This window comes from Photobacterium sp. AWH4_225 (assembly GCF_056158405.1).
Window position 1 is genome coordinate 1 of sequence record NZ_JBSWTF010000003.1, and the last position, 57,671, is coordinate 57,671.

Here is a 57,671-nt window from a genome sequence, read left to right on the forward strand (position 1 = left end):
GAGAGTTCGATCACGTTGGCAAGGGGCTTTTTTAAAAAAAATGGCCAAACCTGACAGTTCGAACAAAAAACACCCAAAACCATCAAAAAGCCAGCTTAAAAGGCTTTAAAGTGGTCTGCAAACGCCTCTACTTTTTGCCAATCGGTATATTCGACTTCTTTACTGGTATCTGTTTCACCACCAGTAATGCGCATAATGAACTGGATCATAACCCGGTCAAACCAGCTATAGCGTGGATAACGTAGTGCGCCAGCAAAAACCGCCTGCAAGCCAGGCTGCCACGGCGACTTCGTTAGGAACTTTTTCATATACACGCTCGTTTCCGGCGTATTTTTACCTTCTTTACGAGCAGTCAGGTTCACACAGAAAAAGCCCACTTTATGTTGTTCTAGCGCAGCCAGGTTCTGATCGATGAATTGATACAGCTTTTTATTAAGGTGGCCATAACGAATTGAGGCTCCAACCAAGATGCGGTCATACTGGTCAAAAGCGATGGCTGGTAGCTGGTTGAGGTCTGCCAGTTCGCACTGATACCCCTCACCCAGCGTCTTTTCTATATGGCGCATAATTTTGATGGTTTGCCCATCACTGCTCGAATGAAGAAAAAGGACTTTTTCCACGACATTTCCTTATTAATTGTTAACTACGCCAAAACGTAGGGGTAAATAGCACCAACAAGGTAAAGACTTCTAAGCGGCCAAACAGCATCGCGATAACCAACACCCACTTGGCAGGATCGTTGATTTCGCCAAAGTGTACCGCCACTTCCCCCAAACCTGGACCTAAATTATTCAAAGTCGCTGCTACGGCAGAGAAAGCGGTGAGCTCATCCAGCCCTGTCGCTATCAAGGCCAACATACAAATCACAAACACCAAGGCATACGCTGAGAAGAACCCCCATACCGCATCGACAACACGCTGCGGAAGAGCCTTATTGCCAACTTTAATGGTATATACCGCTCTCGGGTGAACCAATCGTTTGAGTTCCCTAACCCCTTGCAGCAACAGCAAGAACATCCGGATCACCTTGATACCACCACCAGTAGAACCGGCACAGCCGCCAACAAACGATGAGAACAATAGCAAGACTGGCAAAAACAGTGGCCATTCAGAGAACCCTGTGGTGGTAAAGCCTGCCGTGGTTGAAATCGACACGGTTTGGAACAGAGCCTGATCAAATGCATCATGATACGAGTTATAGGAATGGTGCTTGAGCAACATGCCAAAACAAATCAGGAACAAAATTAGCTGGGAAGCAAAGAAAGCCCGGAATTCAGGGTCACGCCAATACGTCCGCAAGTGAATGCCGCCATTGGCAAAAGCTGCAAAGTGCAATGAGAAGTTACAGGCTGAGATCAGCAGGAACACCACGGTGATCATATTAATCGTCGGGCTGTTGAAATACCCCATACTGGCATCATGGGTGGAGAACCCCCCGATCGCCACCGTCGAAAAGCTGTGGGCAATGGCGTCAAAGGCTGTCATTCCCGCCAGCCAAAAAGCCAGGGCACAGCTGATGGTCAAAGCCAAATAGATGTACCACAGCGCCTTGGCGGTTTCGGCAATACGCGGGGTCATCTTGCTGTCCTTGACCGGCCCCGGGATCTCGGCACGATACAACTGCATGCCACCGATACCTAACACTGGCAAGATGGCCACGGCCAATACAATGATCCCCATACCGCCGAACCACTGCAGCAGCTGGCGGTAGAACAAAATCGCCTTAGGTAGGTAGTCCAGCCCGACAATCACCGTCGCCCCAGTTGTCGTCAGGGCAGAAAAAGATTCGAAAAAGGAGTCGGTCACCGAGAGATCAGGGGTTTTTGCCAGTATAAAAGGGACAGCACCGGCACTGCCGATTACGGTCCAGAACAAGACAACAATAAGAAAGCCGTCCCTCGCTTTAAGCTCCTTGCGATAATGCCGATTGGGCACCCATAGCAATGCACCACCGGCGAAAAGGAGGAAGAAGGTCACAACAAACGGCAGACCGGCACCGTCACGGTAAATAAATGCCACGAGGGCGGGTGCCAGCATGGTGACACTGAACAAGGCGAGCAAAAGCCCGACAATCCTGATAATGGAACGAAATTGCATTGCCTATTCGGCTCTCATCTATATTTTGAAAAAGTTAACGGGACTATTCAGAACGGTCGACCGCACTCACCTGCCCGCCGCTGCGACTAAACAGCGTCGCACTGAATGCCTCGACCTGACGGCGGTCCAACTCAACCACCACAGTGACACGTTGCCCATAGTCAGCCTCAACCTGCTGACAAGAAAACTCAGCAACCAATGACTCCACCAGCGATACCTGATTATACTCGCAGCTGATCAGCAGTTCTGAAGTTATTAACTTTTCTTTGGTTTGCAGCACAGTTAGGGCCTGTTGGACCCCTCCGCCATATGCTTTGACTAAACCACCGGTACCGAGTTTTATACCGCCAGAGTAACGGGTCACTACTGCGGTGATCTCCCCGACCCCAGAGCCTGTCAGCTGAGCAAGGATTGGCTTGCCCGCCGTACCCGATGGCTCACCATCATCGCTAAAGCCCCATTTCATTGAGTCCTCGGGCCGTCCGGCAACAAACGCCCAGCAATTGTGCCGCGCATCATGATGCTTGTCTTTGATGTGCTGGACAAACGCCTTGGCAGCCTCGACATTCGGAGTGTGTGCCAGATAGGTAATAAAGCGACTTTTCTTTATTTCTTCTTCGAAAGTCGCACTGTCTGCCGGGATCAAATATGGCTCACTGACGCTCATATGCTGCCGTATTTCTCTGTAATCAATGGAATCTCTCAGGATACCATATCACCGGTTGTGGATGTATCTACTGGACAGTACAAGAGCAAAAAGGGGTTGTGGTAATAAATAATTCTTCGGTGGATCAGCAACCATCGCCAAGCTTATGAATAAGCGGCTGACTATCTACAACTTGCTCATTACAACAAAAAAACAACATAACGCAACTTCTATCTATCTAACTTACCACCCAAACCAAGAACCTGAAAATAAAGAAAATAACCTCCCACGCAGATAATTTTTCATATCAAATTAATATCTACCCTAAAGCAAAAGTTAAACAAATGTTTAAAATAGGTATTGTAATCGTTGCACAACAGGTTCAGACTATTATTTAACCTACTGACAGGTCAAACCAGTTAAATCAAATCCGGCACAGACTGGAACTCATGGAGATAGAAGATGATTTACCAAGGTGAAACCCTATCCGTTCGCTATCTGGAAGATGGCATCGCCGAGCTTAACCTCAACGCACCCGGCGCAATCAACAAGTTCGACCTCAAAACCCTGGAAAGCTTCAATGAAGCCCTGAATGCGCTCTACCACCAGAGTGATTTGAAGGGGCTACTAATAACCTCAAGCAAAGATGCCTTTGTGGTGGGAGCTGATATCACCGAATTTCTCGGCCTGTTTGCCAAACCTGCTGAGGAATTGTCACAGTGGGTCACCCATGCCAACGACATCTTCAATAAATTAGAAGACTTACCGGTTCCGACCCTGTCAGCGGTTAACGGCCACGCCCTGGGCGGTGGCTGCGAATGTATTTTGGCAACCGATCTGCGTCTGGCTGATAGTAAAGCGCGTATCGGCCTACCTGAAACCAAGCTCGGTATCATGCCAGGGTTTGGTGGCACCGTCCGTCTACCGCGCCTGATCGGCGCTGACTCGGCGATGGAAATCATTACTGCCGGTAAAGATAAAAAAGCCCTCGATGCCCTCAAACTCGGGATCGTCGATGGGGTTGTTGAGCCAGAGCAACTACCTACCGCGGCTCTGGCTATGCTCAAGGACGCTATTGCCGGCAAACTGGACTGGCAATCCCGCCGGGCACAGAAAAAAGCGCCTTTGGCTTTGAATAAAATCGAAGCGACCATGAGCTTTACGATGGCTAAAGGTATGGTGGCTCAAGTGGCTGGTCCACACTATCCGGCGCCGATGGCGGCCGTCAAAACCATCGAAGAAGCCTCACGCTGTGAGCGCGACGAAGCACTGAAGATTGAAAACAAGCACTTCGTCACCCTAGCCAAAACCGATGTTGCCCAGTCCCTGGTCGGGATCTTCCTCAACGACCAGTATATCAAAAGCCAGGCCAAGCAAGCCGCGAAGGCCGGACAGCCCACCAGCAAGGCAATGGTGCTGGGTGCCGGGATCATGGGAGGTGGCATCGCCTACCAGTCAGCCCTCAAAGGGGTACCGGTACTGATGAAGGACATCAGCGACGCCTCACTTGATTTAGGCATGGGTGAAGCTGCCAAACTGCTTAACAAGCAGCTAGAGCGTGGCCGTATTGATGGCCTTGGTATGGCCAAAGTGCTCGGCGGGATCACACCGAGCCTGCATTATGCCGGCGCCGAAGAGGCCGATGTGATTGTCGAAGCTGTAGTAGAGAACCCGAAAGTTAAAGCCGCTGTGCTCAGTGAGGTCGAAGGCTTGGTGGGTGACGATACGGTTATCACCTCAAATACTTCCACCATTCCTATCAACTTACTGGCCAAGTCGCTCAAGCGTCCAGACAAGTTCTGCGGCATGCACTTCTTCAATCCGGTTCACCGTATGCCGCTGGTTGAAATCATCCGTGGCGAACATACGTCGGATGAAACCATCAACCGCGTTGTGGCCTATGCCGCCAAGATGGGCAAATCCCCAATCGTGGTCAATGACTGCCCGGGATTCTTCGTCAACCGTGTGCTGTTCCCTTATTTTGCCGGATTTAGCTTGCTATTGCGTGACGGGGCTGACTTCCAGCAAATCGACAAAGTGATGGAAAAACAATTCGGTTGGCCAATGGGTCCGGCCTACCTACTGGATGTAGTCGGTATTGATACTGCGCACCACGCTCAGGCCGTGATGGCCGAAGGCTTCCCTGAGCGTATGGGCAAAGACTACAAAGATGGTGTGGATGTGATGTTCGAAAACGGTCGCTATGGCCAGAAGAACGGCAAAGGATTCTACGCCTATACCATTGACCGTAAGGGCAAGCCGAAGAAAACCGCCGATGCTGACGTTAGCGAGTTAATTGCCCCAGTTACCGGCAATGCAACCCCATATGATGCCGAAGCGATCATTGCCAGAATGATGATCCCGATGATCAACGAAGTGGTGCGTTGTCTGGAAGAAGGGATCATCGCCAGTCCAGCAGAAGCTGATATGGCATTGGTCTACGGCCTCGGCTTCCCTCCATTCCGTGGCGGTGTATTCCGTTACCTCGATACCCTCGGCCTTGCCAACTATGTTCAGCTGGCAGATAGCTATGCCCACCTTGGTGCCGTTTACGAAGTACCGGCAGGCCTGCGTGAGAAAGCAGAACAAGATGGTCGTTACTACCCTGTACCGAGCAACGCGTAACCATGGCTTAAGGATGAGGAATTGAAAATGAATAACGTTGTAATCGTTGATTGTATCCGTACCCCGATGGGACGCTCTAAAGGCGGCGCTTTCCGCCATGTACGCGCTGAAGACTTATCAGCCCACCTAATGAAAGGCCTGCTGGCACGTAATCCGCAGGTCGATCCTAGCAGCATAGAAGATATCTACTGGGGCTGTGTCCAGCAAACCTTGGAACAAGGCTTCAATGTTGGCCGGAATGCCGCGCTATTGGCCGGTATCCCCCACACTGTGGGCGCAACAACCGTAAACCGCTTGTGCGGCTCCTCAATGCAGGCGCTACACGATGCTGCCCGCGCCATCATGGTCGGTGATGCCGAGACCTGCCTGATCGGCGGTGTCGAACACATGGGCCACGTGCCGATGAACCATGGTGTCGACTTCCACCCGGGGTTGTCGAAATCTGTTGCCAAGGCGGCGGGGATGATGGGGCTCACCGCCGAAATGCTCGGCCGGATGCATGGTATTAACCGTGAGATGCAGGACGCCTTTGCCGCCCGCTCCCACCAGCGTGCTCATGCCGCTACCATCGAAGGTCGATTTGCCAATGAGATCTATCCAACCGAAGGCCATGATGCCGATGGCCGTTTAACCCTGTTGAGCCATGACGAGGTTATTCGCCCAGAAACAACCGCGGAGTCGCTATCAGCACTACGCCCGGTGTTCGATCCGGCCAACGGTACCGTCACTGCCGGGTCGTCTTCCGCCCTGTCTGATGGCGCATCAGCCATGCTGGTAATGAGCGAAGACAAAGCCAAAGCGCTCGGCCTGACTATCCGTGCTCGAGTCAAAGCAATGGCGGTTGCCGGCTGCGATCCTTCTATCATGGGTTACGGGCCGGTACCGGCCAGTCAGAAAGCGTTGAAACGTGCCGGACTATCCATCGAAGATATCGGTATGGTAGAGCTCAACGAAGCTTTTGCTGCCCAGTCACTCCCTTGTGCCAAAGATCTCGGTTTGCTGGATGTCGTTGAGGAAAAGGTCAACCTCAATGGCGGCGCCATCGCGCTCGGTCACCCACTAGGTTGCTCAGGTTCGCGTATCTCCACCACCCTGATCAACCTGATGGAGCACCATGATGTCCAATTTGGCCTAGCTACAATGTGTATTGGTTTAGGCCAAGGTATTGCGACTGTTTTTGAACGGGTTGAGTAATCTATTCGTAAAAGAGAAGTCGTATAAGAAATCTCGCATGAGAAAAGCCCGCTCCGGCGGGCTTTTTTGATCAGCACCAAACATGTATGAATTACATAGATAAAATGATTAACTTTCATTTTATTCATAGTTATTTCAGGTCTACACTCATAACCACTTAAGACGCTTGTATTAATTCGGAGCATCCCTATGTTTAAGGCACTGGTTCTAAACCAAGAAGAGAAAAAAACAATTGCGACAATCGAACAGTTAGACAATAGCCATCTTCCTGAAGGCGATGTTCTGATTGATGTTGACTACTCTTCCCTGAACTACAAAGACGGCTTGGCCATCACAGGTAAAGGTAAGATCATCCGTAACTTCCCTATGGTGCCGGGTATCGACCTCGCCGGTACTGTCGTCAGCTCCGAAGATGCCCGCTACCAAGAGGGTGACAAAGTCGTACTCACTGGCTGGGGTGTCGGTGAAAACCACTGGGGCGGCATGTCACAGCGTGCCCGCCTAAAAGCAGATTGGCTAGTGCCACTTCCTAAAGGCCTAGATAGCAAAAAAGCCATGATGGTCGGTACAGCAGGTTTCACCGCCATGCTATGTGTACAGGCGCTATTGGATGCCGATGTCAAACCAGACGCGGGTGAAATCCTAGTAACCGGTGCCAGCGGTGGTGTGGGCTCAGTTGCAGTTACCCTGCTGGCCCAGCTTGGCTACAAGGTTGCGGCTGTTACTGGCCGCGTAGAGCAAAACGGTCCACTGCTAGAGAAACTTGGCGCCAGCCGTATTATCGACCGTAGTGAATTTGAAGAGCCAGCTCGTCCGCTAGAGAAGCAAGTGTGGGCAGGTGCTGTCGATACCGTGGGTAGCAAAGTGCTGTCAAAAGTACTGGCGCAGATGGACTACAACAGCGCTGTTGCCGCTTGTGGTTTGGCTGGCGGTTTTGATTTGCCGACAACGGTGATGCCGTTCATCCTGCGTAACGTACGTCTGCAGGGTGTCGACTCGGTAATGTGCCCAACAGAGAAGCGTATCGCGGCTTGGGAAAAACTGGTCGAGCTACTACCTGAGAGCTTCTACGAGCAAGCGTGTACCGAGGTTGAGCTAGATGCCGCGCCTAAGTATGCGGAAGATATTACCAACGGCCAAGTAACCGGCCGAGTCGTGATCAAGCTATAACCGCGATTGCGAACGTAACACCAATGACTAAAGCCGGGTTTATCCCGGCTTTTTTATTCCAATCCCATATCATCGATGCGCTTGGCGATCAGGCGGCTACACTCCTCTTTGACAATCGCCCTCAGCCACTCCTGGGCTGGCGAATGCTCGCAGCGCGGATGCCAGATCATCGAATAATCAAATGGCGTAAAGGCAAACGGCAGCGGTTTGACGACCAAGTCATATCGCTCGGCCACCAGATAAGCCAAATCCGCTGGCACAGTAATGATGAGTGGCATGGTATCGACAATCGCCAATGCCGCTTCAAGGTGGTAAGCCCGCAAGACCATTTTCCGTTTCGGCTGACCAACCAACGCTTGCTCAATCAGCGCTTTTACCCCATCACTGATCGCAATCATCGCATGGGGATGGGCAAGGTAGTCTGCCAGGCTCATTTCTTTATCAGCCAGCGGATGATGCTTTGATAGCAGGCATAACACGCCGACGCGCCCCAAAATCTCACTGCGCAGCGGCTCAACAGGGCCGGTCGGGCGGCAGATCGCCAAATCCGCCCCTTCATAAGTCAGCTGGTCGGCTAGCCTGTCATGCTGGAGCGGCAGGAACTCAAACGAGACCTCCGGTGCCTCTTGGTAAATTCGCGGCAGGGCAAACGGCAATATCGTCTGCATCGCATAGTCCGTGGTCGCGATGGCAAAGGTCTGGTCGCAGCGGCGCGGATCAAACTCAACCGGTGACAGCAACTGGCGCAGGGATTCCAATGGCTCACCCAATGCCCGATCAAACTCCAACGCCTTTTCGGTCGGGATCAAATGCTGTCCCTGGCGGGTAAACAGCGGATCGCCAAGCAAGTCGCGCAGCCTACCCAGCACTCGGCTCATCGCCGACTGGCTCAGATTCAGGCGCGTGGCAGCCTTGCTGACACTGCTCTCTTCAATCATTACCCGCAATGCCACCAGCAAATTCAAATCACGGCGATAGATGTCTTCTAGTTCCACTTCGAGCTACCTTGGCAAGATATTGGGAGTAATACCAAACAACATATTACTTAGTTTGGTATTATTTTATCGTCCAGATAAAAAAAATCCCGCTATAAAAGCGGGGAAGCCCAAGAAAACTGGGGGAGTGTAGTAGATGTGCAATGTTAGCTTTCTTCTTCCTCGAGCTCGGGAGAATTGGTGAGCTCGAGCCAAAGTCCTAGCGCGGCGGCAATTAGGCCACCCAGCGCGATAAAACTGGTCTCATTCGGTGAACGTAGCATCAAAGAGCAAAACGTAATGAAGCACAGTACGCTATAAATTGTCAGGCGATCCATCTGAGTCAACATAGTTCCTCCTAATCCTTCAGAAGACAAACGTTAATGACTTGTTAAATACGTTACACGTTTTATTTTGATTTGCCAACCCTTATTGATTAATTCTTGCCCATAAGTATGATCACAGTCTTCAACAGAAGATGTAGATGCTATGACCGCTATTTTTGACAACCCCACCCACAGTTTGGAAGCTGAAGGACTTCGCTGCCCTGAGCCTGTGATGATGGTGCGTAAAACCGTAAGGAAAATGGCCGAAGGCGATACCCTGCTCGTCACTGCCGATGACCCTTCAACTACTAGGGATATTCCAAGCTTTTGCCGTTTCATGGATCACACCTTGGTTGCGGCAGAAACCGATAGCCTGCCTTACCGTTACTTGATAAAAAAAGGCACTAACTAAACAATCAAAAAAAGGCAGCTCATTGAGCTGCCTTTTTACTGTTTTGTTACCAGCTAACGGCTAATCCTCGTTACGGTACGAATCCCGCAATTGGCGGTTGGCTTTATCGAGTTCGTGGCGCAGGTCGCGGATTTCCTTCTTCATCGGCAGGACATAACGCAGGCGAACCAAGGCATCAACCGATAGGTACGTCGTCACAATGGCACCGACCACCATCGGCAGCCACATGTCCGTCAGCACCATACCGAGAATATTCAGCGCCAACGCAAAGTTGAATAACCAGAATTGGCTCTGGGGCGATATTGCAAGAAAACGGTTCATAACCCCCTCCTATACAGCGGTAACCGTCCTAAGGTACTGGTACCAACATATCACGCCAACCTTCCCGGCACTGCTGCCATGCTCACAATTTAAGTGCTTGTTATCACAGTGTCATAATGGCTTGTGAGCAAGGCTCTAATAGCCGTGTTCCACGTGGAACACAGCTAGCGGAGATTACATGCCAAACGCGGCGGCAAGAGCCAGGCCAAAGAACAGCGCCGCAGTGATTTTACGGATCAAACTTAACGGCATACGCTCGGCTGACAACTTACCAATCAAGACCACTGGCACATTGGCCAGCAACATACCAATAGTGGTACCCAATACCACCCACACTAGCGCATCACTGTATTTCGCACCCAGCATAGTGGTCGCCACTTGGGTCTTGTCACCGATTTCGGCAATGAAGAAAGCAATGAAGCTGGCGACAAACGGCCCACGGTTGGAGATCTGTTCGTCATCATCAAGCTTATCGGGGATAAGTATCCAACCCGCCATCGCGACAAAGCTCACCACCAACACCCACTTAAGCACTTCAGGTGTTAGGTAGTCGGCAACAACCACACCTAACCAGGCTGCCAATGCGTGGTTGGCAATCGTAGCGAAGAAGATCGCCAGGATGATAGGAATAGGTTTGCGGTAGCGGCTAGCAAGCAACAGGGACAGCAACTGGGTTTTATCGCCAATTTCTGCCAAGGCAACCGACGTAATAGAGATAGCTAAAACACTCACGACATGCTCTTTGGGGCGAGGAATACTATAAAAAAACCACAGGTAAACGCACATGCCCCACCCCGGTTCATGTTGGTTTACCGATGGTCTCGCCAAACTCACTAGTAGGATAAACGTGAGTCACAAACGCCATGAAGATTTTGCTTCAATTATGTTGACGCTTGTCTTGCCAGGACAAGAGGCTACTCCCCAAAGGTGCGGCAATTCTACACAGCAGCAACACGGATCGCAAGGCACAAAAAAGGGCCTGCTTGAGGCCCTTTTATCCAATCAAGGTTATTTGGCTGAAATTAACCTTGTGGAGAAAGCACGATTTCTACACGGCGGTTCTGGGCACGACCCTGCTCGTTATCGTTCGAAGCAATCGGGTGTGACTCACCCATGCCTTTGGTCACGATACGGTTGCTAGCCACACCACCGCGCATCAGCTCGTTGCTCACTTCGCTGGCACGAACCTGGGATAGGCGCAGGTTATAAGACGCCGCACCAGTGCTATCGGTAAAACCGTAAACATTCAGCATGGTCTCATCGTATTCTTTGGCTACCAAGGCCACACTGCTAAGAGCATTTTTAGCCTGGCCGCTCAACGCCGTGTCGTCCACAGCGAAAGTAATGGTGTTAGGCATGTTGAGGATAATATTGTCACCGTCACGGGTTACGCTGATCCCGGTCGATTGCAATTGCTTGCGCAGCTCAGCTTCCTGCACATCCATGTAGTAGCCGATACCGCCACCCAAAGCAGCACCAGAAGCCGCACCAATCAGTGCACCCTTACCACGGTCACTCTTGCTCGAAGACGCAGCACCGATAGCAGCACCCGCCACCGCACCGATGATAGAGCCACTGGTCGCTTTCGCCGTTTGGTCTTCACCTGTGTAAGGGTTGGTTGTTGAACAACCTGTCGCAACCACAGCCGTTGCCGTAGCAAACACCAGGTTACGAATCCATTTGCTAGATTTAGCGCGATTAGTCAAATCCATATTGTTTACCTTTCTTATTTCTCGGCTCTGGGCCGATGTCATTGTGTGCAGCGTCTTTGGCAAGCCAAAGCTGTTCATTGGCGGCCGTATTGTATCTGCCCGTCATAAGCTGATATCAGAACAATGTCAAAAAACTCCATACCATGACAAGCGAGGCACATTAATTTAAGCAAATTAATCAAAGATGACCAAAAAACATGCACTCCCCCTACTAGCGCAGGTGTTGGCAGGGTATACTGGATAGTTACTAAAAATCTCTCAATCCATTAATCACGCGAAGCTGACAATGCAGAAATACGATATTAAAACCTTTCAGGGCATGATCCTCGCGCTGCAGGATTACTGGGGCCAACAGGGTTGTACTATTGTGCAACCTCTGGACATGGAAGTAGGTGCAGGTACCTCTCACCCGATGACATGTCTTCGTGCTCTGGGTCCAGAACCTATTGCAGCAGCGTATGTGCAACCATCACGCCGTCCTACCGACGGCCGCTACGGCGAGAACCCGAACCGCCTTCAGCACTACTACCAGTTCCAGGTGATCATCAAGCCATCACCGGACAATATCCAGGAGCTATACCTAGGCTCATTGGAAGCTCTTGGCATCGACACCCAAGTCCACGATATCCGCTTTGTAGAAGATAACTGGGAAAACCCTACCTTGGGTGCCTGGGGTCTTGGCTGGGAAGTTTGGCTAAACGGCATGGAAGTAACCCAGTTCACTTACTTCCAGCAGGTAGGTGGCCTTGAGTGTAAGCCGGTAACCGGTGAAATCACATACGGTATCGAGCGCCTGGCAATGTACATCCAGGGTGTTGATTCCGTGTACGACCTAGTATGGACAGACGGTCCACTAGGCAAAGTGACATACGGTGATATCTTCCACCAGAACGAAGTTGAGCAGTCAACTTACAACTTCGAATACGCAGACGTTGATTTCCTATTCACCTTCTTCGACCAGTGCGAAAAAGAATGTCAGGAGCTACTAGCACTAGAGAAACCACTTCCTCTACCTGCTTACGAACGTATTCTAAAAGCAGGCCATGCATTCAACCTTCTTGATGCACGCAAAGCCGTTTCTGTTACAGAGCGTCAGCGCTACATCCTGCGCATCCGTAACCTAACCAAGCAAGTGGCTGAAGCCTACTACGCTTCCCGTGAAGCTCTTGGCTTCCCAATGTGCAAAAAAGACAAGTAAGGATCACCATGGCTGAACACAATTTCCTTATTGAACTTGGTACCGAAGAGCTACCGCCAACGGCACTGCGCACACTGGCAGAAGCCTTTGCTGCGAACTTCGAAGCTGAGTTGAAAGCAGCTGACCTGCCACACCAAGGTGTGAAATGGTTTGCTTCCCCTCGTCGCCTAGCACTTAAAGTTGCTGGCCTTGCTGAAAACCAGCCTGACAAGGTAGTTGAAAAGCGTGGCCCGGCGATTTCTGTCGCATTCGATGCAGACGGCAATCCAACCAAAGCGGCTCAAGGCTGGGCACGTGGTAATGGCATCACCGTTGAACAAGCTGACCGCCTAGTTACTGACAAAGGCGAATGGCTACTGTTCAAGCAAGAAGTCAAAGGCCAAGCGGCTGATGCACTGCTATGCGGCATGGCAGCTAACGCACTTGCTAAACTGCCAATCCCTAAGCCAATGCGCTGGGGCGACACAGATACCCAGTTTATCCGTCCGGTGAAAACCCTGACCATGCTTCTGGGTGACAAGCTGATCCCGGGTACTATCCTGGGTGTGGAATCTGCTCGCACTATCCGTGGCCACCGCTTTATGGGCGAAGCTGAATTTACTATCGACAATGCCGATCAGTACCCAGCTATCCTGGAAGAGCGCGGCAAGGTAATGGCTGATTACGAAGCACGTAAAGCCATCATCTTGGCTGACGCCCAGAAAGCAGCTGAAGCGGTTGGCGGTAAAGCCGACCTTGAAGACGAGCTGGTTGAAGAAGTGACGTCTCTGGTTGAATGGCCTGTCGTACTGACTGCATCTTTCGAAGAAGACTTCCTGAACGTACCGTCTGAAGCGCTGGTTTACACCATGAAAGGTGACCAGAAATACTTCCCGGTTTACGACGCAGATGGCAACCTAGTGCCTAAGTTCATCTTCGTAACCAACATCATTTCGAAAGATCCTCAACAAATCATCGAAGGTAACGAGAAGGTTGTCCGCCCTCGTCTTGCCGATGCAGAGTTCTTCTTCAACACCGACCGTAAGCGTCCACTGATTGATCGCCTGCCTGAACTAGAAACGGCTATTTTCCAGAAGCAGCTAGGTACGATCAAAGACAAGACCGACCGTATCACAGAGCTGGCCGGTTACATTGCCGAGAAGATCGACGCTGATGTGACTAACGCTAAGCGCGCAGGCCTACTGGCTAAGTGTGACCTGATGACCTCTATGGTATTCGAATTTACCGATACCCAAGGTGTGATGGGCATGCACTACGCTCGCCATGACGGTGAAGCAGAAGAAGTAGCTCTAGCGCTAAACGAGCAATACATGCCACGTTTTGCCGGTGACGAATTGCCAAGCACAGGCGTGTCAGCGTCAGTTGCAATGGCAGACAAGCTAGATACGCTAGTGGGTATCTTCGGCATTGGCCAGGCACCGAAAGGTTCTGATCCATTTGCCCTTCGCCGTGCTGCGCTAGGTGTTCTTCGTATCATCGTCGAGAAAGGCTACAACCTAGACTTGGTTGACCTGATTGCCAAAGCGCAATCACTGTTCGGCGACAAGCTGACAAACACCAATGTGGCAGACGAAGTGATCGACTTCATGCTAGGCCGCTTCCGCGCTTGGTATCAAGACGAAGGCCACAGTGTTGACGTTATCCAGGCAGTACTGGCACTTCGCCCTACCCAGCCTGCTGATTTCGACAAGCGTGTTAAAGCGGTATCACACTTCCGCTCTCTAGACGCAGCTGAATCACTGGCAGCCGCGAATAAGCGTGTAGGTAACATTCTGGCGAAATTCGACGGTGAGCTAGCAGCCGGTGTTGATAGCAGCCTATTGGTTGAAGATGCAGAGAAAGCATTGGCGACAGATATCGCATCAACGCTAGAACAGCTTGCCCCTGTCTTTGCCGAAGGTGACTACCAGCAGGCACTTTCTGAGCTGGCAAACCTTCGTGAGCCAGTCGATGCGTTCTTCGACAACGTAATGGTGATGGCTGATGACGAGAAGCTAAAAGTGAACCGTCTAACCATGCTGAACCAGCTGCGTAACGAGTTCCTAAAAGTGGCTGATATTTCGCTACTGCAAAAGTAATCGCGAAAGAGCAACAACGATATTACAGCCCCGGTTTATACCGGGGCTTTTTTATATATGCCCTTAGGTTTTCCCCGAACTGTTAATAAGCTTATGCCTCTCAAACCGTTCTCCTTTAACTGTTTCACGTGAAACACACGGATATAAACGGCCCCCTCAAGTCATCACGGTTTCACGTGAAACAATAGATAACTCACCCGGCGTAAAGGTACCGCTAGACTATATATAGCAGCTGATTACCGCATGAGGATATACGTAAAAGAGTGGGATGGAGATCCGGTGTTACAAAGGGTTTAATAAAGCGCTTCGTTGAGGTATGTTGACGAACAGCACAACATAAACCATAACCATATCGAATAAGATAAACACAACGCCCCGAGGTCAGAAGTAAAGATGGAGTTTTCTACATTTGGTGACAAGTTCGCCCGCTACTCAGGTATCACCCAGTTGATGGATGATTTGAACGATGGATTACGCAACCCCGATGCCATCATGCTCGGCGGCGGTAACCCTGCCCAGATCCCTGAAATGGTAGAGTACTTCAATCAGCTCTGCAGCCAGATGGCTGCCACCGGTGAGCTCACCCAAGCACTGACCAATTACGATGGCCCCCAGGGTAAAAATGTTTTCATCAATGCCCTCGCCCAACTGCTCAACAATCGCTATGGCTGGAATATCAGTGCCAAGAATATCGCCCTGACCAACGGTAGCCAAAGTGCGTTCTTCAACTTATTCAACTTGCTGGCCGGTGATTTCAAGGACGGTACGAAGAAAAAAATCCTGCTGCCTTTGGCACCTGAATATATTGGCTATGGTGACTCAGGCTTGAGTGAAGATATGTTTATCTCCTACAAACCGGAGATCAGCCTGCTCGACAATGGCCTATTCAAATACCATGTCGACTTCAACCACCTTGTCGTAGATGACAGTATCGGCGCTATTTGTGCCTCGCGCCCTACCAACCCAACAGGAAATGTCCTTACTGACGAAGAAATTCACCACCTTGATCAGCTGGCTCGCGAGCACAATATCCCGCTCATTATCGACAATGCCTACGGCATGCCGTTCCCGGATATCATCTTTGAAGATGTCACCCCATTCTGGAACGACAACACTATCTTGTGCATGAGCTTGTCGAAGCTTGGCCTGCCTGGCGTGCGCTGCGGAATTGTGGTTGCCAGCGAAGAAATCGCCACTGCCATCGCCAACATGAACGGCGTACTCAGCCTGGCTCCGGGTAGTGTCGGCCCGGCGATTGGTTACAAGATGATTGAACAAAATGACCTCATGCGCTTGAGCGAAGATGTTATCAAACCTTTTTACCTGCGCAAATCCAAACATGCTGTTGAGATGCTGCAACAGGCTATTACTGATCCGCGTTTTAGGATCCATAAGCCTGAAGGCGCGATGTTTCTATGGCTCTGGTTCAAGGATTTGCCTATCAGCACCATGGAGCTTTACCGCCGATTGAAAGCCCGGGGAGTGCTCATTGTACCTGGTGAGTATTTCTTCATAGGTCTAGATGAAGACTGGCAACATGGCCACGAGTGTTTGCGGATGAACTACGTTCAGGAAGATGAGGTGATGCGCAAAGGCATCGCAATCATTGCCGAGGAAGTGGAAAAAGCCTACCAAGAACGCTAAGCCACACAGGGCATAAGACTAAGCAACATACACAGGCTACCTCGGGTAGCCTGTTCTTTCTCTACCAGATAATGCGAAGCGCTAATTACTCCACAACCACTCATTCCACAATCATATACTTCGCAACCAATCCTTCCGAAAGCAATCTATACCTATACGCAACTCTCTTTATCTTAGTTGTCTTAGTTATCCCACTCATCACTCATATAGGAGCTTAAATGATCGCTGTTTGGCAGGTTTTATATTTCCTAAAAAACAGTATCAACTTAGCTTGGTGATATACGGAGTACTCTTGCTAGGTCATTTCACCTTTACTAGGTGGCGCTATTTCTTTACCAAGGTTTCACGTGAAACAGAGCTGCACCGGACAGAGTTACAAAGGGATCCCACTCCTCCCTCATCCACCCACACGGGCAACTTACCAAACATCAGATTGAAAGATGCATTAATGACTTTGAAGCAAGCCACCGTACAAATTGCTGGGAGCCCTCTCCTTACGAAGTAAAACTTGAAAGTAAGGAACCCAAAAACGATAAGCTGGTTTTGAACAGATCTCGCTGATATACCTGTTGCTTTGGATAACCATGATGGAACAGCAACGAAAGCAAAGACTGAAGGAAAAGGAAGAATAAAAAAGGCCAGCACGCTGGCTGACCTTTCACACCTCTAACGGGAGAAATGCTCCTGTTTGGAATTACTCGCTTTCAAGCAAACGACGACCGTTGATCGCGATCTTGCGCGGTTTCTGCTCTTCAGGGATCTCGCGTTCAAGATCAATATGCAGCAGGCCATTTTCCATCTCGGCACCGACAACTTTAACGTAATCAGCCAGTTGGAATTTACGCTCAAAATCACGCTCGGCAATGCCTTGGTACAAGTACTGGCGTTCAGCCTCACCGTTGGCTTCGCGGGTACCACGGACAATCAGCTTGTTTTGCTGCTGGGTGATATCCAGTTGCTCATCGGCAAAGCCTGCCACTGCCATAGTAATACGGTAATGGTTTTCATCTTGCTGTTCGATGTTGTATGGCGGGTAACCAGCGTTGGCGTTGGTTGCCGATTTTTCCATTTGGTTGAACAGACGATCGAAGCCGATAGCAGAGCGGTATAGAGGAGTGAAATCTAGGTTACGCATAAACTTTATCCTTCTTATGAAGCAATACATTAAACGATTGAATTGTCGAAGTGGCTTTCCTTCTGCGGACAAGCCGGTCGCAGGCCCAATCTTTGGCACCTTGCTCTTCATAAATAGATATAGGGTCAGCGTAATAATTTTCCAACCCCGATAGAAAAAATTTTTCCTACACCTTAATTCCGTACAGCCACCAGCACCGCACTGATCGTTTAGCGAGCTTAAATTATTTAGCGTGCATAAGCAGCACTAGCCATTTCTTAGAAGCTGACTCATTTAACCAGCAGTTCGAAGTTATCTGTTCATGTGGATGTTGGAGTGATGAGCTCTAGGTAAGATCAGTGCTATGTATTTGGGTTCTGATTAAAAGGAAGAGATGCTCTGAATAATGAAAAGCCGAATAATGGCGCGAGCGGTTTTGCCAAGAATAACTCGCCTCCCCTGCTTTTGTGACTCCGGGCCATCATTACCCTAACTAGCAGAGATAAAAAAACGCCGCACTGAGTGCGGCGCTTTACAACTAGAGAGTTTTGAAACTGGAGAGCTGTGCGCGTTTAATTACACGTCCAGGTTCGCATTCAGGGCGTTTGCCTCGATGAAGTTACGACGCGGTTCAACGTGATCGCCCATTAGCGTGGTGAACAGCTCGTCCGCAGCAACTGCATCATTGATGGTTACCTGCATCATGCGGCGTGTTTCAGGATCCATGGTGGTTTCCCAAAGCTGCTCAGGGTTCATCTCACCCAGACCTTTGTATCGCTGTAGCGACAGGCCACGGCGGGATTCTTTGATCAGCCACTCCAATGCTTCCTTGAAGCTGCTGACCGGCTGCTTGCGCTCGCCACGCTGTACATAGGCAGACTCCTCAAGCAGCTCGAACAGCGCTTCAGACAATGATGCCAGCTTGCCGTACTCTTTCGAGTTAAGCAGGTCAGCACTTAGCAGGTACTCATGCTCAACACCGTGGGTACGAACCGTCACTTTCGGCAGGTACAGGCTCTGCTCTTCGTCACGAACCACTGCATAAGTGTACTGGCTCTCGCCAGATTGCTTGGCGTTCAACGCAGCAACCAATGCCTTAGTCCAAGCTTCAACATCACCTTCGTTATTAAGCATCTCTGCCGACAAGCGAGGCTGGTAAGTAAACTCGTTCAGCATCAAGGTCGGGTAACGACGGCTCATACGTTCAATCAGCTTGTTCGCGCCGTTGAACTGCTTAACCAGTGACTCCAACGCTTCGCCAGAAATCGCTGGTGCGCCTTCCGCGGTAAATAGCGCAGCGTTGTCCAGTGCCAAGGCAACCTGGTACTGACCCATGTCCTCGTCATCCTGGATGTACTGCTCCTGCTTGCCCTTCTTCACTTTGTAAAGCGGTGGCTGAGCAATATAGATATGACCACGTTCAATAAGCTCTGGCATTTGACGGTAGAAGAACGTCAGCAGTAGCGTACGGATGTGGGAACCATCGACATCGGCATCGGTCATGATAATGATGTTGTGGTAACGCAGTTTATCCGGGTTGTACTCGTCACGGCCGATACCACAGCCCATAGCGGTGATAAGCGTTGCCACTTCCTGAGAAGACAACATCTTGTCGAAGCGTGCTTTCTCAACGTTCAGGATCTTACCTTTCAGCGGCAGGATAGCCTGGTTTTTACGGTTACGACCCTGCTTGGCACTACCGCCCGCAGAGTCACCCTCCACAATGTATAGTTCAGAAAGTGCTGGGTCTTTTTCCTGACAGTCTGCCAGTTTGCCCGGTAGACCAGCCAAGTCCAACGCACCTTTACGGCGGGTCATTTCACGCGCTTTACGCGCCGCTTCACGAGCTCGTGAGGCATCGATGATCTTAGTACATACCGTCTTAGCGTCAGCTGGGTTTTCCAACAGGAATTCGCTCAGCTTTTCACCCATGGTCGATTCAACCGCCGGCTTCACTTCACTCGACACCAGCTTGTCTTTGGTCTGGCTTGAGAACTTAGGATCTGGCACTTTCACCGATACTACCGCCGTTAGACCTTCACGAGCATCATCACCTGATGTCGCCGTTTTGGCCTTCTTCGAATATCCTTCTTTGTCCATGAAGTTATTCAGGGTACGGGTCAATGCACCACGGAAGCCTGCAAGGTGGGTACCACCATCGCGCTGCGGAATGTTATTGGTGAAACAGTAGATGTTTTCCTGGAAACCATCGTTCCACTGCATTGCCACTTCCACACCAATACCGTCTTCGCGAGTAAACTCAAAGTGGAACACTTTCGGGTGGATTGGCGTTTTGTTGCGGTTAAGGTGCTCAACAAAAGCGCGGATACCACCTTCGTACATGAAGTGGTCCTGCTTGTCTTCCTCACGCTCGTCAATCAGCTTGATCGACACACCTGAGTTCAGGAACGACAATTCGCGTAGGCGCTTAGCCAGGATTTCATATTGGAATTCAATGTTGCTGAAGGTTTCAGCGCTCGGCCAGAAGCGGATACGGGTACCGGTTTTCTCGGTTTCACCAATAATACCCAGTGGCGCTTGAGGCTCACCATGGTGGTAAACCTGCTGGTGGACAGAGCCACCACGGTGGATAGTCAGCTCGACTTTTTCAGACAGGGCGTTAACAACAGAAACACCTACCCCGTGCAGACCACCGGATACCTTGTACGAGTTATCATCGAACTTACCACCGGCGTGCAGTACCGTCATGATAACTTCAGCTGCCGACACGCCTTCTTCAGGGTGCATTTCAGTCGGAATACCACGACCATCATCACTCACAGACACAGAGCCATCTTCGTGGATAGTGACGATGATATCTTCACAATGGCCAGCAAGAGCTTCGTCGATAGAGTTATCGACTACCTCAAATACCATGTGGTGCAAGCCTGTACCGTCATCGGTATCGCCAATATACATCCCTGGGCGCTTACGTACCGCATCAAGGCCCTTAAGTACCTTGATACTTGATGAATCGTAGTTGTTGGACATTGAGTTACTCTCGCTTAAATTATCCTGCGGTTATTTTACCGTGTTCCACATGAAACATCTTGCCATTTTCATCATGCATTTCCGCTATTTGGTCAATGCTGATCGCACTGATGAAGACTTGTGCCCCGGTCTCTTTCAACCGTTGCGCCAACAGTGCCCGACGATGGCTATCCAGCTCGGAAGCAAAATCATCAATTAAATAAATACACTGCTTACCCGTTGCTTCGGTCAGGTGCAATCCTTGCGCGAGGCGCAAAGCACACATCATCAGCTTGAGCTGACCGCGGGAAAGCACATCCTCTACTGGGGTGCCGGCTACCTTCACCCGCAAGTCTGCTTTATGCGGACCGCTGGCGGTGTAACCTAATTGGCTATCCCGTTCGAAATTACGCTGAAGCAATTCAGCATAAGGGGTGTCTTTTTCCCAACCTCGGTAGTAACCGAGTTGGATATCAAATTCAGGCAAAAAGACTTCGCAGATCTCTTTGGCTTTTAGTTTTACCGCTTCGAGATAATCATGACGCCATTGCGAAATCTCTTCAGCCAGTAGGCTAAGTTCCTGATCCCAGTAACTCAGCTCACGGTAATGCCGGGCCGTTTTGAGCAAGGCATTACGCTGTTTGGTTAGTCGTTTGACCCTCGCCCAGGCATGATAGAACTGGGGTTCCACGTGAAACACGCCCCAGTCAATGAAAGAACGACGGAATTTCGGCCCGCCGATGAGCAAATCAAAACCTTCGGGCGTGATCAACTGCAACGGCAGCAACTGGGCGAGCTGAGCCAACTTCTGACTTCCTTCACCACCAATTTTTAACTCGGTCGTACCATCGCGCTTTTTGTTGATACCAACAGGCAGCTCGAAAGACGAGGAGGATTGCAAACGACCGTGGACAAACAGCTCTTGCTGGTCATGGCGGATCACCCTGCCTGTCAGATGACTACGGAAAGAGCGGCCATGGCCGAGAAAATGGATTGCCTCCAAAACACTGGTCTTGCCGCTGCCGTTGGCGCCAACAAGAAAATTGAAGCCTGGCGACAACGACAAGTCACAGGCTTCAATGTTTCGGAAATCCTTTACGATCAGACGTGTTAACGACATGACCTTATAGCCTGATTGGCATCACCACGTACATGGCATCACCACTGGCACTGTCTTCCAGCAAGGCACTGGCATTAGCATCAGTCAGCGACCAACGTACCTGCTCGCACTTGAGAGTGTTAAGAACATCAAGCACATAGCTCACATTGAAGCCAATTTCGAGCGGCTCGCCCTGGTAATCGACATCCAGGAACTCTTCCGCTTCTTCCTGCTCAGGGTTATTAGCGGTAATGCGCATTTCACCCTGTGACAGATTAAGCCTGACACCACGGAATTTCTCGTTAGACAGAATAGCCGCCCGTGAGAATGCCTTACGCAGCTCGTCACAGCTCGCTTCCACGACCTTAGTGCTGTTCTGCGGCATCACTCGGCGGTAATCAGGGAATCGACCATCTACCAGCTTAGAAGTAAACACGAAATTGTTCACTTCGGCGCGGATATTGGAGTGACCGATCTGCAGGCGAACCTCTTCGTCTGGGCTATCAAGCAGACGCATCAGCTCCATCACCCCTTTACGTGGGACAATGATCTGCTTGGCAGGCAGCTCTGCGCTGGTTGAGACGGCGCACACCGCCATACGGTGACCATCAGTCGCTACCGAACGCAGCAACTGGCCATCGGTCTCAAACAGCATACCATTAAGGTAATAACGCACATCTTGGTGGGCCATCGAAAATTGAGTGCTGTCGATAAGCTGGCGCATCTGGCCTTGAGGAAGGGTAATTTCCACTTCGCTCTGCCAATCTTCGATATTCGGAAAATCTGCAGCTGGCAATACAGAAAGCGTATAACGGCTGCGGCCAGAGCGGATGATCGCGCGGTCCCCTTCCAGGGAAATCGCGATATTGGCACTGTCAGGCAGGCCACGGCAGATATCCAGGAACTTACGTGACGGTACCGTCACGGCACCTTCTTCGAAGTCGCCTTCCAAGGCTAGCTTGGCAATCATCTCAACTTCGAGGTCGGTACCTGTCATCGACAGGCAACCCTGCTCGACAACCAACAGAATATTGCCGAGGATCGGCAATGAAGGACGGCTACCCAATGCACCAGATACCTGCTGCAGGGGTTTTAGTAGCTGTTCGCGTGCAACTGTAAATTTCATATTAAGATGACAGTGTTCTTATTAGGTTAGAATAATCTTCTTTGATGTCGTGGCTTTCCTCACGCAGCTGCTCGATCTTGCGGCAGGCGTGTAGCACCGTGGTATGGTCCCGGCCACCAAAGGCATCGCCGATTTCCGGCAAGCTGTGGTTGGTCAACTCCTTGGCCAACGCCATCGCCATCTGGCGCGGGCGGGCAACCGAGCGGGAACGGCGCTTGGATAGCATATCAGCCATCTTAATTTTATAGTACTCGGCCACGGTCTTTTGAATATTATCAATCGTGACCAGTTTTTCCTGCAAGGCGAGCAAATCGCGCAGTGCCTCACGGACAAAATCAATGGTGATAGCCCGGCCGGTAAAGTTGGCATTGGCAATCACCCGGTTCAGTGCCCCTTCCAACTCACGGACATTGGAGCGCAGGCGCTTGGCAATAAAGAACGCCACTTCGTCTGCCAGGCGAATATTGTGGTCTTCTGCCTTCTTCATCAGGATCGCCACGCGGGTTTCCAGCTCAGGCGGCTCAATCGCCACCGTCAGGCCCCAGCCAAAACGTGATTTCAGACGATCTTCTACCCCGTTGATCTCACGCGGGTAGCGGTCAGAAGTCAGGATAATCTGTTGGTTGCCTTCCAGTAGCGCATTAAACGTGTGGAAGAACTCTTCCTGCGAGCGCTCCTTGTTGGCGAAGAACTGGATGTCATCGATCAGCAAGGCATCGACGCTGCGATAGTAGCGTTTAAACTCTTCGATGGCATTGTTCTGCAGCGCCTTGACCATATCCTGGACAAAGCGCTCCGAGTGCATGTACACCACTTTGGCATTGGGCTTGCGATCGGCAATGGCATTGCCCACCGCATGCAACAGGTGGGTTTTACCCAGGCCCGTACCACCATATAAGAACAATGGGTTATACGCTGCACCCGGGTTGTCGGCAACCTGACGGCAAGCCGCCAGGCCCAGCTGGTTCGACTTACCCTCAACGAAGTTGTTGAAGTTGTGCTTAGGGTTGACGTTCGAGCGGTAACCGGCCTGCGATTCAGGCTGGACCGGCGAGGGAGCGGGCTCCCAGGTACGCGATGGCGCATCGTCATCCAGCGTCGGAGCAGGCTCTGCCTGTATAGGCGCCGGTGCCGGGGTCAGGATCGGCGGCGGCGTAACAGCAGGCTGCGGCGGCGGAGCTGCCACAGGCTTGCTACCAACCTCGAAACGCAGGATCGGCACATCATTACCGCAGAACTCGTTGAGCAGGCGGTTGATATTGTTGAGGTACTTATCACGGACCCAATCGAGCACAAAACGGTTGGGTGCGAACAGGGTCAACGTATTGTCGCTCAACTCGGCTTGAAGCGGTCGAACCCACATACTGAATTCTGTTGCAGGGAGTTCCTCTTGAAGGCGTTGAAGGCACTGCAACCAAAGCGAAGATGACAAGCTCGACTCCACACTGAATAACTAAACACTAAAAGGGATGCAATTTTATACCCGCTGGCTCAGGATCGCCAGCAAAGAGATCGCAGATCAAGTGAATAAGATCCGACTTATTCACATAGATCGCACAATTATACGTGTGATCACCACAATTTTACCCCTGCTTACCCACAAATTCATGAACACCAGCCATTCATTACCCATACTTTTTGTTATTTAAAATAACTCCAAGTTATTTATAGAAACCTGTTATTAACAGATAGGATGATTCTAACAGAACATCATCACAGCAACCTGAGGAGTAAACAGGATGAAAAGCTGGGTAACAAAATCATTGACTGCAATCGCCCTAACCTTGTCTGTTAGCCAAGCCGCGATGGCTGCCACCGATGTAAAAGTAGGAATGTCAGGACGCTATTTCCCTTTTACTTTTGTTAAGCAAGATCAGCTACAAGGTTTTGAGGTCGATCTGTGGAACGAAATCGGCAAACGCAATGACTACAATGTCGAGTTTGTTACCGCTAACTTCTCAGGTCTATTTGGTTTGCTAGAAACCGGCCGTATCGACACTATCTCCAACCAAATCACCATGACCGAAGAGCGCAAGGCTAAGTACCTGTTCTCAGAACCTTATGTGGTGGATGGTGCACAGCTGGTGGTTCGCAAAGGTAATGACAAGATCACCAGCACGGATGATCTAGATGGCAAGACAGTCGGTGTTAACCTGGGTTCAAACTACGAGCAACTGCTGCGCCAGCTCGATACCGACGGCAGCATCAAGATCAAAACCTACGACACAGGTATCGAACATGACGTGGCCCTGGGCCGTACCGATGCGTTCGTGATGGACCGCCTATCGTCGCTTGAGCTGATCAAGAAAGCGAACCTGCCGCTTCAACTGGCAGGCGAACCATTCGAGAAGATTGAAAACGCCTGGCCATTTGTTCAAGGCGAAAAAGGCGAGAAGCTTCGTGACGAGGTTAACGTTGCCCTAGAGGCCATGCGCCAAGACGGCACTCTGGCAGAGATTTCTATCAAGTGGTTTGATGCCGACATCACCCACTAAGTCCAACTGCTATCCTTCATAATCACAAGACTCACCCCCGGGTGGGTCTTTGTCGCTGATAAACCACGGTAAATAAGAAGACACCACTATGGGTTTTGATTTTGACTACATGCTTTCCCTGATGCCGATCCTGTTCAACTACCTCGGCACCACCATGGGAATGGCACTTTGGGGCCTGATATTCGCCCTGATCATTGCATTGGTATTGGCCCTGCTTCGCATTTACCGTATCCCGGTGCTCGATCAGCTGAGCCAGCTATATATCAGCTTCTTCCGCGGCACCCCACTGCTGGTACAGCTGTTCCTGCTTTACTACGGTCTGCCGCAAGTGATGCCGGTTTTCGTCGGCCTCGATGCCTTTACCGCAGCAATTATCGGCCTAAGCCTGCACTTTGCCGCCTATATGGCCGAGAGCATCCGCGCTGCAATTATTGGTATCGACCGCAGTCAACGGGAAGCCAGCCTGTCGATAGGCATGACCGAGCTGCAGGCAATGCGCCGGATCATTCTGCCACAGGCTACCCGGGTCGCCCTGCCTTCGCTGATGAACTATTTTATCGACATGATCAAATCGACCTCGCTGGCTTTTACCCTCGGGGTGGCAGAAATCATGGCTACGGCTCAGATGGAAGCCTCTTCAAGCTTCAAGTTCTTCGAAGCCTTCCTAGCCGTTGCCCTCATTTACTGGGGTATTGTCCTAGTCCTGACCCGGGTGCAAAACTGGGCAGAAGCTAAACTCAACAGGGCTTACACACGATGATTAAGATTGAAAACCTGACCAAACGATTTGGTGATGCAACGATTTTCTCCGGTTTGGATCTGACGATCAGCAAAGGGGAGATCGTGGTGGTCATCGGTCCATCAGGTACCGGTAAATCCACCTTGCTGCGTTGCATTAATTTCCTCGAAACCGCTGATGAAGGCCACTTGACCCTTGGTGATGTCTCGGTTGAGAGTATCCAGGCCAGCCAGAAAGATATTTTGGCACTGCGCCGCAAAACTGGTTTTGTGTTCCAGAACTATGCCCTGTTTGCCCACCTGACAGCGAGACAAAACATTGCCGAAGGATTGATCACGGTAAAAGGCTGGAACAAAGAGGAAGCCTACAACAAAGCACAGCAGATCCTGGATGATATCGGCCTGGGCGATAAAGGCGATCACTACCCGGCCGCATTGTCAGGCGGGCAGCAACAACGTGTCGGCATCGGCCGGGCCATGGCGCTCGAAGCCGAGCTACTGCTGTTTGACGAGCCGACATCAGCGCTGGATCCGGAATGGGTCGGCGAAGTGCTGAGCCTGATGCAGAAACTGGCGACACGCCACCAGACGATGTTGGTCGTCACCCACGAAATGCAATTTGCTCGCGAAGTGGCCGATCGAGTGATCTTTATGGCCGATGGTAGCTTCGTCGAGCAAGGTCCACCGGATCAGATCTTCGGTAACCCGCAAGATCCGAGGCTGAAAAAGTTCCTGAGCCAGGTCGGGATCCGCTAAGGATCCTTGCACTCCAGCGTATAGGAAGTATAATTCAGCGCCCGCAGTTCTCTGCTGGGCATAATTATTGACTATTTAAGAGTCAGTGATTACAATTCCGCCTCTTTGATTAGAGGCAACGACTGAAAACAGTCGCTAAACTCTAACCAAACTTAAAAACTGATCAGTTAATTTAAGGTAAAACCCATGAAACGCACTTTTCAACCTTCAGTTCTAAAGCGCAAGCGTACTCACGGCTTCCGTGCACGCATGGCTACTAAGAACGGTCGCGCAACAATCAATGCTCGTCGCGCTAAAGGCCGTAAGCGTCTTTCTAAGTAATCATTAGATTATTTTGAGTAAGCTCGCTTTCTCTCGGGAGTTACGTCTGTTAACTCCCGAACATTACAAAAAAGTCTTCCAGCAAGCTCATCGTGCTGGCTCTCCCCACTTAACTATTCTTGCCCGCAATAACAACCTTGACCATCCGCGTCTTGGCTTGGCTGTCCCTAAGAAACAGATCAAAACCGCCGTTGGCCGTAATAAATTCAAACGTATCGTGCGTGAGAGTTTCCGCCAGAAGCAACACGATCTGCCGGCGAAGGATTTTGTCGTTATCGCCAAGAAGAGTGCCAGTGAGTTGAGCAACGAAGAACTTTTCAAGCTGCTAGATAAATTATGGCATCGCCTGTCTCGCCCTTCGCGTGGCTAGTCATTGGACTAGTCCGCTTTTACCAACTGGCAATTAGCCCTCTCATTGGGCCGCGTTGTCGCTTCACCCCTACCTGTTCCCAATACGCGATCGAAGCCATAAAAACGCACGGAGCAATAAAAGGAGGTTGGTTCGCGGCGAAACGTCTATTAAGATGTCATCCTTTAAACGACGGTGGTTATGACCCCGTTCCGCCAACCAAGCATAACGACAGAGATAAGTAACGATGGATTCCCAACGCAATATTCTGTTAATTGCTCTACTGTTTGTCTCTTTCCTACTGTTCCAACAGTGGAATGCAGACAGCAACCCGCAACCGCAGGGTGTAGCGCAACAAGTAACTCACAGTGGTGATGTCCCTTCGCATTCCGCTGACGGCCAGCCTATCACTGACCAAAGCACGTCAAACAACCTTATCACCATTAACACTGATGTACTGGCGCTTACTGTCGATACGCTTGGTGGTGACATCATCGAAGCCAAACTACTGGCTTACGACAACGAATTGGAATCGGAAGACCCATTCGTTCTACTGAAAAATGACCAGGGCCACAGCTATACGGCTCAATCAGGCCTTATCGGTGCCCAGGGTATCGATACAGCAGCCGGTCGTGCCCAGCTACAGGTATCTGCTGACAGCTTCACGCTTGAAGATGGCCAGGACGAACTACGTGTTCCGATGACCTTCGAGCAGGACGGTATCAGCTACACCAAAACTATCATCGTTAAGCGCGATAGCTACGCGGTTGATGTTGAATACACCATCAACAACCAATCAGAGCAGCCAGCCAGCGTGCAGATGTATGCCCAGCTGAAGCAGAACCTGATGGATGACGGTGGCAGCCTGACCATGCCGACTTACCGCGGCGGTGCTTACTCGGCTGACAACGTGAAGTACAAAAAGTACAGCTTTGACGATATGCAGGACAAGAACCTGAACCTGGATATGAACCAAGGCTGGGCGGCAATGATGCAGCACTACTTCGTGACTGCATGGATCCCGCGCGCTGAACAAGCGAGCAACCTGTACACCCGTACCAGTAATGGCCAGGGCTATATCGGTGTTCGCATGCCAACCACAACAGTTGCACCAGGTAGTGAGGAATCACTAACAGCAACGCTATGGGTTGGTCCTAAACTACAAGACCAGATGGCTGCTACAGCTAACAACCTAAACCTAACCGTTGATTACGGCTGGCTATGGTTTATCGCAAGCCCGCTACACAGCCTACTGTCGTTCATCCAAGGTATCGTGGTGAACTGGGGTCTAGCGATCATCATCCTAACCTTCATCGTTCGTGGTGCGATGTACCCGCTGACTAAAGCGCAGTACACCTCTATGGCGAAAATGCGTATGCTGCAGCCAAAACTGCAGGCAATGCGTGAGCGCCTAGGCGACGACCGCCAGCGCATGAGCCAGGAAATGATGGAACTGTACAAGAAAGAGAAAGTGAACCCACTGGGTGGCTGTCTACCTATCTTGCTACAGATGCCTATCTTCATCGCCCTATACTGGGCGCTGATGGAATCGGTTGAATTGCGTCACGCGCCATTCTTCGGTTGGATCCACGACCTGTCAGCACAGGACCCGTTCTACATCCTGCCGATCCTGATGGGTGCGACCATGTTCCTGATCCAGAAGATGAGCCCGACGACGGTAACAGACCCGATGCAGCAGAAGATCATGACCTTCATGCCGGTGATGTTCACCTTCTTCTTCCTGTTCTTCCCGTCAGGTCTAGTACTTTACTGGCTAGTATCGAACATCGTAACGCTTATCCAGCAGACGCTGATTTACCGCTCGCTGGAGAAGAAAGGCCTGCATAGCAAATAGTGCAGACCCATGTTGAGATAAAAGGCGGCCTGCGGGCCGCCTTTTTTATTCCCTAAACCCCAAGCGCTTGCCATTACTGGGCAATCGCCACTACTCTGTTTACAATTGCAGCGTATTTATCAAGCTAAGCCAAAATTATGACTGAACATACAGATACCATTGTTGCCCAAGCCACCCCGCCGGGACGTGGCGGCGTCGGCATTATCCGCGTCTCGGGCCCGAAAGCCAATCAAGTCGCCCTTGCCGTAGCCGGTCGCGAACTCAAGCCACGCTATGCCGAATACCTGCCTTTCAAGAATGAGGACGGCACGGCATTGGATCAGGGTATCGCGTTGTTCTTCAAGGGGCCGAACTCCTTTACCGGCGAAGATGTCCTAGAGCTGCAAGGTCATGGTGGTCCGGTACTGATGGATATGATGATCCGCCGCATCCTGGAAATCGACGGTATCCGTGCCGCCCGCCCGGGCGAGTTCTCGGAGCGCGCCTTTATGAACGACAAACTCGACCTGGCACAGGCAGAAGCGATTGCTGACCTAATTGATGCTAGCTCAGAGGAAGCAGCGAAAAGTGCCTTCAAATCGCTCCAGGGCGCTTTCTCGGTACGAGTTAACGAACTGGTGGAAGCCCTTATCCACCTGCGTATCTACGTCGAGGCCGCTATCGACTTCCCGGAAGAAGAAATCGACTTCCTGTCTGACGGTAAAGTCTCCGGCGACCTGAACGGTATCATCGACCGCCTTGATGCCGTACGCCGGGAAGCCAACCAAGGTGCGATTATGCGCGAGGGGATGAAAGTCGTTATCGCCGGCCGCCCTAACGCCGGTAAGTCCAGCCTACTCAACGCCCTGTCAGGCAAAGACAGCGCTATTGTCACCGACATCGCCGGGACCACCCGTGACGTCCTACGCGAGCATATCCACATCGATGGCATGCCGCTACACATTATTGACACCGCCGGCCTGCGTGAGGCTTCTGACGAAGTGGAGCGCATCGGTATCGAGCGCGCATGGGAAGAAATCCAGCAGGCAGACCGCGTGCTGTTCATGGCCGACAGTACCACCACCGACGCCACCGACCCAGCCGAGATCTGGCCGGAGTTTGTCGAGCGCCTGCCTGAAGGGCTGGGTATCACGGTGATCCGCAACAAAGTCGAGTTAACAGGCGAAGAGGCCGGGATCTGCCATGTCAACAACCCTACCCTTATCCGTCTGTCAGCCCGCACCGGTGATGGTGTCGAGCAGCTTCGTGACCACCTCAAAGAATGCATGGGCTTTGCCGGCACCACCGAAGGCGGCTTTATGGCCCGCAGGCGTCACCTCGACGCCCTAGAGCGCGCAGCAAGCCATCTGGAAACCGGTAAAGAGCAACTCGAAGGCTTCATGGCGGGGGAAATCCTGGCCGAGGAGCTGCGCCTTGCTCAGCAGCACTTGAGTGAGATCACCGGTGAATTCACCTCCGATGATCTACTCGGCCGGATCTTTACCTCGTTCTGTATCGGTAAATAAACGATCCCGCCAATGTGATCCCCTTCATGGCCTGCTTCAGATCTTCGGGGCAGGCTGTGAATAACCTTTCGAAAAAGATCCCTCCCCCTGCAAGATCAGGCTTTCATCCCTGCTCTGAGCCAGTACAATGCTGTGTATAAATTTGTTGTGAATAACTACACAGGTATGTATCCCATGAGTCATATCACCCTTATTACCGGCAGCACCCTCGGTGGCGCCGAATATGTCGCTGATCACCTCAGTGACTTGCTCGAACAGGCCGGCCACAGCACCGATATTATTAATCAGGCCGAGCTGGAGCAGCTTTCCACTGACAATATCTGGCTGGTGGTCTGCTCTACCCACGGTGCTGGCGAGTTTCCTGACAATTTCCAGCCTTTCGTCGAACAGTTGACCTACCAACACCCGGATCTTGCCCGCTTGCGCTATGGCGTGATCGGGCTGGGTGACTCCAGCTACGATACTTTCTGTGCTGCCGCCAGGAACATTGATCAACAACTGGCAAAATTGGGGGCGATCCGCCTCGGCGAACGATTGGAAATCGATGTGTCGCAGGATCCGGTACCGGAAGATCCGGCAGAATTATGGCTGGAAAACTGGAAAAACGACCTAGGTTGAGCAAAAAACAAACAGATTTTTACTCAATAAAAGGCGATCAATAAACTTTTTTCTGTGGATAACTATAGATCTAAACGGTGATCAACCGATAGTTATCCCTTTAATAACTTCTCAGCCCTCACACGCCTGTTGATAACTAGCAATTTTGATCCCAGTTAATCCTTGCGGAGATCCATGCTGCTCCACAACAAATGATCCTCTATAACATCATGATCATTAGGATCATTTATCACTTATCCACACGATCGGCGGATCTATATAATAGATCTAACAGAAGATCTATTTAAAAGATCTTATCTATATTCAAAACGGTATCCCCTCCAGGATCAAATGATCTTCAGGAAAGATTCTCTCCACGGCGGAAACAGGATAGAATGTTGCACCTTTGCTCAAAGATAACTCACTGGCAATTTTGAATACCCGAGGTAGTTTCATGTTTTACCAGGAAAATTTTGATGTCATCGTCGTAGGTGGCGGTCATGCCGGAACAGAAGCGGCATTGGCAGCAGCCCGTATGGGACAAAATACCCTACTGCTGACACACAACATCGATACGTTGGGACAGATGTCATGCAACCCAGCAATCGGCGGGATCGGGAAAGGACACCTGGTTAAAGAAGTTGACGCCCTTGGAGGTTTGATGGCCCGGGCGATTGACAAAGGCGGGATCCAGTTCCGTACTTTGAACTCGTCAAAAGGCCCTGCCGTGAGGGCAACGCGTGCCCAGGCAGACCGTGCCCTGTACAAGGCTGCAGTTCGCGAGGTGCTGGAAAACCAGCCGAACCTAAAACTGTTCCAGCAGGCCGTCGATGATCTGATCATCGAAAACGATCGCGTTGTCGGTGCCGTGACCGAAATGGGTCTTAAGTTCCGTGCCAAAGCGGTCGTGTTGACCGTAGGGACCTTCCTTGGCGGTAAGATCCACATTGGTCTGGAAAATTACAACGGCGGACGTGCCGGTGATCCACCTTCGATCACCCTGGCTTCTCGCCTGCGTGAAATGCCTTTCCGCGTTGATCGTCTCAAGACGGGGACACCGCCGCGCATTGATGCCCGCAGTGTTGATTTCAGCCAGCTGCAAGCCCAGCATGGCGACAACCCGACTCCCCTGTTCTCGTTCATGGGCAAAGCTTCGGATCATCCGCGTCAGATCCCTTGCTTTATCACCCATACCAACGAGAAAACCCATGATGTGATCCGCAATAACCTGGATCGCAGCCCGATGTATTCTGGGGTGATCGAAGGGATCGGCCCACGTTACTGTCCGTCGATCGAAGACAAGGTCATGCGTTTTGCCGACAAGGACAGCCATCAGATCTTTATCGAACCTGAAGGCCTGACCACCCATGAACTGTACCCGAACGGTATCTCCACCAGCTTGCCGTTTGATGTTCAGATGCAGATTGTCCGTTCGATGAAAGGCTTCGAGAATGCCGATATCGTTCGCCCGGGTTATGCTATCGAGTACGATTTCTTCGATCCGCGCGACCTGAAACAAACTTTTGAGACCAAGTTTATCAATGGCTTGTTCTTTGCTGGTCAGATCAACGGTACCACCGGTTACGAAGAAGCGGCTGCGCAAGGCTTGCTGGCCGGTATGAACGCTGCCCTGCTGGCGCAGGACCGCGAAGGCTGGAGCCCACGTCGTGATCAGGCCTACATGGGCGTATTGATCGATGACTTGTCGACCATGGGTACCAAAGAGCCGTACCGCATGTTCACATCTCGCGCCGAGTACCGTTTGCTGCTGCGTGAAGATAACGCCGATTTGCGCCTGACCGAAATTGGTCGTGAATTCGGTCTGGTTGATGATGAGCGTTGGGCGCGTTTCAACCAGAAACTGGAAAATATGGAGCAGGAGAGCCAGCGCCTGAAAAGTATTTGGGTGAACCCGAATTCAGAGCAGGTAGAAACGGTCAACCAGATCCTGAAAACACCTATCGTGCGTGAGGCGAGCGGTGAAGATTTGCTGCGCCGTCCTGAAGTGACCTACAACCAGCTTACCAACATCGAGATGTTCGGCCCGGCCCATGAAGATAGCCAGGCTAGCGAGCAGGTTGAAATCCAGGTGAAATATCAGGGCTATATCGACCGCCAGAAAGACGAAGTCGAAAAATCCCTGCGTCATGAGAAGACCAAGCTACCGTTTGATCTTGACTACAGCGTGGTTAAAGGCCTATCGAACGAAGTGATTGCCAAGCTTAACGACGCCAAACCGGAAACCATTGGTATGGCCTCGCGTATTTCAGGCATCACCCCGGCAGCAATTTCCCTGCTGCTTGTCTATCTCAAGAAGCAAGGTTTGCTGAAAAAAGGCGAATAGGAGTAATTTGTGAAACAACGTCTGGTGCAACTGATAGCGCAAACTGATCTCACAGTCACAGAACAGCAAATTGACCAGCTCGTTGGCTATGTAGCCATGCTGGATAAATGGAATAAAGCGTATAATCTGACATCGGTACGTGATCCGTATGAGATGTTGGTGAAACATATTATGGATAGTATTGTGGTAAGTCCTCACCTCGAAGGTGAGCGGTTTATCGATGTAGGTACCGGCCCGGGTCTGCCAGGGATCCCTCTGGCGATCATGAACCCGGACAAGCAGTTCACCTTATTGGACAGCCTGGGCAAGCGGATCCGTTTTATCCGTCAGGTAATCCATGAACTGAAGATCAACAATGTCACTCCGGTCCAGAGCCGGGTTGAGGAATTCCAGCCTGAAATCGGCTTCGATGCCGTACTCAGCCGCGCGTTTGCCTCGATGAATGACATGGTCTCCTGGTGCCACCATCTCCCTGCCAGCAACGGGTGCTTCCTGGCGCTGAAGGGGCAATTTAATCAGCAGGAAGTGACAGAACTGCCGGAATGGTGTTCTGTGACGGAAGTCAAATCTTTGCAAGTTCCGGAGTTAGAAGGCGAACGCCATCTAGTAATCTTGACGGCAAAGGATTAACGGATGAGGTTTTTTTGTGGGAAGAGTCATAGCGGTAGCCAACCAGAAGGGAGGCGTGGGTAAAACCACAACATGTGTCAATTTGGCAGCGTCACTGGCGGCCACTCAGCGCAAGGTCCTGGTCATTGACCTGGATCCTCAGGGCAATGCCACCATGGCCAGCGGCGTAGATAAATACCAAGTCGACGCAACGGCTTATGAGCTTCTTGTCGAAGAAACCCCGTTCGATGATGTCGTGATCACCGACACCACTGGCGGCTATCACCTGATAGCTGCCAACGGTGATGTCACGGCGGCAGAAATCAAACTGATGGAAGTCTTTGCCCGCGAGGTAAGGTTGCGTAACGCCTTAGAGGTAGTTCGTGATAACTATGATTTCATCTTTATTGATTGTCCTCCTGCCTTAAACCTTCTTACAATCAATGCAATGACAGCTGCAGACTCTGTTCTGGTTCCTATGCAGTGCGAATACTTCGCCCTCGAAGGGCTGACGGCATTGATGGACACCATCAGTAAACTTACCGCTGTCGTCAACAGCGAGCTGAAAATTGAAGGATTGCTGCGGACCATGTACGACCCGCGCAACCGACTGGCGAACGAAGTGTCGCAGCAGCTCAAGAAACATTTTGGCGACAAGGTATATCGCACCGTGATCCCACGTAATGTACGTCTTGCCGAGGCGCCTAGCCATGGTAGACCTGCCATGTATTATGACAAGTATTCGAGTGGTGCCAAAGCCTACCTGGCCTTGGCCGGTGAAATCATTCGCCGTGACGAGCTGGCAAAAAATGCCGGTGCGGTCGATGCATAAAGGGTAACCATGAACATGAATAAACGAGGTCTGGGAAAAGGCCTTGATGCCTTGCTGGCCACCAGCTCTGTTGCGGCGACGAAACAGCAACAGGCTGACAAAGCACAAACATTGTCGGCTGACGGTACGCTCAAGGAGCTGGCCATCAGCCAATTGGCACCGGGTCGCTATCAACCGCGCAAAGATATGTCGGATGAAGCCTTGGCCGAGCTGGCCGAGTCTATCCGTGCCCAAGGGGTGATCCAGCCGATTGTGGTACGCGAAACTGCGCCGCAGCAGTTTGAGATCATTGCCGGGGAGAGGCGCTGGCGTGCTTCGCGTCAAGCGGGCCTTCAGAAAGTCCCTTGTATTATCAAGGATGTTAACGACAGGGCAACGGTTGCCATTGCCCTGATTGAGAATATCCAGCGTGAAGATCTCAATGCCATTGAGGAAGCGCAGGCGCTAGAAAGGCTGCAGAGTGAGTTTTCACTTACTCACCAGCAGGTGGCCGAGGCGGTGGGCAAGTCCCGTGCGGCGGTGTCTAACCTGCTGCGCCTTAACCAGCTGGAAGCACCAGTGAAGCGAATGGTAGAACAAAAGCAGCTGGAAATGGGCCATGCCCGTGCCCTGCTTGCCCTACCCAATGAAAGCCAGCTGGAAGCGGCACAAATTGTTGTGGCCAAGATGTTAACAGTTCGTGATACCGAACGCTTGGTTAAGAAGATGCTGACCCCGCAACCTGAGCCCCAAATGGCGGTAGCCAACCCGCAAATCGAAGCGGTAGAAAACCAGCTAAGTGAGCAGTTTGGCACCCAGGTGGCGATTAATCAGCAGAAAAACGGCAAAGGAAAGATCGTGATCAGCTTCGATCAAGCCGACAAGTTGGAGCAAATTGTTGCAATGTTAGGTCACGAAATGTGACGTAGAACGTGCATATTTTGTTGCAAAAATTACAACATCGTGATCAAGTTATTGTGTTGTAAAATCTAACATCTTTTTTTGCTGCGATTAGATTGCATTCAATCTAATGAGCCGTATAATTTTCGCTGTTTTCCCAGCACGTCGTAAGTGCAGTGGAACGGACTCGAGGAACGAATACATGGTATCGGCGCTAGTTAGACCGGGACGCCAATTGGCGAAGCGGTTGCTGTTGCTACAATCTGGCGTCGTTTTGATAACGGCAATCATGGCAGTATTTGCTGTCAGTGTTGACTGGGGAATCTCCGCACTTATCGGCGGCGGCATCTTTGTGATCGCCAATGCAGTCTTTGCTACCTGTGCGTTTTTGTTCAGCGGTGCCCGCAAGGCCCGGCTGGTCATGGCGTCATTCTATGGTGGCGAAGTGCTGAAAATCCTTATTACGGTCATCCTGTTTGCCATTGTTTACCTGTATGTCGAGGTGGAACTTGTTCCCCTCAAACTGACCTATTTGCTGGCTCTAGGTATTAATATCTTTGGGCCGGTTTTATTCATTAACAACAACAAATAGGATGAGTTATGGCTGCGCCAGGTGAAGCGCTAACGCCGTCAGGTTACATCACTCACCACCTGACAAATCTGTCAGTCGGTGAAGGATTCTGGGCGGTACATATAGATAGCCTGTTTTTCTCAGCCCTGACCGGTCTACTCTTTCTTTGGGTATTCCGTAAGGCTGCAAAAACAGCGACATCAGGAGTTCCTGGGAAACTACAGTGTTTTGTGGAAATGGTTGTTGAGTTCGTTGACGATAACGTCAAGGAAACCTTCCATGGTCGCAACCCGCTGATAGCTCCTTTGGCTCTTACCATTTTCTGCTGGATTTTGCTGATGAACATCATGGACTTGGTGCCAATTGATTTTCTTCCGTATCCTGCTGAACATTGGTTGGGTATTCCTTACCTTAAGGTTGTACCGAGTGCTGATGTCAACATCACCATGTCAATGGCGCTGGGCGTTTTTGCCTTGATGATTTACTACAGCATCAAAGTGAAAGGTCTCGGTGGCTTTGCGAAAGAACTGGCTCTTCACCCGTTCAATCACCCGGTCATGATCCCGTTCAACCTGCTTCTTGAAGTGGTATCGCTATTGGCGAAGCCGCTATCACTAGGCATGCGTTTGTTCGGTAACATGTTCGCTGGTGAGGTGGTGTTTATCCTAATCGCGGCACTTATGCCGTGGTGGGCACAATGGCTGGGCTCGGTACCGTGGGCAATTTTCCACGTTCTAGTCATTACAATTCAAGCATTCGTGTTTATGATGTTGACTATTGTGTACCTGTCTCAGGCGCATGAAGACAATCATTAACGATTATTTGTAAATTATTCAATTTTTTACTGGCACTTTAGCCGACAACTATAAACTGGAGATAGTGATGGAAACTTTACTAAGCTTTTCTGCAATTGCCGTGGGCATCATTGTAGGTCTTGCTGCACTGGGTACTGCGATCGGCTTCGCCCTTCTAGGTGGTAAATTCCTTGAAGGTGCTGCACGCCAGCCTGAAATGGCTCCAATGCTACAGGTTAAGATGTTCATCATTGCTGGTCTGCTTGATGCGGTTCCAATGATCGGTATCGTAATCGCACTACTATTCACATTCGCAAACCCATTCGTTGGCCAGCTAGCTGGTTAATCAATAAAAACGAACGGACCCATAGCAACCCTTTTTAAGGAGATGCGTTGTGAATATGAATGCAACCTTGCTGGGTCAGGCTATCGCCTTCTTTATGTTTGTGGTGTTCTGCATGAAATATGTATGGCCACCAATCATGGAAGCGATTGAAGAGCGTCAGAAAAAAATTGCTGACGGTTTGGCAGCGGCTGATCGCGCTGCCAAAGACCTGAACCTGGCGCAGGCCAATGCTTCGGACCAACTGAAAGAAGCAAAACGCACTGCAACTGAGATCGTAGAGCAAGCGAACAAGCGCAAAGCTCAGATCGTCGACGAAGCGAAGGCGGAAGCCCTGGCTGAGCGTGACAAAATTCTGGCCCAAGGTCTTGCTGAGATCGAAGCCGAACGTAACCGCGCTCGCGATGAGCTAAGAAAACAAGTTGCAACTCTGGCTGTGATTGGTGCTGAGAAAATCATTGAGCGTTCTATCGATAAAGATGCGCACGCTGATCTTCTTAACAAAGTCACTGCAGAACTGTAATTAAAGGGGCAAGCACATGTCGGATATGACTACTATCGCACGCCCCTACGCTAAAGCAGCCTTTGATCTTGCGGTTGAGAAAGGTGAGCTGGGCCAATGGGCTCAAATGCTCACCTTCGCTGCCGAAGTCACCCGTAACGAGACCATCCAGGACATCCTGGATAGCGGTTACGCGGCGGACAAGCTGACAGAAATCTTCTTGTCAGTATGCGGCGAGCAACTCAACGAACCTGGCCAGAACCTGATTAAGGTGATGGCCGAAAACGGACGCCTGAAAGCCCTTCCTGCTGTCTGCGACGAGTACCTGCTCCTGAAAAGCGAGCTGGAAAAAACTATCGATGCCACTGTGGTTTCCGCAGTCGAGCTTGACGATAGCCAACTTGTTGCCATCAGCGAGAAGCTTGAGCAGCGCTTGTCCCGTAAGGTAAAGCTGAATTGCAGTGTAGACGAGACCCTGATTGCCGGGGTCGTGATTAGAGCTGGAGACTTGGTCATCGATAACTCAGTACGCGGCAAACTAGACCGCCTGAGCGATACTTTGCAGTCTTGATTTGGGGAATTGGAGCATGCAACTTAATTCCACGGAAATTAGCGAACTGATCAAGCAGCGTATTGAAAACTTCAACGTTGTAAGTGAAGCGCGTAACGAAGGTACTATCGTGTCGGTAAGCGACGGTATCATTCGTATCCATGGCCTTGCTGATGTAATGCAAGGTGAAATGATTGAATTACCTGGTGGCCGTTTTGCACTAGCACTTAACCTTGAGCGTGACTCGGTTGGTGCGGTTGTAATGGGCCCATATGCTGACCTTCAGGAAGGCATGAAAGTAACGGGTACTGGTCGTATTCTTGAGGTACCAGTAGGCCCTGCGCTTCTAGGCCGCGTAGTGAACACACTAGGTGAGCCAATCGATGGTAAAGGTCCAATCGAGACAGAGACATTCTCTCCTGTTGAAGTGATTGCACCGGGTGTAATCGACCGTAAATCGGTAGACCAGCCTGTACAGACTGGTTACAAGGCCGTTGACTCGATGATCCCAATCGGCCGTGGCCAGCGTGAGCTGATCATCGGTGACCGCCAGACGGGTAAAACCGCTATGGCGATCGATGCCATCATCAACCAGAAGAACTCTGGTATTTACTCTGTTTATGTAGCTATCGGCCAGAAAGCGTCAACCATTGCAAACGTGGTTCGCAAACTGGAAGAGCACGGCGCACTGGAAAACACCATTGTAGTTGTAGCTTCTGCATCAGAAGCGGCAGCACTGCAGTACCTAGCACCATACGCTGGCTGTGCAATGGGTGAATACTTCCGTGACCGCGGTGAAGATGCCCTGATCGTATACGATGACCTGTCTAAGCAGGCTGTTGCCTACCGTCAGATCTCACTGTTGCTACGTCGTCCGCCGGGCCGTGAAGCCTTCCCTGGTGACGTTTTCTACCTCCACTCTCGTCTGCTAGAGCGTGCTGCTCGTGTTAACGAGAACTACGTAGAAAAATTCACTAACGGTGAAGTGAAAGGCCGCACCGGCTCACTAACTGCCCTGCCAATCATCGAAACGCAGGCAGGTGACGTATCGGCATTCGTACCGACCAACGTTATCTCTATCACCGATGGCCAGATCTTCCTACAGACAGAACTGTTCAACGCCGGTATTCGTCCAGCGGTTGACCCAGGTATCTCTGTATCGCGTGTAGGTGGTTCTGCCCAGACCAAGATCATCAAGAAACTGTCAGGTGGTATCCGTACCGCACTTGCACAGTACCGTGAACTTGCGGCGTTTGCCCAGTTCTCGTCTGACCTTGATGAAGCAACGAAGAAGCAGCTTGATCACGGTCAGAAAGTAACTGAGCTGATGAAGCAGAAGCAGTATGCACCGATGTCTGTGTTCGAACAGTCACTGGTTATCTTTGCTGCTGAAAAAGGCTACTTGAATGACATCGAGCTGACTAAGCTTGCTGATTTCGAAGCCGCGTTGCTTTCATACGCCAAAGGTCACTTTGCTGAGCTAGTGTCTCAGGTTGATGAAACGGGTGCTTGGAATGATGAAATCGAAGCCCAGTTCGTGAAACTGGTTGAAGGTTTCAAAGCGACCCAGACTTGGTAATTGGTTGGTGATCGCTTGCGATCACCTTCTAACGGAGAGTAACGATGGCCGGCGCAAAAGAGATTCGTAACAAGATCGGTAGTGTTAAAAACACTCAGAAGATCACCAAAGCGATGGAAATGGTGGCGGCGTCTAAAATGCGTAAAACGCAAGACGCTATGGAGTCATCACGTCCATACGCACAAACTATGCGCAAAGTGATCGGTCATATCGCCCTTGGTAGCCTTGAGTATAAGCATCCTTATCTCGAGGAACGTGAAGCCAAGCGCGTTGGTTACATCATTGTTTCTACAGACCGTGGCCTGTGTGGTGGCCTGAACATTAACTTGTTCAAGCAAGCCATCCACGATATCCAGGGCTGGTCTGAACAGGGTGCAGAAGTTGATTTGGCGCTGATTGGCTCCAAGGCAACGGCATTCTTTAACAGCTACGGCGGCAACGTGGCCGCGCAGGTTTCTGGCCTGGGCGACAACCCATCAGTGGATGAGCTGATCGGTACCGTTGGCGTGATGCTGAAGAAATATGATGAAGGCCAATTGGATCGCCTGTACCTGGTTTACAACAAATTTGTAAACACCATGGTTCAGGAACCAGTGATTGATCAATTGCTGCCTTTGCCTAAGTCGGAAGACGAAGAGATGCAGCGCAGCCATGCTTGGGACTACATTTATGAGCCTGAGCCGAAAGCCCTGCTGGATACCCTGCTGATTCGCTACGTTGAATCCCAGGTATACCAGGGCGTGGTCGAGAACCTTGCCAGTGAGCAGGCCGCTCGAATGGTCGCGATGAAAGCAGCAACCGATAATGCAGGAAACCTGATTGACGAACTGCAGCTTGTGTACAACAAGGCCCGTCAGGCCGCGATCACACAAGAGCTGTCTGAAATCGTTTCTGGTGCTGCTGCTGTTTAAGGCAAAGATTTAATAAGTTTAGAGGATTAACGATGGCTACAGGTAAGATCGTACAGATCATCGGTGCGGTAGTCGACGTAGAGTTTCCACAGGACTCTGTACCACAGGTATACGATGCCCTTCACGTTGATGCAAAAGAAAACGGTACGCTAGTACTGGAAGTTCAGCAGCAGCTTGGCGGTGGTGTTGTCCGTGGTATCGCAATGGGTACTTCTGATGGCCTGCGTCGTGGTTTGTCTGTTGAAAATACAGGCCGCCCAATTGAGGTTCCAGTTGGTAACGCAACTCTAGGACGTATCATGAACGTTCTGGGTCAGCCAATTGATGAGTGTGGTGAGATCGGTGAGAAAGAGCGTTACGCGATTCACCGTGAAGCACCAAGCTACGAAGAGCAGTCAAACGCGACTGAACTACTAGAAACAGGCGTTAAGGTTATCGACCTGATTTGTCCATTCGCTAAGGGTGGTAAAATCGGCCTGTTCGGTGGTGCGGGTGTAGGTAAGACCGTAAACATGATGGAGCTGATCAACAACATCGCGCTTCAGCATTCAGGTCTATCTGTATTTGCCGGTGTTGGTGAGCGTACTCGTGAAGGTAACGACTTCTACTACGAGATGCAGGAAGCGGGTGTTGTAAACATCGAAAATCCTGAGGAATCGAAAGTAGCAATGGTTTACGGCCAGATGAACGAGCCACCAGGTAACCGTCTACGTGTTGCACTGACTGGTCTGACAATGGCAGAGCGTTTCCGTGACGAAGGCCGTGACGTTCTTCTGTTCATCGATAACATCTACCGTTATACCCTTGCGGGTACAGAGGTATCGGCACTTCTAGGCCGTATGCCATCTGCGGTAGGTTACCAGCCAACTCTTGCAGAAGAGATGGGTGTACTTCAGGAGCGTATCACATCGACCAAGACAGGCTCTATCACGTCTGTACAGGCCGTTTACGTACCAGCGGATGACTTGACTGACCCATCGCCGGCGACCACATTCGCCCACCTTGATGCGACAGTTGTACTTTCTCGTCAGATCGCTTCTCTGGGTCTATACCCTGCGATCGACCCATTGGATTCAACATCACGTATGCTTGATCCGCTAGTGGTTGGTCAGGAGCACTACGACATCGCACGTGGCGTACAGAGTATTCTGCAGCGCTACAAAGAGCTGAAAGACATCATTGCAATCCTGGGTATGGACGAGCTATCTGAAGAAGATAAGCAGGCTGTATCCCGTGCACGTAAGATTGAGCGTTTCCTAACTCAGCCTTACCACGTTGCAGAAGTCTTCACAGGCGACCCAGGCATCTACGTATCGCTGAAAGATACGCTACGTAGCTTCAAAGGTCTTCTAGCGGGTGAATACGACGATATCCCAGAGCAGGCATTCATGTACTGCGGCGCGATTGAAGACGTATTGGAAAACGCGAAGAAGCTTTAAGCTAAGTAGGAGGCGACATGGCAGCGATAACCTTCCATCTGGATGTAGTAAGTGCAGAGAAACGTCTGTTTTCTGGCCGTGCTGAAAACATTCAGGTGACCGGTAGCGAAGGTGAACTGGGTATTCACGCAGGTCACACCCCGCTGCTGACCGCTATCACGCCGGGTATGGTCCGTATTACCAAACAGCATGGTGACGAAGAGGTGATTTATATCTCTGGTGGCATGCTGGAGGTTCAGCCTGGCACGGTTACCGTGTTGGCTGACACCGCTATCCGCGGTGAAGATCTGGACTCAGCGAAAGCGGAAGAAGCGAAACGCCAGGCTGAGGAGCGCATCCACAACCAGCATGGCGACATCGACTTCGCTCAGGCAGCCAGCGATTTGGCGAAGGCCATTGCTCAGCTTCGAGTTATCGAACTGACCAAGAAAGCCCGCTAAGATCAGCAAAGCCAAAAAGCGACCCTCGGGTCGCTTTTTTTATACCTGTGATCTATCCCCAACGATCCACCCCCGAGCCAACTTACCTTTTCACAGTGAGTTATTACTCGTAAAAAATTATCTATTTTTCCTGCCGCCGCTGCCCTTGGCATTATACAATGGCGCTAGGTTACTTATTTGATATGCACCAAGAGGATTAAGTCATGAGCTTTAGCGCTGTGATTCTCGCCGCGGGAAAGGGAACCCGCATGTACTCCAACCTGCCTAAAGTGTTGCATACACTGGCAGGCAAGCCGATGGCCAAACACGTGATTGATACCTGTGCTGGCCTTGGCGCCAACAATATCCACCTGGTATACGGCCACGGTGGCGATCAGATGCAGGCTGCTTTGAGCGCCGAGCCTGTAAACTGGGTATTGCAGGCTGAGCAGTTGGGTACCGGCCATGCGGTCAACCAGGCTTGCCCTGATCTGGCGGAAGACGAGAAGGTGCTTATCCTGTACGGTGACGTACCGTTGATCAGCAGTGAAACTTTGGAGAATCTACTCGATGCCCAGCCTGACGGTGGTATTGCTCTACTGACTGTAGTTCTTGACGATCCGACTGGTTATGGTCGTATCGTGCGCCGTAATGGCCCTGTGGTGGCGATTGTCGAGCAGAAAGACGCCTCTGAAGAGCAGAAGCTGATCAAGGAAATCAACACCGGTGTGATGGTGGCTAATGGCGGCGATCTGAAACGTTGGTTGTCTGCCCTTAAAAATGACAACGCCCAGGGTGAATACTACCTGACTGATATAATCGAAATCGCCCACAACGAAGGCCGTGCGGTTGAAGCGGTACACCCGGTACGTGCTATCGAGGTAGAAGGCGTCAATAACCGCGTTCAGTTGGCCAAGCTTGAGCGTGCCTTCCAGGGCATGCAGGCTGAGCGTTTGCTGGAGCAAGGCGTAATGCTGCGTGACCCGAGCCGTTTTGATTTACGCGGTGAGCTGCAGTGCGGTACCGACGTCGAAATCGATGCCAACGTCATTATCGAAGGTAGCGTCTCGCTGGGCAACAACGTGGTGATCGGCGCGGGCTCTATCCTGACCGATTGTGAGATTGATGATAACACAGTGATCCGCCCATACAGCGTGATTGAAGGGGCAACCGTCGGTGAAGACTGTACGGTGGGCCCGTTTACCCGCCTGCGTCCGGGCGCAGAATTGGTGGGTGACTCGCACGTCGGCAACTTCGTCGAAATGAAGAAAGCGCGTTTGGGCCAAGGCTCGAAAGCCAATCACCTGACTTACCTAGGTGATGCCGAGATAGGCGATCGTGTGAACATCGGTGCCGGTACCATTACCTGTAACTACGACGGCGCCAACAAGTTCAAGACTGAGATTGCCGATGATGTGTTCGTTGGCTCTGATACCCAGCTTATCGCACCGGTGAAAGTGGGCAAAGGCGCGACTATCGGTGCCGGAGCGACTATCAACCGTAATGTCGGTGAGGGTGAGTTGGTGATCACTCGTGCCCCAGCCCGCACCGTTAAAGGCTGGAAGCGTCCGGAGAAGAAGTAATTCTTTTTGCTCCTGTTTACCTAAAGGCAAGGCGATGTCCTTGCCTTTTTCATGCCTGTGACAAATATCGGCAGGTGTTTATCCCTCTTCTTTCGAATAAAAAATTAATTGCACATAGTTGATCAAAAAAGTTTTGATCTGCTAGTATTTCTTTCAATTCGAAACTTATAGTTATCAGTTCGTAATTATATGTCCAAGCGAAATACCCAGCAGCGTCGCCATGCCATTCTTTCAATGGTCAATGAGCAGGGCGAAGTCAGTGTTGATACCTTAGCCAAGCATTTTGCCACTTCCGAAGTGACAGTTCGTAAGGACTTGGCTGAGCTGGAAAAAAATGGTTTGTTGCTGCGCCGCTACGGTGGTGCTGTTTCAATACCGACCGAAATGGTCAGCGAGCCGGAAGAACAAGTTTCGGTTCGTAAGTTGGCAATTGCCAAGGCGGCTGCAGCCCGTATCCGTGACCATAATCGGATCATTATTGATAGCGGCAGCACCACAGCCAGCCTGATCAGCCTGCTCAATGACAAGCATGGTCTGATTGTAATGACCAATTCGCTCAATGTGGCCAATGCGCTCAACAGCCTGGAAAACGAGCCTACGTTGTTGATGACTGGCGGTACTTGGGACCCGCATTCCGAAGCGTTCCAGGGCCAGGTTGCCGAATCGGTGCTGCGTTCCTATGACTTTGACCAGCTGTTTATTGGCGCGGATGGTATCGATACGGAACGCGGAACAACGACGTTCAACGAGCTGGTGGGGCTGAGCCGGGTAATGGCAGAGGTATCGCGGGAAGTTGTGGTGATGGTGGAGTCGAGCAAGGTGGGCCGAAAAATCCCTAACCTTGAACTACCTTGGGTAAATATCAGTACCCTGATCACCGATGATGGCTTGGACATGGAAGCGAAACAACAGATTGAACAGCATGGCGTGCAGGTGGTCTGCGCGGCAGCGGAATAATTTCAGGAGCAAAATACTATGTGTGGGATTGTTGGTGCGGTAGCACAGCGTGATGTAGCGGAAATTCTGGTTGAAGGGCTACGCCGCCTTGAGTACCGCGGCTATGACTCTGCTGGTGTTGCGATTGTCGATGGTGACGCAAACTTAACGCGCGTCCGCCGCCTGGGTAAAGTCCAGGAGCTGGCCGATGCGGTTGACCAAGCCAAAGTGATTGGCGGTACCGGTATTGCCCACACCCGCTGGGCGACCCACGGTGAGCCATCAGAAGTTAACGCCCACCCACATATGTCTGGTGACATTGCCGTTGTCCACAACGGTATCATCGAAAACCACGAAGAGCTGCGTGAGCTTCTTCAGTCCCGTGGTTACGTGTTCGAATCTCAGACTGATACTGAAGTTATCGCGCACATGGTGGAGTGGGAGCTGCGTACTTCAGAAACACTGCTAGAAGCGGTACAGAAAACAGCAAAACAGCTGGAAGGTGCTTACGGTACCGTTGCGCTGGATCGTAAAGATCCTTCTCGCATCGTAGTGGCACGCTCAGGTAGCCCAATCGTCATCGGTTTCGGTGTAGGGGAAAACTTCCTGGCCTCTGACCAACTGGCACTGCTTAACGTGACTCGCCGCTTTATGTACCTGGAAGAAGGTGATGTAGCTGAAATTACTCGCCGTGAAGTCACGGTATTTGATGCATCGGGTGAGCGTGTCGAGCGTGAAATCACTGAATCCAATGCAGAGCACGATGCCGGTGACAAAGGCCAGTACCGTCATTTCATGCAGAAAGAAATCTACGAGCAGCCAACTGCGCTAATCAACACCATGGAAGGCCGTATCACGGCTGATTCTGTGGTGACTGAAGCGATTGGTGTCAACGCAGCAGACATCCTCAGCAAGGTTGAGCACGTCCAGATTGTGGCTTGTGGTACGTCTTACAACGCGGGTATGACTGCGCGTTACTGGTTCGAAGACATTGCCGGTGTGAGCTGTGATGTGGAGATCGCCTCTGAATTCCGCTACCGCAAGTTTGTGACTCGTCCGAATAGCCTGCTGATCACCCTTTCCCAGTCTGGTGAAACGGCCGATACCCTAGCAGCCCTTCGCCTGGCGAAAGAAAAAGGCTATATGGCGGCAATGACCATCTGTAACGTGGCGGGCTCGTCTCTGGTGCGCGAATCAGATTTTGCCTTCATGACCCGCGCGGGTGTGGAAATCGGTGTCGCTTCAACCAAAGCGTTTACCACTCAGCTTTCAGCCCTTTTGATGCTGGTAACGGCATTGGGTAAACAGCAAAACCGCATCAGCAAAGAGAAAGAGAGGGAGATCGTCGAGGCTCTGCATGCCCTGCCGCAGCAGATCAACGCCGCCCTATCGTTCGAAAAAGAAATCGAAGCGCTGGCACCTGACTTTGCCGATAAGCACCACACCCTATTCCTGGGCCGTGGTGAGTTTTACCCAATCGCGATGGAAGCATCTTTGAAACTCAAAGAGATCTCTTACATCCACGCTGAAGCTTATGCTGCCGGTGAGCTAAAGCACGGTCCTCTTGCGCTGATTGATGCTGACATGCCAGTCGTTGTCGTCGCACCGAGTAACGACCTGCTAGAGAAGCTGAAATCTAACGTTGAAGAAGTGCGTGCCCGTGGTGGTCTGCTGTATGTCTTTGCTGATGCCGATGCTGGCTTTGAAGGTGATGAGACCATGAAGATCATCACCATGCCGCACGTTAGCGAGATCACAGCTGCAATTTACTACACCATCCCGATGCAGCTATTGTCTTACTATGTTGCACTGATCAAAGGTACGGATGTGGATCAGCCGCGTAACCTTGCCAAGGCGGTAACAGTCGAATAAAAATCAGCCTGTTAGCCAATGCGCTAACAGCTTGTCTCAAAAGTGAGAAAAGGCACCCAAGCGGGTGCCTTTTTTATTGCCCTTAGGTGGTAGGGTCTACTATCTAGACAGGGGTGAATGATTTTTTTGCGTTTTAGGAAAATTGGGCATCCTGGTTACCATTTGCAAACCAAATTACAACAGCGCGAACGGTATATAAGAGTAAATTGTTGTTATTTAATGGATTGTTAAATTACTCTCAAGTTGGCTTATGTTGTGCAATCCAGTAATGAAAGCTAGGCATTATTCATTGTGTTGTATTGGAGGTGTGACATGACAGATCCGAAAGCCCAAATCGCAGCCCGTATAAAAGAAGCCAGGGAATGGAAAGGCCTGACCCAGGTGCACATGGCCCAGCAACTTAAGGTCGCCCGCCAGACTTATCTGGATTTGGAAACCGGCAAGACCGAGCCCAAGGTCAGGATGCTGTCGGAGATTTCCGAGATCACTGAGCGTCCCTTGACCTGGTTCGTGTACGGTGATGAAGGCATTGAAATATTGGAAAGTGAATATAAAGAAGAGATCGATCGCCTGTTGCAGTATTTCAGCCGATTACCCCATTCAGCCAGGAATGTCATTTTGCAGCAAAGCATTAATTTGGCGGGATTTATGGCGGAATACACCCGTGCGTTAACCCAACGTGACAAGTCATAAAGTGGTCAGAGCTGTGTCGGCGTATGCCGACATAATCATATACGGCGTGTCTTGAATGCTAGTCAACGCAGGGAGGGATTCACAGTTTATAAACTTGCCTGCTATGTAAATCATTGTTCCTAATGAATAATCATCATATGAATGACATTATACTCATTAAGGGAGTGAGATACTCCTTCCATATCCATAGGTTGCACTATATGGCGTGGAAGGAATAAGCGGGGAGGCTATGGAACAAGTAAAATCGTGGATCGCACAACGGATCAAGGATGCAAGGGAGTGGAAAGGTATTTCCCAGGTAGCGATGGCTAGGCATCTGGATGTGGCCAGACAAACCTATCTGGATCTCGAATCGGGCAAAACTGAGCCGCGGATATCCACCTTGGTAAGGATTGCGGAGCTGACAGGGCAACCTTTAGGTTGGTTCGTGTTTGATATCCAGCGTCCTGAAATGCAGCATGAACAGTTGAAGTCAGAATTGATCCAACTTTCAGCTCTGTATGAAAAGCTATCAGAGCCCTTGCGCAGTCAATTGCTCGCCTGCCATATCAGTCAGCTTAAAGTGGTACTGGAACATATTAGTATGGAAGGTGGCAGTGAAAACAAAGCAGCCCAGGAGGCTGCCTTGTAGTCGTTTGAATGACCAAGCCCGGTGATTATTGAGCGAGGAAGAACTGATAGGCCGGGTTATCTGTTTCGTCTTTCCAGCTGTAGCCAAGTTCACGCAGGTGACTGGTAAAGGACAGCAAATCCTGCTCTTCCAATTCAAATCCACACAATACCCGGCCATAGTCAGCGCCATGGTTGCGGTAGTTGAACAGACTGATATTCCAGTGGGTGCCCAAGGTGTTGAGGAACTTGAGCAAAGCGCCGGGATATTCTGGAAACTCAAAGCTGTATAGACGCTCTTTCAATGGTTTCGACGGCCTGCCGCCAATCATATAGCGGACATGGACCTTGGCCATTTCATCATCGGATAAATCCACTACCGGATAACCACCTTTGCGCAGATCTGTAATGATACTGTCGAGCTCTTCCTGCCCCTGTATCAAGCGTACCCCGACAAAGACATTGGCTAAGCTGTCATTGTTGTAGCGGTAGTTGAACTCGGTAACGGCACGGCCGCCGAGGATATGGCAGAAATCGAGAAACGCGCCCGGACGCTCAGGAATAGTAACAGCCAGCAAGCCCTCGCGCTTTTCACCCAGCTCACAACGTTCAGACACATAGCGCAGGCCGTGGAAGTTGAGGTTGGCGCCCGACAGCACTGCCGCTAGCTGTTTGTCTTTGAGCTGGTGGCGTTCTGCAAATTTCTTCAGTCCGGCTAGCGATAGTGCACCGGAAGGTTCGGCAATTGCCCTGGTATCTTCGAAGATATCTTTTACCGCAGAGCAGATCTCGTCGCTGCTCACGGTAATGGAGTCATCAAGGTACTGCTGGCAAAGACGGAACGTCTCTTCACCAATCCGCTTTACCGCGACACCATCGGCAAACATACCAACCTGCTCAAGCGTCACCGGCTCACCGGCATCCAGCGCTGCACGTAGGCAGGCGGAATCTTCGGCTTCGACCCCGATCACTTTGATTTGTGGCATTAGCTGCTTGATGAGTACCGCGACCCCTGCCGCGATACCGCCACCGCCGACTGGGACGAAGATGTAATCGAGGTGACCGTTTTGCTGCACCAGCTCAACCCCAATCGTCCCCTGCCCGGCAATCACCGCGGGGTGGTCGAAAGGCGGGATGAAGGTGTAGCCATGCTGCCCTGCCAGCATTTCGGCATGGGCTTTGGCTTCGTCGAAGTTACCGCCGTGCAATACTACTTTGCCGCCGAAACCGCGAACTGCATCCACTTTGATGTCTGGAGTCGTTCGTGGCATGACGATGGTCGCCTGAACGCCTAGGTGCTTGCCTGACATGGCCAAGCCTTGGGCGTGATTACCCGCCGACGCGGCAATCACCCCAGCCTGACGCTGGGCGTCAGTGAGCTGGGACATCATGTTGTAGGCACCGCGCAGCTTGAAGGAGTGAACCGGTTGGCGGTCCTCCCGCTTGAGCTGTACTTGGTTGCCGATGCGCCCGCCGAGGCGGGGCATGCTTTGTAGTGGTGTGACCTGAGCGACTTCATAAACCGGAGCCCGGAGAATATCCCGCAGGTAATCTGCCCCGCTGGGCAGCTCGATCTCATTGGCCTGAGTGGCTTCGCTCATCATAGGTTACCCTTCCAGTTTCGATTTATCGCGCACCGCACCTTTATCGGCACTGGTCGCAAGGTTGGCATAGGCGCGTAGGGCAAAGGACACTTCACGCTGGCGATCCAGTGGCTTCCAACCACGCTGGTCGGCTTGCGCACGACGGCTAGCCAGTGTCGCGTCATCAACCTGCAGATCAATGCTGCGGTTCGGGATATCGATGGCAATGGTGTCGCCGTCCTGGATCAGGCCGATAGTACCGCCGTTGGCAGCTTCCGGAGAGACGTGGCCAATCGACAGGCCGCTGGTACCGCCGGAGAAACGGCCGTCGGTGATCAGGGCACACTCTTTGCCAAGCCCCATAGATTTGAGGTAAGTGGTTGGGTAGAGCATTTCCTGCATACCTGGACCGCCTTTCGGGCCTTCGTAGCGGATCACTACCACATCACCCGCTTTGACCTTACCACCCAAAATGCCTTCGACTGCGGTTTCCTGGCTTTCGAAGACCACCGCCGGGCCGGTAAAGGTCAGGCAGCTTTCATCAACACCGGCCGTTTTCACGATACAGCCGTCCAGCGCCATATTGCCGGACAGAACAGCCAAACCGCCATCTTGGCTGAAGGCATACTCTTTGCTGCGGATACAGCCGTTTTCACGGTCATCATCCAGCGTGTCCCAGCGGCAGTCTTGCGAGAATGCCTGGGTGGTACGGATCCCTGCAGGGCCGGCACGGAAGAATGATTTCACCTCTTCCGATTGGGTTTGAACGATATCGTAATGCTTGAAGCTTTCCGCGAACTGCTCGCCCAGTACGTTGTAGCAATCACTCTGGAACAGGCCGGCACGGTCCAGCTCGGCAAGAATGCCGTACACGCCACCGGCACGGTGGACATCTTCCATGTGGTACTTCTGGGTCGATGGGGCCACTTTACATAGGTGCGGTACCTGGCGTGACATGCGGTCGATGTCTTCCATGGTGAAATCGACCTCGCCTTCCTGTGCCGCGGCTAGCAGGTGGAGGACGGTATTGGTCGAGCCGCCCATGGCAATATCCAGCGCCATGGCGTTTTCGAACGCTTGCTTGGTGGCGATATTACGTGGCAGTGCACTTTCATCATCCTGCTCATAGTAACGCTTGGTCAGATCGACAATGCGCTTGCCGGCGTTGATAAATAGCTGTTCGCGGTCGGTGTGGGTAGCCAGCATCGAGCCGTTGCCCGGCTGGCTCAGGCCAAGGGCTTCGGTCAGGCAGTTCATTGAGTTGGCGGTGAACATACCCGAGCAGGAGCCACAGGTTGGACACGCCGAGCGTTCGATCTGCTCGCTTTGCTCGTCGGACACATTCGGATCGGCACCCTGGATCATGGCATCAACCAGATCCAGCTTGAGGATCTGATCTGATAGTTTGGTCTTACCGGCTTCCATCGGGCCGCCGGAGACAAAGATCACCGGGATATTGAGGCGCAGTGAGGCCATCAGCATTCCCGGGGTGATCTTGTCGCAGTTCGAGATACATACCATGGCATCGGCGCAGTGGGCGTTGACCATGTACTCGACCGAGTCGGCAATCAGCTCACGTGACGGTAGCGAGTAAAGCATCCCGCCGTGGCCCATTGCGATACCATCATCAACGGCAATGGTATTGAATTCTTTGGCGATACCGCCCGCCGCTTCAATTTCCTTCGCGACTAACTGGCCGAGATCCTTGAGGTGGACATGGCCCGGAACAAATTGGGTGAACGAGTTCACCACCGCTATGATTGGTTTGCCGAAATCTTCATCTTTTACGCCGGTGGCGCGCCATAGGGCACGGGCACCAGCCATATTACGGCCGTGGGTGGTGGTGGCGGAGCGGTACTTGGGCATAACGAAAAATCCTTTTGCTGTATTGCTTGGCCGGCGTGGTGTCCACACCGGCTGCTGTGTCAGTGTTTACTTGTCGGCAGGGTAAACGTAGTCAAGCCAACCCCATTTGTCTTCGGTGCTACCGTTGAACAGGCCGAAGTAGGCTTCCTGCAGCACCTTGGTGATTGGGCCGCGTTTGCCTTCGCCCACGGTGATCTGGTCAACGCTGCGGACCGGAACGATTTCAGCTGCAGTGCCTGTCATAAAGATCTCGTCGGCCAGATACAGAGCCTCGCGGGCAATGTTTTCCTCACGAACTTCATAACCACGCTCTTTGGCCAGGGTCATAATAGTATCGCGGGTGATCCCCGGCAGGATGGCGCTGGTAGTTGGCGGTGTTGACAGGATGCCGTTGCGAACCACGAACAGGTTCTCGCCAGCCCCTTCAGACAGGTAACCGTCAACGCTCAGAGCGATACCTTCGGCATAGCCGTGGCGGCGGGCTTCACCACCGACAAGAAGTGATGACAGGTAGTTACCGCCAGCTTTGGCTGCGGTCGGGATGGTATTCGGCGCGGCACGATGCCAGCTGGAGATCATGGCATCAACGCCGTTTTCCAGTGCTTCTTCGCCAAGGTAGGAGCCCCAAGGGAAGGCGGCGACCATCAAATCCATCTCGGTGTCTACCGGCGGGCAGACGCCCAGGCCAACATTGCCGACATAGCCCAGCGGGCGGATATAAGCTGACTCCAGCTTGTTGACCCGCAGGGTTTCGCGGCAGATCTCCATCAGCTCATCTGAGCTGTACGGGATCGGGAAGCGGTAGATTTTGGCTGAGTTCTTCAGGCGATCCATGTGCTCTTTGTGGCGGAAGACCGCCGGACCTTTCGGGGTGTTGTAGCAGCGGATACCTTCGAAGACCGAGGTACCGTAGTGCATGGCATGGGTTAGGACGTGCACCTTGGCATCGCCCCAAGGCACCATTTCACCGTTGAACCAAATAAAATCCGCTGTGTTGGCCATTTTTGTTCCTTCCTTAAAATCTAATCTCGGTTTTCTACGAGTGTGGTTTCTACGGTACGAATATCCCAAAGTTTTTCGATTTGGTTGATCAGCGTCGTTATCGGGCGGTCGCTGTCGACAAGGATTTCGATACTGGCTATTTTGCTTTCGTGGTTTTGGGTTGCATTCACTTGTTTTATCACAAAACCACGGTGGCGGATAACGCGCAAGATCCGCTCTAGTAATACTGGCTTATCATCCGCTTTGATGTCGAGTAAATATCTGTCCATTAAGTATTCTCCAGCATATCTTGATTTGCCGCGCCAGGTGGTACGAGGGGCCATACATTGTCTTCTTCCGAGATCAATACATGGAGCAGGTAAGCCGTTTTGCTCGCCATCATTTCTTTCAATGCAGGCTCGACTTCTTCTTTACGGGTGATGGTTTTGCCCGGGATATCGAAGGCTTTAGCCAGCATCACGAAATCCGGGTTGTCATCTAGGATGGTTTCGCTGTGGCGGCCATCGAAGAACAGCGACTGCCACTGGCGTACCATGCCGAGACGCTGGTTGTTGATCAGCACCATCTTGACCGGGATTTGGCGGCGCTTGAGGGTGCCGAGTTCCTGGATGTTCATCATGAATGAGCCGTCACCGGTGATCAGGATAGACTCGTCATCCGGGCGGGCTACTTTGGCGCCCATCGCTGCCGGTAAGCCGAAGCCCATGGTGCCAAGGCCTGCCGAGGTGATGTAGTTTTGTGGCTGACGTGGCTGGATGTGTTGGGCCGCCCACATCTGGTGCTGGCCGACATCGGTCGAGACCATTGATGAATCCGGCATCATGTCGGATAGCTGCTTCATCAGCAGCGGCGCATAGATCAGATCGCCCGGATGGTCATAGCGCCACTTGTTCTGTTGGCGTAGGCTTGAAGTGTAGTCAACCCAGTCACTGATATCCTGGCTTAGCTCCAGTTGCGGCAAGATTACGTTGATGTCACCGCGCAGCGGGGCATGGGCATGACGAAGTTTGTTGAACTCGGCGGCATCGATATCGATATGGATCACCTTGGCATGCGGTGCAAAGGTATCTAGCTTGCCGGTCACCCGGTCATCGAAGCGGGCGCCGATAACAATCAGCAGGTCACACTCCTGTACCACCAGATTGGCCGTTTTGGTGCCGTGCATTCCCAGCATCCCCAAATAATGCGGGTCGTGGCGCTCGATAGTGCCCAGGCCCTTGAGGGTGCTGACCGATGGCATTGGGTTCATGGCAAGGAAGGTACGAACCGTGTCGGTGGCATGGGCCAACTGGACGCCACCGCCGACATACAGTACCGGGCGCTGGCTAGCGGAGAGAACTTGCTGGGCGGCCGCTATCTGCTCGTTAGTCACAACAGGGATAGCCGGTGGGGTAATTGGGGTCAGATCGCCTTCAGGTGCGAGGGCAAGTTGGACATCTTTGGCGATATCGACCACGACCGGTCCCGGGCGGCCAGCCTTGGCCACTTCGAAGGCCTCGGCAAGCGTTGGGATCAGCTCGTTGATATCGGTCACCAAGTAGCTGTGCTTGGCACAGGCTAGCGACATGCCGATCACATCCATTTCCTGGAAGGCATCGGTACCGATGTGCGGGCTGGCAACCTGGCCGGTGATGGCGACAATTGGTACTGAATCGAGGAAGGCATCAGCCAGACCTGTCATCAAATTGGTGGCGCCCGGGCCGGATGTCGCCATGCATACTGCAACATCCTGGGTCGCTCTCGCCATGCCGATAGCGGCCATGGCTGCCCCTTGCTCGTGGCGGCATAGGATATGCTCAACACCACCGTCGTATAGGGCATCGTATATCGGCATGATGGCCCCGCCCGGATAGCCAAATACCGTTGTTATCCCATGTTTCTGCAGCGCCTTTACGACTAACTCTGCTCCCGTCATCGCCGCTCTCCCCTGTTCCTTGCCTGTGACGTGCTGATGGTTATTTCAGCTGATTCGATTAAATAGTCCAAAAAAAAGCCCCCTAGCCTGTTGGCTTAGGGGGCTTCTCTGCGTTTGTTGTGCTTGCTGCTAATTTACGCCTGCCCGACCCCCTCGTAGTGAAATAAGCACCACGATGACGTTGATAATGAGTAGGAGGGCGTTGGCCATAAATTGCATTGACTGTCTGTCCGATTTTTTATGTTAAGACGTTGTGTTGACCTAGTGGTAACACAGACATCGCTCGCATGACAAGAAAAAAATCAAAATTATTTTGCAATCCGACTGCATAAATAGGCTATTGATGAAACCTATTAGGTGAAAAATTTTAACTTTTTTGATTGAAATAACAGCAGGATGACTATTGATGAACCTTGCCATTATCCATAGCCGTGCCAGTGTTGGGGTGCAGGCCCCTGCCGTCACCGTCGAGGTACATATCAGTAACGGGATGCCGGCCTTCCAGCTTGTCGGGCTACCGGAAACCAGTGTTAAGGAAGCCAAAGACAGGGTCCGTAGCGCCATCGTTAATGCCGGCTTTGAGTTTCCGTCGCGGCGGATAACCGTCAATCTGGCACCGGCTGATTTGCCCAAGGAAGGCGGTCGGTTTGATCTCCCTATTGCGCTGGGGATTCTGGCCGCTTCTGAGCAGATCCCTGCAAATAAGCTACAAAATTATGAGTTTTTGGGGGAGCTGGCATTATCAGGTGAGCTCCGCTCGGTGAAAGGGGCGCTACCTGCCGCTTTGGCGGCCGGACAGGACAAACGCTGTCTGGTGGTCCCCGACGGCAATGGCGATCAAGTTGCGCTGGTGGGTAAGGACAAGCATAAATCGGCGCCAAGCCTGCTGGTTGTTTGTAGTTACTTGCATGGACAGTCTGAGCTGGCATTGGCACAGTCAGAGGCCGCCGATACGGTGGATGACAACATGCCTGAACGTGATATGCAGGACATTATCGGCCAGCAACAAGGTAAGCGGGCGTTGGAAATTGCCGCGGCAGGTGGCCATAACTTGTTATTGGAGTGTCTGGATTAACCCCATGCTTGAATACGCAGACTGAAGCTTCTAGAGTGCAGCAAGTTTTATCGAAAGAGATTAGTTTGTGAGTACATCAATAGCCTACAGTTACGTTCGTTTTAGCTCTCTAGAGCAGGCGAAGGGCGATTCATTCAGACGACAAACAGAAGCGGCTCAGAAGTACTGCTTTGAAAACGGACTAGAGTTAGCAGACTTTACGCTCAGAGATTTGGGGTTATCGGCTTATCACGGTAATCACGTAAAAGACGGTGCACTTGGTGAGTTCATCAAAGCAGTAGAGCAGGGACAAATACCAAAAGGTGCTTACTTGCTCGTTGAGTCTATGGATAGATTGAGTAGAGAAAGAATCTCAATCGCTCTACGTCGATTCATGCAGCTTCTAGAACTTGGTATCAACATCGTTACGCTGCAAGACAAACGAGTATTCACAATCGATTCGCTCGATAACATCGGTGATTTGATGATGTCCCTGGTTCTCATGATGCGAGCGCACGAAGAGAGCGCAACAAAATCAAAGCGACTGAAAGAAGCGCACAAGGAAAAGCGTAAGCAAGCCAGAGAAAACTTAAAGCCTACACGCTACAACACACCTCACTGGATAAAGCTTACTGAATCCGGTTATGAGCTAATACCTGAGAGAGTTGAATTGCTCAAGCGCATCTTCCAGATGACTATTGATGGATTGGGAGCTATCGCCATTCATAAACAGCTAAACCAAGAAGCAATTAAACCATGGGGACGTTCTAAGACTGGTTGGCATACTACCTATATAAAGAAGATATTAAGAGCTAGAACCGTTCTTGGTGAGTACCAGCCATTCAAAGCAGAAAATGGCAAGCGAATAGAAGACGGTGAGCCAATACAAGGCTATTACCCTGAAGCCATTGATGTTGATACTTTCAAAAGGGCTAATTTAGCCATCGAAAGCCGCAATGGTAAATCGAGTGGGACCCGAAAGAATGCCATCAATAACCTGTTTACTGGCTTAGTGGTCTGCAAGAACTGTGGGGCAACAATGCATTACCTAAATAAAGGTAGTGGAAGTAAAGGTGGTCAGTATCTAGTTTGCAGCAGAGCACGCCAAGGTGCACATCATGACGGTATTATCTGTAAATACGCCTCAATGAGATATCCGGTAATAGAAGATGCTGTTTTGAGTATTGCCGCTACATTGAACCTAAGATTGCATACAGCTCACAATGAAGAAGAATCAGCACAACTGAAAGAGCAGTTGTCTAGCGTGTCTCGAAATCTGAAAACGGTTGAGGCTTCTATAGTTCGCTTGGTTGATTTGCTTGATTCAAGTTCTGGCAGCAAAGCACTACTTACTAAGCTAGAGCAAAGAGAAGTAGAGCAGCAAGAGCTTGAACAGCAGTATAGAGAGCTTGAGAAGCGTTTAGATGAGATAGAGTTTACCCCGAAGTCTAATAACGTCTGGAA

53 protein-coding genes, 1 pseudogene and 1 riboswitch (1 of these 55 running past the window's edge) are annotated in these 57,671 nt (G+C 51.3%); of the genes and pseudogenes, 36 read left to right on the forward strand and 18 right to left on the reverse strand.

Annotation, left to right across the window (positions count from 1 at the left end):
- Positions 1–95: 95 nt before the first annotated feature.
- From hemG to ACXAD4_RS16910, 3 genes are read right to left on the reverse strand one after another with little or no spacing between them, the layout of a single operon-like run.
- Positions 96–620, reverse strand: coding sequence for a menaquinone-dependent protoporphyrinogen IX dehydrogenase (hemG, locus tag ACXAD4_RS16900; protein WP_475242935.1), 525 nt, complete (start codon positions 618–620; stop codon positions 96–98).
- Positions 621–639: 19 nt separating this feature from the next.
- Positions 640–2,097, reverse strand: coding sequence for a TrkH family potassium uptake protein (locus tag ACXAD4_RS16905; protein WP_475242936.1), 1,458 nt, complete (start codon positions 2,095–2,097; stop codon positions 640–642).
- A 43-nt stretch (positions 2,098–2,140) separates the two neighbouring features.
- The gene (locus tag ACXAD4_RS16910; protein ID WP_475242938.1) at positions 2,141–2,764 is read right to left on the reverse strand and encodes a YigZ family protein; all 624 of its coding nucleotides are present in this window, start codon (positions 2,762–2,764) and stop codon (positions 2,141–2,143) included.
- 441 nt (positions 2,765–3,205) lie between these two features.
- Here ACXAD4_RS16910 and fadB point away from each other — a divergent pair, with 441 nt between their 5' ends.
- The 3 genes from fadB (at position 3,206) to acuI (ending at position 7,732) form a co-directional block, all read left to right on the forward strand.
- Positions 3,206–5,368, forward strand: a complete 2,163-nt coding sequence (gene fadB / locus ACXAD4_RS16915) for a fatty acid oxidation complex subunit alpha FadB (protein WP_475242939.1) — start codon at positions 3,206–3,208, stop codon at positions 5,366–5,368.
- A 27-nt stretch (positions 5,369–5,395) separates the two neighbouring features.
- Positions 5,396–6,562 (forward strand): acetyl-CoA C-acyltransferase FadA, encoded by a 1,167-nt coding sequence (fadA, locus tag ACXAD4_RS16920; protein ID WP_475242941.1) that lies wholly within the window; start codon positions 5,396–5,398, stop codon positions 6,560–6,562.
- Between the two features lie 189 nt (positions 6,563–6,751).
- Positions 6,752–7,732, forward strand: coding sequence for an acrylyl-CoA reductase (NADPH) (gene acuI, locus ACXAD4_RS16925; RefSeq protein ID WP_317524612.1), 981 nt, complete (start codon positions 6,752–6,754; stop codon positions 7,730–7,732).
- Positions 7,733–7,785: 53 nt separating this feature from the next.
- On the opposite strand, the gene ACXAD4_RS16930 is transcribed toward acuI, so the two are convergent.
- Both ACXAD4_RS16930 and ACXAD4_RS16935 read right to left on the reverse strand, forming a co-directional pair.
- Positions 7,786–8,727, reverse strand: a complete 942-nt coding sequence (locus tag ACXAD4_RS16930; protein ID WP_475242943.1) for a LysR family transcriptional regulator — start codon at positions 8,725–8,727, stop codon at positions 7,786–7,788.
- Positions 8,728–8,873: 146 nt separating this feature from the next.
- Positions 8,874–9,056, reverse strand: coding sequence for a hypothetical protein (locus tag ACXAD4_RS16935; RefSeq protein ID WP_044622220.1), 183 nt, complete (start codon positions 9,054–9,056; stop codon positions 8,874–8,876).
- A gap of 139 nt (positions 9,057–9,195) precedes the next feature.
- Between ACXAD4_RS16935 and tusA the strand changes: the two genes are divergently transcribed.
- Complete coding sequence (gene tusA / locus ACXAD4_RS16940) at positions 9,196–9,444, forward strand: sulfurtransferase TusA (protein WP_317524616.1); 249 nt, start codon at positions 9,196–9,198, stop codon at positions 9,442–9,444.
- Between the two features lie 60 nt (positions 9,445–9,504).
- Here the strand turns inward: tusA and ACXAD4_RS16945 are convergent, their stop codons facing one another.
- From ACXAD4_RS16945 to ACXAD4_RS16955, 3 genes are all read right to left on the reverse strand, one after another.
- Positions 9,505–9,765, reverse strand: coding sequence for a hypothetical protein (locus tag ACXAD4_RS16945; RefSeq protein ID WP_044622218.1), 261 nt, complete (start codon positions 9,763–9,765; stop codon positions 9,505–9,507).
- 174 nt (positions 9,766–9,939) lie between these two features.
- On the reverse strand, positions 9,940–10,497 hold the full coding sequence (locus ACXAD4_RS16950; protein ID WP_317524618.1) for a TMEM165/GDT1 family protein: 558 nt from the start codon (positions 10,495–10,497) through the stop codon (positions 9,940–9,942).
- 94 nt (positions 10,498–10,591) lie between these two features.
- Positions 10,592–10,695, reverse strand: a riboswitch (yybP-ykoY riboswitch).
- Between the two features lie 92 nt (positions 10,696–10,787).
- Positions 10,788–11,477: a YiaD family glycine zipper/OmpA-like lipoprotein gene (locus tag ACXAD4_RS16955; protein WP_317524619.1), complete on the reverse strand. Its 690-nt coding sequence runs from the start codon at positions 11,475–11,477 to the stop codon at positions 10,788–10,790.
- A 286-nt stretch (positions 11,478–11,763) separates the two neighbouring features.
- On the opposite strand from ACXAD4_RS16955, the gene glyQ reads away from it, so the two are divergent.
- From glyQ to ACXAD4_RS16970, 3 genes are all read left to right on the forward strand, one after another.
- On the forward strand, positions 11,764–12,675 hold the full coding sequence (glyQ, locus tag ACXAD4_RS16960) for a glycine--tRNA ligase subunit alpha (RefSeq protein ID WP_039463466.1): 912 nt from the start codon (positions 11,764–11,766) through the stop codon (positions 12,673–12,675).
- 8 nt (positions 12,676–12,683) lie between these two features.
- Positions 12,684–14,753, forward strand: a complete 2,070-nt coding sequence (gene glyS, locus ACXAD4_RS16965; RefSeq protein WP_475242945.1) for a glycine--tRNA ligase subunit beta — start codon at positions 12,684–12,686, stop codon at positions 14,751–14,753.
- 393 nt (positions 14,754–15,146) lie between these two features.
- Positions 15,147–16,397, forward strand: coding sequence for a valine--pyruvate transaminase (locus ACXAD4_RS16970; RefSeq protein WP_475242946.1), 1,251 nt, complete (start codon positions 15,147–15,149; stop codon positions 16,395–16,397).
- A 694-nt stretch (positions 16,398–17,091) separates the two neighbouring features.
- Here ACXAD4_RS16970 and ibpA read toward each other — a convergent pair.
- From ibpA to dnaA, 5 genes are all read right to left on the reverse strand, one after another.
- Positions 17,092–17,532 carry a small heat shock chaperone IbpA gene (gene ibpA / locus ACXAD4_RS16975; protein ID WP_107300853.1) on the reverse strand — a complete coding sequence of 147 codons (441 nt, stop codon included), beginning with the start codon at positions 17,530–17,532 and terminating at the stop codon, positions 17,092–17,094.
- Positions 17,533–18,087: 555 nt separating this feature from the next.
- On the reverse strand, positions 18,088–20,502 hold the full coding sequence (gene gyrB / locus ACXAD4_RS16980; RefSeq protein ID WP_475242947.1) for a DNA topoisomerase (ATP-hydrolyzing) subunit B: 2,415 nt from the start codon (positions 20,500–20,502) through the stop codon (positions 18,088–18,090).
- A 19-nt stretch (positions 20,503–20,521) separates the two neighbouring features.
- Positions 20,522–21,601 carry a DNA replication/repair protein RecF gene (gene recF, locus ACXAD4_RS16985; RefSeq protein WP_317524627.1) on the reverse strand — a complete coding sequence of 360 codons (1,080 nt, stop codon included), beginning with the start codon at positions 21,599–21,601 and terminating at the stop codon, positions 20,522–20,524.
- 4 nt (positions 21,602–21,605) lie between these two features.
- Positions 21,606–22,706 carry a DNA polymerase III subunit beta gene (gene dnaN, locus ACXAD4_RS16990; protein WP_317524629.1) on the reverse strand — a complete coding sequence of 367 codons (1,101 nt, stop codon included), beginning with the start codon at positions 22,704–22,706 and terminating at the stop codon, positions 21,606–21,608.
- 1 nt (position 22,707) lies between these two features.
- Entirely contained in the window at positions 22,708–24,138 is a 1,431-nt protein-coding gene (gene dnaA, locus ACXAD4_RS16995; protein ID WP_317524630.1) for a chromosomal replication initiator protein DnaA, read from the reverse strand.
- Between the two features lie 373 nt (positions 24,139–24,511).
- Between dnaA and ACXAD4_RS17000 the strand changes: the two genes are divergently transcribed.
- The 27 genes from ACXAD4_RS17000 (at position 24,512) to ACXAD4_RS17130 (ending at position 48,809) form a co-directional block, all read left to right on the forward strand.
- Complete coding sequence (locus tag ACXAD4_RS17000; protein WP_475243008.1) at positions 24,512–25,201, forward strand: amino acid ABC transporter substrate-binding protein; 690 nt, start codon at positions 24,512–24,514, stop codon at positions 25,199–25,201.
- Between the two features lie 88 nt (positions 25,202–25,289).
- On the forward strand, positions 25,290–25,961 hold the full coding sequence (locus ACXAD4_RS17005) for an amino acid ABC transporter permease (RefSeq protein ID WP_475242949.1): 672 nt from the start codon (positions 25,290–25,292) through the stop codon (positions 25,959–25,961).
- A complete protein-coding gene (locus ACXAD4_RS17010) occupies positions 25,958–26,695 on the forward strand; it encodes an amino acid ABC transporter ATP-binding protein (protein WP_475242950.1) in 738 nt (245 codons plus the stop codon). The genes ACXAD4_RS17005 and ACXAD4_RS17010 overlap by 4 nt, the downstream gene beginning before the upstream one ends.
- A 186-nt stretch (positions 26,696–26,881) precedes the next feature.
- Positions 26,882–27,016, forward strand: coding sequence for a 50S ribosomal protein L34 (rpmH, locus tag ACXAD4_RS17015; RefSeq protein WP_004411068.1), 135 nt, complete (start codon positions 26,882–26,884; stop codon positions 27,014–27,016).
- A 13-nt stretch (positions 27,017–27,029) separates the two neighbouring features.
- Positions 27,030–27,386 (forward strand): ribonuclease P protein component, encoded by a 357-nt coding sequence (rnpA, locus tag ACXAD4_RS17020; RefSeq protein ID WP_039463498.1) that lies wholly within the window; start codon positions 27,030–27,032, stop codon positions 27,384–27,386.
- A complete protein-coding gene (yidD, locus tag ACXAD4_RS17025) occupies positions 27,353–27,610 on the forward strand; it encodes a membrane protein insertion efficiency factor YidD (protein ID WP_317524633.1) in 258 nt (85 codons plus the stop codon). The genes rnpA and yidD overlap by 34 nt, the downstream gene beginning before the upstream one ends.
- Positions 27,611–27,612: 2 nt before the next feature.
- Entirely contained in the window at positions 27,613–29,220 is a 1,608-nt protein-coding gene (gene yidC, locus ACXAD4_RS17030) for a membrane protein insertase YidC (RefSeq protein WP_475242952.1), read from the forward strand.
- A 137-nt stretch (positions 29,221–29,357) separates the two neighbouring features.
- Positions 29,358–30,725, forward strand: coding sequence for a tRNA uridine-5-carboxymethylaminomethyl(34) synthesis GTPase MnmE (gene mnmE / locus ACXAD4_RS17035; RefSeq protein ID WP_475242954.1), 1,368 nt, complete (start codon positions 29,358–29,360; stop codon positions 30,723–30,725).
- A gap of 174 nt (positions 30,726–30,899) precedes the next feature.
- On the forward strand, positions 30,900–31,343 hold the full coding sequence (gene mioC, locus ACXAD4_RS17040; RefSeq protein WP_475242955.1) for an FMN-binding protein MioC: 444 nt from the start codon (positions 30,900–30,902) through the stop codon (positions 31,341–31,343).
- A gap of 433 nt (positions 31,344–31,776) precedes the next feature.
- Complete coding sequence (mnmG, locus tag ACXAD4_RS17045; RefSeq protein ID WP_475242956.1) at positions 31,777–33,666, forward strand: tRNA uridine-5-carboxymethylaminomethyl(34) synthesis enzyme MnmG; 1,890 nt, start codon at positions 31,777–31,779, stop codon at positions 33,664–33,666.
- Positions 33,667–33,675: 9 nt separating this feature from the next.
- Positions 33,676–34,296, forward strand: a complete 621-nt coding sequence (gene rsmG, locus ACXAD4_RS17050; protein ID WP_317524638.1) for a 16S rRNA (guanine(527)-N(7))-methyltransferase RsmG — start codon at positions 33,676–33,678, stop codon at positions 34,294–34,296.
- Between the two features lie 16 nt (positions 34,297–34,312).
- Positions 34,313–35,107: a ParA family protein gene (locus ACXAD4_RS17055; protein ID WP_317524639.1), complete on the forward strand. Its 795-nt coding sequence runs from the start codon at positions 34,313–34,315 to the stop codon at positions 35,105–35,107.
- Between the two features lie 15 nt (positions 35,108–35,122).
- The gene (locus ACXAD4_RS17060) at positions 35,123–36,010 is read left to right on the forward strand and encodes a ParB/RepB/Spo0J family partition protein (RefSeq protein ID WP_475243009.1); all 888 of its coding nucleotides are present in this window, start codon (positions 35,123–35,125) and stop codon (positions 36,008–36,010) included.
- 178 nt (positions 36,011–36,188) lie between these two features.
- Entirely contained in the window at positions 36,189–36,578 is a 390-nt protein-coding gene (locus tag ACXAD4_RS17065) for a F0F1 ATP synthase subunit I (protein WP_107300836.1), read from the forward strand.
- A gap of 8 nt (positions 36,579–36,586) precedes the next feature.
- Positions 36,587–37,372 (forward strand): F0F1 ATP synthase subunit A, encoded by a 786-nt coding sequence (gene atpB, locus ACXAD4_RS17070; RefSeq protein WP_475242958.1) that lies wholly within the window; start codon positions 36,587–36,589, stop codon positions 37,370–37,372.
- Between the two features lie 67 nt (positions 37,373–37,439).
- Positions 37,440–37,697 (forward strand): F0F1 ATP synthase subunit C, encoded by a 258-nt coding sequence (gene atpE / locus ACXAD4_RS17075; RefSeq protein WP_005302247.1) that lies wholly within the window; start codon positions 37,440–37,442, stop codon positions 37,695–37,697.
- A 49-nt stretch (positions 37,698–37,746) separates the two neighbouring features.
- A complete protein-coding gene (gene atpF, locus ACXAD4_RS17080) occupies positions 37,747–38,217 on the forward strand; it encodes a F0F1 ATP synthase subunit B (RefSeq protein ID WP_317524641.1) in 471 nt (156 codons plus the stop codon).
- 16 nt (positions 38,218–38,233) lie between these two features.
- The gene (gene atpH, locus ACXAD4_RS17085) at positions 38,234–38,767 is read left to right on the forward strand and encodes a F0F1 ATP synthase subunit delta (RefSeq protein ID WP_317524642.1); all 534 of its coding nucleotides are present in this window, start codon (positions 38,234–38,236) and stop codon (positions 38,765–38,767) included.
- Between the two features lie 16 nt (positions 38,768–38,783).
- Positions 38,784–40,325 carry a F0F1 ATP synthase subunit alpha gene (gene atpA, locus ACXAD4_RS17090; protein ID WP_044622200.1) on the forward strand — a complete coding sequence of 514 codons (1,542 nt, stop codon included), beginning with the start codon at positions 38,784–38,786 and terminating at the stop codon, positions 40,323–40,325.
- A 44-nt stretch (positions 40,326–40,369) separates the two neighbouring features.
- The gene (gene atpG / locus ACXAD4_RS17095) at positions 40,370–41,236 is read left to right on the forward strand and encodes a F0F1 ATP synthase subunit gamma (RefSeq protein ID WP_317524643.1); all 867 of its coding nucleotides are present in this window, start codon (positions 40,370–40,372) and stop codon (positions 41,234–41,236) included.
- A 32-nt stretch (positions 41,237–41,268) separates the two neighbouring features.
- Positions 41,269–42,675, forward strand: coding sequence for a F0F1 ATP synthase subunit beta (gene atpD / locus ACXAD4_RS17100; RefSeq protein ID WP_107300832.1), 1,407 nt, complete (start codon positions 41,269–41,271; stop codon positions 42,673–42,675).
- 17 nt (positions 42,676–42,692) lie between these two features.
- Positions 42,693–43,115: a F0F1 ATP synthase subunit epsilon gene (locus tag ACXAD4_RS17105; RefSeq protein WP_475242961.1), complete on the forward strand. Its 423-nt coding sequence runs from the start codon at positions 42,693–42,695 to the stop codon at positions 43,113–43,115.
- A 203-nt stretch (positions 43,116–43,318) separates the two neighbouring features.
- Positions 43,319–44,677 (forward strand): bifunctional UDP-N-acetylglucosamine diphosphorylase/glucosamine-1-phosphate N-acetyltransferase GlmU, encoded by a 1,359-nt coding sequence (glmU, locus tag ACXAD4_RS17110; RefSeq protein WP_317524645.1) that lies wholly within the window; start codon positions 43,319–43,321, stop codon positions 44,675–44,677.
- Between the two features lie 189 nt (positions 44,678–44,866).
- Entirely contained in the window at positions 44,867–45,634 is a 768-nt protein-coding gene (locus ACXAD4_RS17115; protein WP_475242963.1) for a DeoR/GlpR family DNA-binding transcription regulator, read from the forward strand.
- Between the two features lie 18 nt (positions 45,635–45,652).
- The gene (gene glmS / locus ACXAD4_RS17120; RefSeq protein ID WP_475242964.1) at positions 45,653–47,485 is read left to right on the forward strand and encodes a glutamine--fructose-6-phosphate transaminase (isomerizing); all 1,833 of its coding nucleotides are present in this window, start codon (positions 45,653–45,655) and stop codon (positions 47,483–47,485) included.
- 312 nt (positions 47,486–47,797) lie between these two features.
- Complete coding sequence (locus tag ACXAD4_RS17125) at positions 47,798–48,178, forward strand: helix-turn-helix transcriptional regulator (RefSeq protein WP_039468230.1); 381 nt, start codon at positions 47,798–47,800, stop codon at positions 48,176–48,178.
- A 229-nt stretch (positions 48,179–48,407) separates the two neighbouring features.
- The gene (locus ACXAD4_RS17130) at positions 48,408–48,809 is read left to right on the forward strand and encodes a helix-turn-helix transcriptional regulator (protein WP_475242965.1); all 402 of its coding nucleotides are present in this window, start codon (positions 48,408–48,410) and stop codon (positions 48,807–48,809) included.
- 25 nt (positions 48,810–48,834) lie between these two features.
- Here ACXAD4_RS17130 and ilvA read toward each other — a convergent pair whose 3' ends face one another.
- From ilvA to ilvG, 5 genes are all read right to left on the reverse strand, one after another.
- Entirely contained in the window at positions 48,835–50,388 is a 1,554-nt protein-coding gene (ilvA, locus tag ACXAD4_RS17135) for a threonine ammonia-lyase, biosynthetic (protein ID WP_475243010.1), read from the reverse strand.
- Positions 50,389–50,394: 6 nt separating this feature from the next.
- On the reverse strand, positions 50,395–52,236 hold the full coding sequence (ilvD, locus tag ACXAD4_RS17140) for a dihydroxy-acid dehydratase (protein WP_475242967.1): 1,842 nt from the start codon (positions 52,234–52,236) through the stop codon (positions 50,395–50,397).
- A gap of 66 nt (positions 52,237–52,302) precedes the next feature.
- The gene (gene ilvE, locus ACXAD4_RS17145; RefSeq protein ID WP_475242968.1) at positions 52,303–53,238 is read right to left on the reverse strand and encodes a branched-chain-amino-acid transaminase; all 936 of its coding nucleotides are present in this window, start codon (positions 53,236–53,238) and stop codon (positions 52,303–52,305) included.
- 20 nt (positions 53,239–53,258) lie between these two features.
- Positions 53,259–53,507: an acetolactate synthase 2 small subunit gene (ilvM, locus tag ACXAD4_RS17150; protein WP_107300824.1), complete on the reverse strand. Its 249-nt coding sequence runs from the start codon at positions 53,505–53,507 to the stop codon at positions 53,259–53,261.
- A complete protein-coding gene (gene ilvG, locus ACXAD4_RS17155) occupies positions 53,507–55,153 on the reverse strand; it encodes an acetolactate synthase 2 catalytic subunit (RefSeq protein ID WP_475242970.1) in 1,647 nt (548 codons plus the stop codon). The genes ilvM and ilvG overlap by 1 nt, the downstream gene beginning before the upstream one ends.
- A 406-nt stretch (positions 55,154–55,559) precedes the next feature.
- Here ilvG and ACXAD4_RS17160 point away from each other — a divergent pair.
- Both ACXAD4_RS17160 and ACXAD4_RS17165 read left to right on the forward strand, forming a co-directional pair.
- Positions 55,560–56,210, forward strand: a pseudogene (locus tag ACXAD4_RS17160) (magnesium chelatase domain-containing protein); the annotation flags it as partial.
- Between the two features lie 85 nt (positions 56,211–56,295).
- Positions 56,296–57,671, forward strand: partial view of a recombinase family protein gene (locus tag ACXAD4_RS17165; protein ID WP_475242971.1) — the 5' portion only. Its footprint extends 283 nt past the window's final position; only the first 1,376 of its 1,659 coding nucleotides appear in the window; it begins with the start codon at positions 56,296–56,298; its stop codon lies beyond the right edge, outside the window.

What these genes read in the sequence shown, in the direction of transcription:
- ACXAD4_RS16905 (WP_475242936.1), bottom strand. Translation starts at nt 2,097, where the DNA reads ATGCAATTTCGTTCCATTATCAGGATTGTCGGGCTTTTGCTCGCCTTG.
- ACXAD4_RS16910 (WP_475242938.1), bottom strand. Translation starts at nt 2,764, where the DNA reads ATGAGCGTCAGTGAGCCATATTTGATCCCGGCAGACAGTGCGACTTTC.
- fadB (WP_475242939.1), top strand. Translation starts at nt 3,206, where the DNA reads ATGATTTACCAAGGTGAAACCCTATCCGTTCGCTATCTGGAAGATGGC.
- fadA (WP_475242941.1), top strand. Translation starts at nt 5,396, where the DNA reads ATGAATAACGTTGTAATCGTTGATTGTATCCGTACCCCGATGGGACGC.
- acuI (WP_317524612.1), top strand. Translation starts at nt 6,752, where the DNA reads ATGTTTAAGGCACTGGTTCTAAACCAAGAAGAGAAAAAAACAATTGCG.
- ACXAD4_RS16935 (WP_044622220.1), bottom strand. Translation starts at nt 9,056, where the DNA reads ATGTTGACTCAGATGGATCGCCTGACAATTTATAGCGTACTGTGCTTC.
- tusA (WP_317524616.1), top strand. Translation starts at nt 9,196, where the DNA reads ATGACCGCTATTTTTGACAACCCCACCCACAGTTTGGAAGCTGAAGGA.
- ACXAD4_RS16945 (WP_044622218.1), bottom strand. Translation starts at nt 9,765, where the DNA reads ATGAACCGTTTTCTTGCAATATCGCCCCAGAGCCAATTCTGGTTATTC.
- ACXAD4_RS16955 (WP_317524619.1), bottom strand. Translation starts at nt 11,477, where the DNA reads ATGGATTTGACTAATCGCGCTAAATCTAGCAAATGGATTCGTAACCTG.
- glyQ (WP_039463466.1), top strand. Translation starts at nt 11,764, where the DNA reads ATGCAGAAATACGATATTAAAACCTTTCAGGGCATGATCCTCGCGCTG.
- glyS (WP_475242945.1), top strand. Translation starts at nt 12,684, where the DNA reads ATGGCTGAACACAATTTCCTTATTGAACTTGGTACCGAAGAGCTACCG.
- ACXAD4_RS16970 (WP_475242946.1), top strand. Translation starts at nt 15,147, where the DNA reads ATGGAGTTTTCTACATTTGGTGACAAGTTCGCCCGCTACTCAGGTATC.
- ibpA (WP_107300853.1), bottom strand. Translation starts at nt 17,532, where the DNA reads ATGCGTAACCTAGATTTCACTCCTCTATACCGCTCTGCTATCGGCTTC.
- gyrB (WP_475242947.1), bottom strand. Translation starts at nt 20,502, where the DNA reads ATGTCCAACAACTACGATTCATCAAGTATCAAGGTACTTAAGGGCCTT.
- recF (WP_317524627.1), bottom strand. Translation starts at nt 21,601, where the DNA reads ATGTCGTTAACACGTCTGATCGTAAAGGATTTCCGAAACATTGAAGCC.
- dnaN (WP_317524629.1), bottom strand. Translation starts at nt 22,706, where the DNA reads ATGAAATTTACAGTTGCACGCGAACAGCTACTAAAACCCCTGCAGCAG.
- ACXAD4_RS17000 (WP_475243008.1), top strand. Translation starts at nt 24,512, where the DNA reads ATGGCTGCCACCGATGTAAAAGTAGGAATGTCAGGACGCTATTTCCCT.
- ACXAD4_RS17005 (WP_475242949.1), top strand. Translation starts at nt 25,290, where the DNA reads ATGGGTTTTGATTTTGACTACATGCTTTCCCTGATGCCGATCCTGTTC.
- ACXAD4_RS17010 (WP_475242950.1), top strand. Translation starts at nt 25,958, where the DNA reads ATGATTAAGATTGAAAACCTGACCAAACGATTTGGTGATGCAACGATT.
- rpmH (WP_004411068.1), top strand. Translation starts at nt 26,882, where the DNA reads ATGAAACGCACTTTTCAACCTTCAGTTCTAAAGCGCAAGCGTACTCAC.
- yidD (WP_317524633.1), top strand. Translation starts at nt 27,353, where the DNA reads ATGGCATCGCCTGTCTCGCCCTTCGCGTGGCTAGTCATTGGACTAGTC.
- yidC (WP_475242952.1), top strand. Translation starts at nt 27,613, where the DNA reads ATGGATTCCCAACGCAATATTCTGTTAATTGCTCTACTGTTTGTCTCT.
- mnmE (WP_475242954.1), top strand. Translation starts at nt 29,358, where the DNA reads ATGACTGAACATACAGATACCATTGTTGCCCAAGCCACCCCGCCGGGA.
- mioC (WP_475242955.1), top strand. Translation starts at nt 30,900, where the DNA reads ATGAGTCATATCACCCTTATTACCGGCAGCACCCTCGGTGGCGCCGAA.
- mnmG (WP_475242956.1), top strand. Translation starts at nt 31,777, where the DNA reads ATGTTTTACCAGGAAAATTTTGATGTCATCGTCGTAGGTGGCGGTCAT.
- ACXAD4_RS17060 (WP_475243009.1), top strand. Translation starts at nt 35,123, where the DNA reads ATGAATAAACGAGGTCTGGGAAAAGGCCTTGATGCCTTGCTGGCCACC.
- ACXAD4_RS17065 (WP_107300836.1), top strand. Translation starts at nt 36,189, where the DNA reads ATGGTATCGGCGCTAGTTAGACCGGGACGCCAATTGGCGAAGCGGTTG.
- atpB (WP_475242958.1), top strand. Translation starts at nt 36,587, where the DNA reads ATGGCTGCGCCAGGTGAAGCGCTAACGCCGTCAGGTTACATCACTCAC.
- atpE (WP_005302247.1), top strand. Translation starts at nt 37,440, where the DNA reads ATGGAAACTTTACTAAGCTTTTCTGCAATTGCCGTGGGCATCATTGTA.
- atpH (WP_317524642.1), top strand. Translation starts at nt 38,234, where the DNA reads ATGTCGGATATGACTACTATCGCACGCCCCTACGCTAAAGCAGCCTTT.
- atpA (WP_044622200.1), top strand. Translation starts at nt 38,784, where the DNA reads ATGCAACTTAATTCCACGGAAATTAGCGAACTGATCAAGCAGCGTATT.
- atpG (WP_317524643.1), top strand. Translation starts at nt 40,370, where the DNA reads ATGGCCGGCGCAAAAGAGATTCGTAACAAGATCGGTAGTGTTAAAAAC.
- atpD (WP_107300832.1), top strand. Translation starts at nt 41,269, where the DNA reads ATGGCTACAGGTAAGATCGTACAGATCATCGGTGCGGTAGTCGACGTA.
- ACXAD4_RS17105 (WP_475242961.1), top strand. Translation starts at nt 42,693, where the DNA reads ATGGCAGCGATAACCTTCCATCTGGATGTAGTAAGTGCAGAGAAACGT.
- glmU (WP_317524645.1), top strand. Translation starts at nt 43,319, where the DNA reads ATGAGCTTTAGCGCTGTGATTCTCGCCGCGGGAAAGGGAACCCGCATG.
- ACXAD4_RS17115 (WP_475242963.1), top strand. Translation starts at nt 44,867, where the DNA reads ATGTCCAAGCGAAATACCCAGCAGCGTCGCCATGCCATTCTTTCAATG.
- glmS (WP_475242964.1), top strand. Translation starts at nt 45,653, where the DNA reads ATGTGTGGGATTGTTGGTGCGGTAGCACAGCGTGATGTAGCGGAAATT.
- ACXAD4_RS17125 (WP_039468230.1), top strand. Translation starts at nt 47,798, where the DNA reads ATGACAGATCCGAAAGCCCAAATCGCAGCCCGTATAAAAGAAGCCAGG.
- ACXAD4_RS17130 (WP_475242965.1), top strand. Translation starts at nt 48,408, where the DNA reads ATGGAACAAGTAAAATCGTGGATCGCACAACGGATCAAGGATGCAAGG.
- ilvA (WP_475243010.1), bottom strand. Translation starts at nt 50,388, where the DNA reads ATGAGCGAAGCCACTCAGGCCAATGAGATCGAGCTGCCCAGCGGGGCA.
- ilvD (WP_475242967.1), bottom strand. Translation starts at nt 52,236, where the DNA reads ATGCCCAAGTACCGCTCCGCCACCACCACCCACGGCCGTAATATGGCT.
- ilvE (WP_475242968.1), bottom strand. Translation starts at nt 53,238, where the DNA reads ATGGCCAACACAGCGGATTTTATTTGGTTCAACGGTGAAATGGTGCCT.
- ilvM (WP_107300824.1), bottom strand. Translation starts at nt 53,507, where the DNA reads ATGGACAGATATTTACTCGACATCAAAGCGGATGATAAGCCAGTATTA.
- ilvG (WP_475242970.1), bottom strand. Translation starts at nt 55,153, where the DNA reads ATGACGGGAGCAGAGTTAGTCGTAAAGGCGCTGCAGAAACATGGGATA.